The 57671-nt window shown below is 57.6% G+C and carries 54 protein-coding genes, 4 tRNA genes and 1 pseudogene; 12 read left to right on the top strand and 47 right to left on the bottom strand.

Annotation, left to right across the window (positions count from 1 at the left end):
- Positions 1-80 precede the first annotated feature (80 nt).
- The 3 genes from WMP96_RS08425 (at position 81) to WMP96_RS08415 (ending at position 2686) form a co-directional block, all read left to right on the top strand.
- Complete coding sequence (locus tag WMP96_RS08425; RefSeq protein WP_301715719.1) at positions 81-1424, top strand: TIGR01777 family oxidoreductase; 1344 nt, start codon at positions 81-83, stop codon at positions 1422-1424.
- A 265-nt stretch (positions 1425-1689) separates the two neighbouring features.
- Positions 1690-2181: a YbjN domain-containing protein gene (locus tag WMP96_RS08420; RefSeq protein WP_023021470.1), complete on the top strand. Its 492-nt coding sequence runs from the start codon at positions 1690-1692 to the stop codon at positions 2179-2181.
- The gene (locus WMP96_RS08415; protein WP_239204047.1) at positions 2174-2686 is read left to right on the top strand and encodes a YbjN domain-containing protein; all 513 of its coding nucleotides are present in this window, start codon (positions 2174-2176) and stop codon (positions 2684-2686) included. Before WMP96_RS08420 ends, WMP96_RS08415 begins: the two co-directional genes overlap by 8 nt.
- 85 nt (positions 2687-2771) lie before the next feature.
- Here the strand turns inward: WMP96_RS08415 and WMP96_RS08410 are convergent, their stop codons facing one another.
- The 3 genes from WMP96_RS08410 to efp form a co-directional block, all read right to left on the bottom strand.
- Complete coding sequence (locus tag WMP96_RS08410) at positions 2772-3626, bottom strand: PPK2 family polyphosphate kinase (protein WP_340432863.1); 855 nt, start codon at positions 3624-3626, stop codon at positions 2772-2774.
- 109 nt (positions 3627-3735) lie between these two features.
- Entirely contained in the window at positions 3736-4365 is a 630-nt protein-coding gene (gene nusB, locus WMP96_RS08405) for a transcription antitermination factor NusB (RefSeq protein WP_239204051.1), read from the bottom strand.
- Between the two features lie 11 nt (positions 4366-4376).
- On the bottom strand, positions 4377-4940 hold the full coding sequence (gene efp, locus WMP96_RS08400) for an elongation factor P (RefSeq protein WP_340432859.1): 564 nt from the start codon (positions 4938-4940) through the stop codon (positions 4377-4379).
- Positions 4941-5203: 263 nt separating this feature from the next.
- Here efp and WMP96_RS08395 point away from each other — a divergent pair, with 263 nt between their 5' ends.
- Complete coding sequence (locus WMP96_RS08395; protein ID WP_340432857.1) at positions 5204-6100, top strand: GDSL-type esterase/lipase family protein; 897 nt, start codon at positions 5204-5206, stop codon at positions 6098-6100.
- On the opposite strand, the gene WMP96_RS08390 is transcribed toward WMP96_RS08395, so the two are convergent.
- The 13 genes and pseudogenes from WMP96_RS08390 to aspS all read right to left on the bottom strand — a co-directional run bounded on the left by WMP96_RS08390 (position 6097) and on the right by aspS (position 21258).
- Positions 6097-7203: a M24 family metallopeptidase gene (locus WMP96_RS08390; RefSeq protein WP_340432855.1), complete on the bottom strand. Its 1107-nt coding sequence runs from the start codon at positions 7201-7203 to the stop codon at positions 6097-6099. The genes WMP96_RS08395 and WMP96_RS08390 overlap by 4 nt on opposite strands.
- Positions 7204-7323: 120 nt before the next feature.
- Positions 7324-7752 (bottom strand): type II 3-dehydroquinate dehydratase, encoded by a 429-nt coding sequence (aroQ, locus tag WMP96_RS08385; RefSeq protein ID WP_200287445.1) that lies wholly within the window; start codon positions 7750-7752, stop codon positions 7324-7326.
- A 3-nt stretch (positions 7753-7755) separates the two neighbouring features.
- Positions 7756-8826, bottom strand: a complete 1071-nt coding sequence (gene aroB, locus WMP96_RS08380; protein WP_340432852.1) for a 3-dehydroquinate synthase — start codon at positions 8824-8826, stop codon at positions 7756-7758.
- A gap of 64 nt (positions 8827-8890) precedes the next feature.
- Positions 8891-9426 (bottom strand): annotated as a pseudogene (locus WMP96_RS08375) (shikimate kinase).
- A gap of 3 nt (positions 9427-9429) precedes the next feature.
- Entirely contained in the window at positions 9430-10641 is a 1212-nt protein-coding gene (aroC, locus tag WMP96_RS08370) for a chorismate synthase (RefSeq protein WP_301715716.1), read from the bottom strand.
- Between the two features lie 68 nt (positions 10642-10709).
- Positions 10710-11102 carry a prepilin peptidase gene (locus WMP96_RS08365; RefSeq protein ID WP_239204059.1) on the bottom strand — a complete coding sequence of 131 codons (393 nt, stop codon included), beginning with the start codon at positions 11100-11102 and terminating at the stop codon, positions 10710-10712.
- A gap of 113 nt (positions 11103-11215) precedes the next feature.
- A complete protein-coding gene (locus WMP96_RS08360) occupies positions 11216-12043 on the bottom strand; it encodes a shikimate dehydrogenase (RefSeq protein WP_259824612.1) in 828 nt (275 codons plus the stop codon).
- 29 nt (positions 12044-12072) lie between these two features.
- Positions 12073-13266 (bottom strand): endolytic transglycosylase MltG, encoded by a 1194-nt coding sequence (gene mltG / locus WMP96_RS08355; RefSeq protein WP_301715783.1) that lies wholly within the window; start codon positions 13264-13266, stop codon positions 12073-12075.
- 38 nt (positions 13267-13304) lie between these two features.
- Entirely contained in the window at positions 13305-13856 is a 552-nt protein-coding gene (gene ruvX, locus WMP96_RS08350; RefSeq protein WP_023021457.1) for a Holliday junction resolvase RuvX, read from the bottom strand.
- A 10-nt stretch (positions 13857-13866) separates the two neighbouring features.
- The gene (alaS, locus tag WMP96_RS08345; RefSeq protein WP_200287435.1) at positions 13867-16551 is read right to left on the bottom strand and encodes an alanine--tRNA ligase; all 2685 of its coding nucleotides are present in this window, start codon (positions 16549-16551) and stop codon (positions 13867-13869) included.
- A gap of 101 nt (positions 16552-16652) precedes the next feature.
- A complete protein-coding gene (locus tag WMP96_RS08340; RefSeq protein ID WP_239207642.1) occupies positions 16653-18044 on the bottom strand; it encodes a replication-associated recombination protein A in 1392 nt (463 codons plus the stop codon).
- Positions 18045-18086: 42 nt separating this feature from the next.
- Positions 18087-19301, bottom strand: coding sequence for a phosphotransferase (locus WMP96_RS08335; protein WP_340432843.1), 1215 nt, complete (start codon positions 19299-19301; stop codon positions 18087-18089).
- Between the two features lie 124 nt (positions 19302-19425).
- A complete protein-coding gene (gene aspS, locus WMP96_RS08330) occupies positions 19426-21258 on the bottom strand; it encodes an aspartate--tRNA ligase (RefSeq protein WP_023021453.1) in 1833 nt (610 codons plus the stop codon).
- A gap of 248 nt (positions 21259-21506) precedes the next feature.
- Here aspS and ypfJ point away from each other — a divergent pair, with 248 nt between their 5' ends.
- The 5 genes from ypfJ (at position 21507) to WMP96_RS08305 (ending at position 27048) form a co-directional block, all read left to right on the top strand.
- Positions 21507-22385 carry a KPN_02809 family neutral zinc metallopeptidase gene (gene ypfJ, locus WMP96_RS08325; protein ID WP_200287429.1) on the top strand — a complete coding sequence of 293 codons (879 nt, stop codon included), beginning with the start codon at positions 21507-21509 and terminating at the stop codon, positions 22383-22385.
- Between the two features lie 717 nt (positions 22386-23102).
- Positions 23103-24215: an LLM class flavin-dependent oxidoreductase gene (locus WMP96_RS08320; RefSeq protein ID WP_239204071.1), complete on the top strand. Its 1113-nt coding sequence runs from the start codon at positions 23103-23105 to the stop codon at positions 24213-24215.
- A 2-nt stretch (positions 24216-24217) separates the two neighbouring features.
- Positions 24218-24877, top strand: coding sequence for an FMN reductase (locus WMP96_RS08315; protein WP_239204073.1), 660 nt, complete (start codon positions 24218-24220; stop codon positions 24875-24877).
- A 175-nt stretch (positions 24878-25052) separates the two neighbouring features.
- Positions 25053-26462 carry an L-serine ammonia-lyase gene (locus tag WMP96_RS08310; RefSeq protein WP_239204075.1) on the top strand — a complete coding sequence of 470 codons (1410 nt, stop codon included), beginning with the start codon at positions 25053-25055 and terminating at the stop codon, positions 26460-26462.
- Positions 26463-26472: 10 nt separating this feature from the next.
- The gene (locus tag WMP96_RS08305; protein WP_301715714.1) at positions 26473-27048 is read left to right on the top strand and encodes a TetR/AcrR family transcriptional regulator; all 576 of its coding nucleotides are present in this window, start codon (positions 26473-26475) and stop codon (positions 27046-27048) included.
- A 26-nt stretch (positions 27049-27074) separates the two neighbouring features.
- Here WMP96_RS08305 and hisS read toward each other — a convergent pair whose 3' ends face one another.
- The 3 genes from hisS to tpx form a co-directional block, all read right to left on the bottom strand.
- Entirely contained in the window at positions 27075-28364 is a 1290-nt protein-coding gene (gene hisS / locus WMP96_RS08300) for a histidine--tRNA ligase (RefSeq protein WP_340432833.1), read from the bottom strand.
- 5 nt (positions 28365-28369) lie between these two features.
- Entirely contained in the window at positions 28370-29005 is a 636-nt protein-coding gene (locus WMP96_RS08295; RefSeq protein ID WP_239204081.1) for an MBL fold metallo-hydrolase, read from the bottom strand.
- Between the two features lie 84 nt (positions 29006-29089).
- Positions 29090-29587 carry a thiol peroxidase gene (gene tpx / locus WMP96_RS08290; RefSeq protein ID WP_200287423.1) on the bottom strand — a complete coding sequence of 166 codons (498 nt, stop codon included), beginning with the start codon at positions 29585-29587 and terminating at the stop codon, positions 29090-29092.
- 142 nt (positions 29588-29729) lie between these two features.
- Here tpx and WMP96_RS08285 point away from each other — a divergent pair, with 142 nt between their 5' ends.
- Together WMP96_RS08285 and WMP96_RS08280 are read left to right on the top strand one after the other, a co-directional pair.
- On the top strand, positions 29730-30590 hold the full coding sequence (locus WMP96_RS08285) for a peptidylprolyl isomerase (RefSeq protein ID WP_301715712.1): 861 nt from the start codon (positions 29730-29732) through the stop codon (positions 30588-30590).
- Between the two features lie 351 nt (positions 30591-30941).
- Positions 30942-31244, top strand: coding sequence for a hypothetical protein (locus WMP96_RS08280; RefSeq protein ID WP_200287419.1), 303 nt, complete (start codon positions 30942-30944; stop codon positions 31242-31244).
- Positions 31245-31370: 126 nt separating this feature from the next.
- Here WMP96_RS08280 and WMP96_RS08275 read toward each other — a convergent pair whose 3' ends face one another.
- The 14 genes from WMP96_RS08275 to WMP96_RS08215 all read right to left on the bottom strand — a co-directional run bounded on the left by WMP96_RS08275 (position 31371) and on the right by WMP96_RS08215 (position 46959).
- A complete protein-coding gene (locus tag WMP96_RS08275) occupies positions 31371-31943 on the bottom strand; it encodes a DUF421 domain-containing protein (RefSeq protein ID WP_023021441.1) in 573 nt (190 codons plus the stop codon).
- Positions 31944-32040: 97 nt separating this feature from the next.
- The gene (locus WMP96_RS08270) at positions 32041-34113 is read right to left on the bottom strand and encodes a bifunctional metallophosphatase/5'-nucleotidase (RefSeq protein WP_301715711.1); all 2073 of its coding nucleotides are present in this window, start codon (positions 34111-34113) and stop codon (positions 32041-32043) included.
- Positions 34114-34301: 188 nt separating this feature from the next.
- Positions 34302-36590, bottom strand: a complete 2289-nt coding sequence (locus tag WMP96_RS08265) for a RelA/SpoT family protein (RefSeq protein ID WP_156900699.1) — start codon at positions 36588-36590, stop codon at positions 34302-34304.
- Between the two features lie 87 nt (positions 36591-36677).
- Entirely contained in the window at positions 36678-37223 is a 546-nt protein-coding gene (locus tag WMP96_RS08260; protein ID WP_023021438.1) for an adenine phosphoribosyltransferase, read from the bottom strand.
- Positions 37224-37277: 54 nt separating this feature from the next.
- Positions 37278-38945: an ABC transporter substrate-binding protein gene (locus tag WMP96_RS08255; RefSeq protein ID WP_301715710.1), complete on the bottom strand. Its 1668-nt coding sequence runs from the start codon at positions 38943-38945 to the stop codon at positions 37278-37280.
- 53 nt (positions 38946-38998) lie between these two features.
- The gene (secF, locus tag WMP96_RS08250) at positions 38999-40159 is read right to left on the bottom strand and encodes a protein translocase subunit SecF (RefSeq protein WP_301715709.1); all 1161 of its coding nucleotides are present in this window, start codon (positions 40157-40159) and stop codon (positions 38999-39001) included.
- 2 nt (positions 40160-40161) lie between these two features.
- A complete protein-coding gene (secD, locus tag WMP96_RS08245; RefSeq protein WP_051138332.1) occupies positions 40162-42054 on the bottom strand; it encodes a protein translocase subunit SecD in 1893 nt (630 codons plus the stop codon).
- A gap of 237 nt (positions 42055-42291) precedes the next feature.
- Entirely contained in the window at positions 42292-42654 is a 363-nt protein-coding gene (gene yajC, locus WMP96_RS08240; RefSeq protein ID WP_248098549.1) for a preprotein translocase subunit YajC, read from the bottom strand.
- Between the two features lie 73 nt (positions 42655-42727).
- A complete protein-coding gene (gene ruvB, locus WMP96_RS08235; RefSeq protein ID WP_301715708.1) occupies positions 42728-43807 on the bottom strand; it encodes a Holliday junction branch migration DNA helicase RuvB in 1080 nt (359 codons plus the stop codon).
- Between the two features lie 25 nt (positions 43808-43832).
- Entirely contained in the window at positions 43833-44450 is a 618-nt protein-coding gene (gene ruvA / locus WMP96_RS08230) for a Holliday junction branch migration protein RuvA (protein WP_301715707.1), read from the bottom strand.
- A gap of 33 nt (positions 44451-44483) precedes the next feature.
- Positions 44484-45050 carry a crossover junction endodeoxyribonuclease RuvC gene (gene ruvC / locus WMP96_RS08225; RefSeq protein ID WP_200287404.1) on the bottom strand — a complete coding sequence of 189 codons (567 nt, stop codon included), beginning with the start codon at positions 45048-45050 and terminating at the stop codon, positions 44484-44486.
- 188 nt (positions 45051-45238) lie between these two features.
- Positions 45239-45994: a YebC/PmpR family DNA-binding transcriptional regulator gene (locus WMP96_RS08220; protein WP_023021430.1), complete on the bottom strand. Its 756-nt coding sequence runs from the start codon at positions 45992-45994 to the stop codon at positions 45239-45241.
- A gap of 93 nt (positions 45995-46087) precedes the next feature.
- Positions 46088-46480, bottom strand: a complete 393-nt coding sequence (locus WMP96_RS11755; protein WP_445292948.1) for an acyl-CoA thioesterase — start codon at positions 46478-46480, stop codon at positions 46088-46090.
- Entirely contained in the window at positions 46384-46959 is a 576-nt protein-coding gene (locus WMP96_RS08215; RefSeq protein WP_445292947.1) for an acyl-CoA thioesterase, read from the bottom strand. Before WMP96_RS08215 ends, WMP96_RS11755 begins: the two co-directional genes overlap by 97 nt.
- A gap of 329 nt (positions 46960-47288) precedes the next feature.
- Here WMP96_RS08215 and WMP96_RS08210 point away from each other — a divergent pair, with 329 nt between their 5' ends.
- Positions 47289-48455: a DUF2029 domain-containing protein gene (locus WMP96_RS08210; RefSeq protein WP_301715706.1), complete on the top strand. Its 1167-nt coding sequence runs from the start codon at positions 47289-47291 to the stop codon at positions 48453-48455.
- A 14-nt stretch (positions 48456-48469) separates the two neighbouring features.
- Here WMP96_RS08210 and WMP96_RS08205 read toward each other — a convergent pair whose 3' ends face one another.
- The 14 genes from WMP96_RS08205 to WMP96_RS08140 all read right to left on the bottom strand — a co-directional run bounded on the left by WMP96_RS08205 (position 48470) and on the right by WMP96_RS08140 (position 57670).
- Positions 48470-48931 carry a hypothetical protein gene (locus WMP96_RS08205; protein WP_086587568.1) on the bottom strand — a complete coding sequence of 154 codons (462 nt, stop codon included), beginning with the start codon at positions 48929-48931 and terminating at the stop codon, positions 48470-48472.
- Entirely contained in the window at positions 48931-50034 is a 1104-nt protein-coding gene (locus WMP96_RS08200; protein ID WP_200287399.1) for a glycosyltransferase family 4 protein, read from the bottom strand. The genes WMP96_RS08205 and WMP96_RS08200 overlap by 1 nt, the downstream gene beginning before the upstream one ends.
- Positions 50034-50978 (bottom strand): phosphatidylinositol mannoside acyltransferase, encoded by a 945-nt coding sequence (locus WMP96_RS08195; RefSeq protein WP_340432813.1) that lies wholly within the window; start codon positions 50976-50978, stop codon positions 50034-50036. The genes WMP96_RS08200 and WMP96_RS08195 overlap by 1 nt, the downstream gene beginning before the upstream one ends.
- 40 nt (positions 50979-51018) lie before the next feature.
- On the bottom strand, positions 51019-51624 hold the full coding sequence (gene pgsA / locus WMP96_RS08190; protein ID WP_049360666.1) for a phosphatidylinositol phosphate synthase: 606 nt from the start codon (positions 51622-51624) through the stop codon (positions 51019-51021).
- Entirely contained in the window at positions 51617-52216 is a 600-nt protein-coding gene (locus WMP96_RS08185; RefSeq protein ID WP_408918441.1) for an HIT family protein, read from the bottom strand. The genes pgsA and WMP96_RS08185 overlap by 8 nt, the downstream gene beginning before the upstream one ends.
- Positions 52203-54266: a threonine--tRNA ligase gene (gene thrS, locus WMP96_RS08180; RefSeq protein WP_023021422.1), complete on the bottom strand. Its 2064-nt coding sequence runs from the start codon at positions 54264-54266 to the stop codon at positions 52203-52205. The genes WMP96_RS08185 and thrS overlap by 14 nt, the downstream gene beginning before the upstream one ends.
- A gap of 77 nt (positions 54267-54343) precedes the next feature.
- On the bottom strand, positions 54344-55570 hold the full coding sequence (locus WMP96_RS08175) for a Dyp-type peroxidase (protein ID WP_301715704.1): 1227 nt from the start codon (positions 55568-55570) through the stop codon (positions 54344-54346).
- Positions 55571-55572: 2 nt separating this feature from the next.
- Positions 55573-56175 carry a copper chaperone PCu(A)C gene (locus tag WMP96_RS08170; RefSeq protein WP_301715703.1) on the bottom strand — a complete coding sequence of 201 codons (603 nt, stop codon included), beginning with the start codon at positions 56173-56175 and terminating at the stop codon, positions 55573-55575.
- Positions 56175-56741: a copper resistance CopC family protein gene (locus WMP96_RS08165; RefSeq protein WP_023021419.1), complete on the bottom strand. Its 567-nt coding sequence runs from the start codon at positions 56739-56741 to the stop codon at positions 56175-56177. Before WMP96_RS08165 ends, WMP96_RS08170 begins: the two co-directional genes overlap by 1 nt.
- A 202-nt stretch (positions 56742-56943) precedes the next feature.
- Positions 56944-57171: a hypothetical protein gene (locus WMP96_RS08160; RefSeq protein ID WP_023021418.1), complete on the bottom strand. Its 228-nt coding sequence runs from the start codon at positions 57169-57171 to the stop codon at positions 56944-56946.
- A 103-nt stretch (positions 57172-57274) separates the two neighbouring features.
- A tRNA-Gly gene (locus WMP96_RS08155) sits at positions 57275-57350 on the bottom strand.
- Positions 57351-57394: 44 nt separating this feature from the next.
- Positions 57395-57466: transfer RNA gene (locus WMP96_RS08150), tRNA-Val, on the bottom strand.
- Between the two features lie 27 nt (positions 57467-57493).
- Positions 57494-57564: transfer RNA gene (locus WMP96_RS08145), tRNA-Cys, on the bottom strand.
- A 30-nt stretch (positions 57565-57594) separates the two neighbouring features.
- Positions 57595-57670, bottom strand: a tRNA-Gly gene (locus WMP96_RS08140).
- Between the last annotated feature and the right edge of the window lies 1 nt (position 57671).

Below are 57671 nucleotides of genomic sequence, written 5' to 3'. Positions count from 1 at the left end.
GTGTCTATGGTGTTAGACACAAGATACTTTAGCACTCCACCCGCCATCCGGGTGAGGCAACCCAGAAAGGTACATCGACGGTGAGTTTTTCTGTACAGCACGTAGTCCCTGCACCCCGCACAGATGTCTGGGCCTGGCATACCCGCCCAGGTGCTCTCACCCGGCTCAACGCCCCGTTCGCCTTTATGACCCCAGTGCAACAAGCACAGAGTCTGGGTGATGGCACTTCGATTCTGCGCTTGCCTGGTGGCCTGCAGTGGAAGGCACAACATGTGTTGTCCCGTTACCAGGAGGGTTATTCCTTTAGTGATGAGTGCGTCAATTCCCCGCTGCGCCAGCTGACTCAGTGGCGCCACACCCACACCTTCGCCGAGGACCCAGCCGGTACCCGGGTGACGGATGAGGTGGACACGCGCGTTCCTTCCGCCGCATTGAAATCAGTCTTTGCCTATCGTCAGCATCAGCTGATTGAAGACTTTGCCTTCTTCAAGCGGCTGTGCGATGCAGGACTTAATACCCAACCATTGACCATTGCGATGACAGGTTCGCGCGGCAGTGTCGGCACGGCGCTTACCGCGCAGCTACGTACCGCCGGCCATACAGTGATCCAGCTCGTGCGTGGTAAGGCGGGCAGTGGCCAGCGCCACTGGAATACCAACCTCCCAGATCCGCACTTGCTAGACGGCGTGGACGTCCTTGTCCACCTTGCGGGCGAGCCCATCTTCGGCCGTTTCACTGAGGAACACAAGGCTGCCATTCGGGATTCTCGCGTGGGCCCTACCCGGAGCTTGGCTCGCATCGCCGGCGAAACGCCATCCGTAAAAGCCATGGTCTGTGCCTCTGCTATCGGCTTTTATGGCGCAAACCGGGGCGAGGAAGTCTTAACTGAGGACTCCGAACCGGGCGAGGGATTCTTAGCCGATGTCGTGCGCCAGTGGGAGGACGCCTGCGAACCCGCCCGCGCAGCGGGCACCCGCGTAGTCAATATCCGCACCGGCATTGCCATGTCAGGCGGCTCCGGCCTACTGCCGCTGCTCCGAGCCCTCTTCTCCACCGGACTGGGTGGCCCCTTTGGCGATGGGGAATTCTGGTTTAGCTGGGTTGCCATCGATGACCTCACGGATGCCTATTTCCGCGCCATTGTGGATGATTCGCTTGCCGGCCCGGTCAATGCGGCCTCCCCCAATCCTGTGCTCAATAAGGATTTTGTGGCTGCATTGGGCAAAGAACTCCACCGGCCGGCTATTGTGCCCGTGCCCTCCTTTGGTCCTGCGCTCTTGCTCGGGCGCGAGGGCGCCCAGGAGTTAGCCTTGGCAGAACAGCGCGTAGCCCCCACCGTGCTCACCGAGCTCGGTCATAGCTTCCGCTACTCCACTATCGACGCCGCCTTGGCGCATGAACTGGGTGGCGAAAGCCTCTGCTAGTTGCGGGCCACTCCCCGTGGACGCCCCAGACACGTTTGGCGCAGCGCCACCGGAGTGCGACGCAATTTGTCGGTCAGCCAAAGGTTGTGGGCAGTGATTCACCATCGCAGCTCGTTGCGGCAACGCGCACGTACTGCACCACCCTGATATAACTTCCGAGCAAGACCTGCGGTGTTCTTCTCCTGCCAGAAAGCACGGGTGTAGTTAGGTAGGCTGGGAAGGGTTGACCTTAACCCCGATTAGTACATGGATTGAGACTGTTTAAGTGTCTGAAGAACCAACCCTGTATCCCGATACGCCGGTAGAGCCCGTTACTCTCGAGCGTATTGGTGAGATCTTTGAGTCCGAAAACCTCGAGTACCGCCTAGAAGAGCAGCCTGTAGGCGAGGACGAGACCGTACGCATCCTGCGTACTGGCTTTTCCAATGTTGCCATTGCTATGCAGGTTCGCGATGACGTCCTCGTCGCCGATTCTGTCTGGCGCGGCAACGTCCCTTCTTCTGAAGGACCGAGCCTGCTGATGGTGCTCAACCAGTGGAACCAGCAGCACTTTGCACCGACCCTGCGCTTTTTCGAATCCGCAGAAAACAACCTCGCGGTCTCCGGTGTACGCGAAATTAATGTGGCACACGGCCTTTCCCGGAACCAGATTGGTTCCTTTGTGATGTCCACCCTGGACTCTATGCTGCAGTCCTTCGCCTTCGTCGAGGAACATTACCCACAGCTCGTGACCTGGGAGGAGCACAACCATGACTAATGCATCTACGGAAAATAACCTGCCAGAAATCAGCCTGGACCGCGTTATCGAGGCAATGCGTACCTTCGATATTGAGCTGACCACAATGGACGCTGATATCGACGCAGCCACCGCTAACCTCAATGGTCTGCCCACCATGTTCGCGGTACTAGACTCCGTCGTTATCGTTCGTTGCGACGTGCCTACCGACGCCGCCTATTCCAAGGCCGACGCTGGCCTATTCCTGGCTGCAAACCAGATCAACTCGGTAGCTTTCGGAGCGCGCGCGGTTATCTCAGAGCACGATGACATGCTCGTCGTGCGCACCGAGCGCGATATCCCCGCTGCCGCTGGTATGAATGATGAGCAGCTGCAGGCAGCCTTAAAATCTGCAGTAGACGGCGTAATCCGTGGGCAGGACGCTATGGTCTCTGCTGCAGAAGAGATGGCCAAGCTCGGCTCCGAGACCGCCGCCAAGGCCGGCGAGGAAGGCAATACCTCGGGTGCAGGAGACGCCACGAGTTAGCTAAGCCCCCAAAGAACCAAAAGCTCCCTGAGCCCGCCGTTCCTCATCTGGAAAAGGCGGCAGAAAGGGAGCTTTTTGTGCACAATTACTCGGCGTCGAGAATGCGCTGGCGTTCTTCTTCCGGATCAAAATCCGGTGCGGGCCAAGAAAGCTCTAGGTGGCGCAGCGCGTCCACGATGAGGAACTTCAATGCCATGCGGGCGTACTTCTTATTATCTGTGGGGATGACGTACCACGGTGCCCAGATCTCATCCGTTCGGCGAATGGCATCTTCATAAGCAGCCATGTACTCGTCCCAGTATCCGCGCTCCTCAATATCGGATGGGTCGTATTTCCAATATTTGTCCTCGCGTTCGGTGCGCTCCAGCAAGTTTTCTTTTTGGAACTGTGGAGAGATATGCAGGAATATCTTTAAAATCTTGACGTTTTTGCCGGCAAGTTCCTGCTCATAGTCCCGGATGGCTGCAAAACGGCGGTCCACTTCGTCTTCGTCTACCCATTTATGCACCCGCTGGATGAGCACATCTTCATAATGGGAGCGGTCGAAGGCCACAATCTGGCCCGGCACGGGGTCATGTTTGCGAATGCGCCACAAAAAGTCGTGCTCCAGCTCCTCCTCTGTCGGCTTACCAAAGCCGACAGTTTTGGTGCCCTGCGGGTCAAAGACCGAAAAGACATTACGGATGGCACCGCCTTTGCCGGAGGTATCCATGCCTTGCAAAACCACCAGCAATGACGGCGCATTTTCTTCATGTGCGCGGCCATTAGCAAAAAGACGCTCTTGGAGCTCATAAAGCTGTTCGTCGTAATGCGCAAAGCGAGCGGCAAGGTCGTTCTTAGAGCCGCTAAACCCCGGCGTGCCGGCGGGGTCTACATCAGCGAGGCGGAAATTCTTTCCTGCCCTCAGGCCCAGTGCATCATGAATCTTAAATTTGCCCATGCCTGCCATGGTACAAAAATACCGCCCGCAGCCAGCCTGGTATTTCAACCAAGCCAGCCGCGGACGGAAAATGGCTCACGCTAAAGGGCGCGGCTACTACTCGCCGGTATTACTGGGCCGAGTCTTCCGCTGGTGCGGAGGCTTCATCAGTAGCGGCTGTGTTGCTCGCAGTCTCTGCTGATTCGGCCGGGGACACGGCATCCGTCGTGTCTTCAGCCGCAGCAGTATCGTGCCCGTCTTCTTCTAGGCCCTGGTGTTCTGCAGACATTGGGCTTTCGGCGGAGCGGGACTGCGCCACATCGTCCAATACCGCGTGGATATACGGTGCCGCCTGCTCATTGGAGTACTGAGAGGCGATTTCTACGCCTTCTACTACAGCGGTAGCAGTAGGAATCTCGGGATTGAAGAGCAGTTCCCAGACCGAAACGCGCAGGATAGCGCGATCTACTGCAGGAATGCGGTGTAGCTCCCAGTCCTCGGAAAGGTAGCGAGCGATAGTCTCATCGATGACGTCAAGCTCTTCCGCTGCTCCCTTGATAATGACCTTGGTGTACTCGGCAATCGGCGCTACCGCATTGCGATCTTCGCGCGCCAATGCGATGCGGTCCTCCACGATGGCTACGGGATCGATGTCTCGATTCTCAGCCTCGTATAGGATGTCCGCGGCGCGGCGACGTGCGCGATAGCGCGCGGTGTGCCGCTTGTAGTTAATGTCGCGCTTAGGGGTGTTATCAGACACAGTCAGATGCCCTAGTTGTTGACGCGGGAGAGGTACTCACCGGTGCGGGTATCGATCTTGAGAACATTGCCGATCTCGATAAACAGCGGAACCTGGATCTCCGCGCCGGTCTCCAAGGTGGCAGGCTTAGTGCCGCCGGAGGAACGGTCACCCTGCAGGCCAGGCTCGGTGTGCTCGACCTTGAGGTCTACGGAAATAGGCAGTTCTGCGAACAGCGCCTCATCCTCGTAGAAGGAAACCTGTACGCGCATGTTCTCCAGCAGGAAGCGAGCGGCATCGCCAAACTTCTCCGGCGGGAGCTCGAACTGTTCAAAGGTCTTCTCATCCATGACGACGTAGCTGGTGCCATCGTTGTAGAGGTAGGTCATATCGCGGCGGTCCACGGTAGCGGTCTCTACCTTCACGCCTGCGTTCCAGGTCTTGTCCACGGTCTTGCCGGAGACAACATCCTTAAGCTTGGTACGCACGAAGGCTGGGCCCTTGCCCGGCTTTACGTGCTGGAACTCAACGATCTGCATCAGTTTGTTGTCGATCTTCAGAACGAGGCCGTTCTTGAAATCACTAGTATCAGCCATTGCGGTTAAACTCCCGAAATTGTGGACTAAAGGTTGAAAACAATGATCAAGCCTACCGGACAACTGCCTTTCGGGGTATTACTGGTCCCCCATTTCCGCCCCACACTTCTGCCCTATCTTGGCTAAAAGAGAAACTTCCGCAGCTTGTGACCATACGCAGCAGGTGGAGAACAGACACGTAATGGTTTTTATCCAACGATAACTGGCTGTACGGTACAGTCTTGCCGTATTAATTTTTCACATTTCTACCAAGGATTTTTGCGATGCCTTTCAAGAAGCTTTCTGCTGTGGCTACCGTGACTGGCGCAGCTTTAGCAGCACTTAGCGCTCCCCAAGCATTGGCGGCGGATGCCCAAACCGTGATGTTCGGCGATTCTATCTTCGCTAACCCTACCTATGGCCAGATCGGGACAACCTCCAGCCTGTCCCCCGCAGCAGACACTGCTCTCTCGTCTGCTACCCATGGCATTGAAGACACCCCGGGTGCACCTTCCCCGCAGGGCTGCCCGCAGGGTCACAGCAATGTAGGCCGCGAACTTGAGCGGGTTTCTGGCCAGCACGCAGCCAACTACGCCTGTTCTGCCGCGAAAGCCGCCGGCCAGTCGCACCGCAAGGACTTCGAGGAGCAGATAAACGGGGCCATTGCCAATAACGATCTCAATGGTGCGACCAAGAATGTTTTGATTCAGTTCGGCGCCAACGACCTCCAGGAAATTTTGCGGCCATCGCTGTCTTCCGCCAATCCTTATTTTGACGGCATGAAGCGTTCCATCCAGCGCGTCCGTCAGGCCGCGCCTCATGCGCACATCACCGTGGTAGGGTATCCCGCCATCTCCGCCCGTAACGGCGCCGTATGCCCAATACGCACGTCTGCGCCGGGTTCCACCGACGCCGGTTTTAATCTGGATTATGCAGGCCTAGTGCGCACCGGCGAGGACCAAGTCAATAGCGCGATGTACAAGGCAGCACGTGCCAACGGTGTCCAGTACTACGACCTACGCGCCGATTCCATCAACCATGGCATGTGTGCGCCGGATAGCACACGCTGGATTTCCGGCAAGTGGGAGTACTCCGTACCGCACAACCTTTTCAACCACCTCACGCACCTGGGCAACCGCAACGTCGCCCAGCTGCTCAACTCCAAGGTGCTCAGCCACTAGGCGGGTAGCTCGGTAAACTCCTTCGTCGCGGCGGTGATGATCTTCGGCGCGCCATCGGTAATGATAAGAGTATCTTCGATGCGCACACCGCCCTTGCCAGGCACGTAAATGCCCGGCTCGATGGTCAAGGTCATGCCCGCGGCCAGTTCGCCCTTCCCGGTCTGGGCGGCGAAGGGCGCCTCGTGTACGTCGAGGCCTACTCCGTGGCCAGTCGAGTGCACAAAGTAATCGCCATAGCCGGCGGCGGAAATAATGTCGCGGCAAGCTGCGTCGACGTCGGCAAGCTTAGCGCCCGGCACCGACGCTGCCACGCCCGCTTTCTGGGCGCGTAGCACCACATCATAAATTTCTTTAGCAAAGTCATTCGCCGCGCCCACGACGTAAGTGCGCGTGCAGTCGGAGTTGAACCCCCGCAGATGCGCACCGAAGTCGATGGTCACCAAATCTCCGTCCTCGATGACCCGATCGTCCGCACCATGGTGTGGCATGGCCGAATTGGGACCGGAAGCGACGATGGTATCGAAGCTCACCCGCTCCGAGCCGAGCATGCGCATCCGGTACTCCAAATCGGCAGCCACCTGGCGCTCCGTGCGGCCGGCACGCAGCTCGCCTGCGGCCAGGAGATCCTCCAGCGCCTGATTAGCCAGCGCGGCAATTTCCTCCAGCTTTTCCAGCTCGAGTGGGTCTTTAAACAGCCGAATATCTTCAATCACGCCAGTAACGGGGACCAAGGTGACTGACTCTGGGGCCGAATCTTCGAGTTCCTTCAATTCAGATACCGTCAGGTAGTCTGTCTCAAAGCCCACGCGGACCGGTCCTTGCACATCGGCGAATTGCTGCAGGAGCACCTTGCCTACAGCGCGCCCCTGAATAGCTTCCAGATCAGGGACCTCACGGGAAATCTGCGTGGTGTAGCGGCCATCGGTAGCAACCTGTGCGGAAAGATCCTTGCGCAAAAGCAGACCACCATTGGATCCGGAAAACCCCGAAAGATAACGCACATGCGTGAGGTGGGTTACTAAAACGGCATCGATGCGCTGGCTGGCTAGTGTCGCGGCAAGCTTGCGGCGCCGGTCACTAAAGCGGGTATCTGCCAAAGCCATGATTTAATCCTCCTGGGTTGACTGCGGTGTTGAAAGTATTCACCCAGTATATCGACCTTGCCACCGCGGTCGGGCCGTTTTCTTTCCGTCCGGACCGCCACGAAGCCCAGTGGGACGCTTCTATTGGCAGAGGTAGTCCACTGCCGCAACGTAACCAAAGACCCCCAAGCCAGCAATCACACCGCGGGCAATCGGACTGAGATAGGAGTGATGGCGGAAGGGCTCGCGTGCATGCACATTGGAGATATGCACTTCGACGAATCCGGCTCCCTCCGCCACTTCAGCCAGGGCATCGCGCAAAGCCACCGAGGTATGGGTAAACCCGCCAGGGTTGATAATCACGGGATAGCCCGCATCCGCGGCGGCATGTACCTCTTCAATGAGCTCGCCCTCATGGTTGGATTGAAAACATTCCACCTCTACCCCGTGTTCGGCGGCACGCGAGGCAATCATGCGCTCCACATCGGCCAAGGTGGTTGAGCCGTAGACATCCGGTTGTCGCTTTCCCAAGCGGTTTAAGTTCGGGCCGTTGAGAACAATAATCTTCATCTTCTACTCCGAAATCGCGGCGTAGGCCGCCTCGAGCTCGTCCAAGTCAGGGCCTTCCAGGCGGGTGGCCTCCCCCACCCCGGTCAAGGCCACAAACCGGATTTGTCCGTCCCTATTCTTCTTATCATGGGTCATGGCCTCATACAGGTCGGCGAAATGGCCTGCCTTATACCGCGTGGGAAGCCCAATGCTGTGCAGGATCCGGCGGTGCTTTTCCACCAGTTGAGCGTCAATGAGGCCGCGGGAATGCGACAGGTGGGCGATAAACATCATGCCCACTGCCACCGCGTTGCCATGGCGCCATTCGTAGTTCTCATGGCGCTCCACAGCATGGCCAAAGGTGTGGCCGTAGTTCAGCGTTTCGCGCATACCTGACTCTTTCAAGTCCTGGCTTACCACGGCGGCTTTTACTGCAATGGAGCGCTCTATTAATTCTGGCAAGAAGCCCTGCGGGTCCACGCAGGCCCCAGGGTTGTCCTCATAGCGTTCCAGAATTACCGGGTCATGGATGAAACCAGTTTTGATAATCTCTGCCGAACCGGCAACGATTTCCGCCGCAGGCAGGGTGTCAAGACGGTCTAGGTCCACAAAGACGGAATTCGGCTCGTGAAAGGCGCCGACAAGATTCTTCCCGGCCGCCGTATTGATGCCGGTTTTGCCGCCCACGGCGGCATCAACCATGGCCAATAGCGTGGTAGGCACCTGGAGAATCTTGATGCCACGCATCCACACAGCCGCCACAAACCCCGCCATATCGGTGGTGGCACCACCGCCTAGGCCGATGATGACGTCACGCCGGTTAAAGCCGTTCTCCCCCAGCTTGTCCCATACACCGCCAACGACGCTGAGCTGCTTGGCCGCCTCAGCATCGGGAACCTCAATGAGCACGGGCACGACCCCCTGGGTCCCAACGAGTTCCGCTAGGTGCTCGGCGGCGGCGCGCAGCGGCGGTTGGAAGACAATGCCTGCCCGGCTAGCGCCAATCTCCGCGCAGCGCTGCGCGATGTCTTCATTGAGACCGGCGCCAATGCGAACTTTATAAGGCTGCGGTCCATTAACGGCAATGGTGGGCATGGTGGTCCTTTCCGTTCGCCGCCGAGGCAGTGTGGCGAGGAACAAGTACGAGCGCAGCGGGCAGCTAAAGGGTATCGAGGAAACCGAGAATATCGCCTACTACCTGCTGCGGGGTTCGGGTATCTGTGCGCACTCGATAATCGGCAACCTCCTGGTAATACGGGCGCCGCACGTCCACTAGGTTTCGGTAATGTTCGAGGGGGTCAGCGGCTGCAAGAACCGGCCGATTGCTATCACCGGAGGTGCGCCTTGCTCCTTCTTCAGGGGAAATATCCAAAAAAAAACCGTGTGCCGCTCCAGGAGGTCACGAGTGGACTCCGTGAGCACTGCCCCGCCGCCGAGACTTACGACCCCATCGGTACGCAACGCGGCCGCAACGTGTTGCGCTTCAAGCGCACGGAAGTCCTGCTCACCGAGCTCGCTAAAGACTTCCCCGCAAGGCTTTGCTTGTGCCTGTTCAATAAGGTGGTCAGAGTCAGTAAATTCACAGCTCAGGGCATGGGATAGGCGGCGGCCAAGTGTGGATTTACCCGCGCCTGGCGGGCCAACCAAAACAACGCGTGGGCGGGGTTGGCCCGTAACGGCGGTTGGGGTGGTCATAACTTACTCCTGGTCAAAAGCAAGGCGGTCCGAAACGTATCTATCATACGCGGCAATAGCCTGAGAGGTTTCTTCGAGGCTATCTCCGCCGAATTTCTCAAGCACAGCGCGCGCAAGAACAAGGGCAACCATGGCTTCTGCTACGACGCCGGCCGCCGGAACCGCGCAGACATCGGAGCGCTGGTGAATGGCAGTTGCCTCGGCGCCGGATTCCATATCAATGGTGCGCAATGCGCGCGGGACGGTAGAGATTGGTTTCATCGCCGCCCGCACACGAAGCTGCTGCCCATTAGTCATGCCGCCTTCGAGGCCACCTGCGCGATTGGTGAGGCGGGAAACGCCCTCAGCGGTACGCACCATTTCATCGTGAGCAGCGGAGCCGCGCCGACGAGCCTCTGCGAAGCCATCACCGATTTCCACTCCTTTGATAGCCTGAATGCCCATCAAAGCGCTGGCTAATTGCGCATCCAAACGGTCATCGCCGGAAATGTGCGAGCCCAGTCCAATAGGCAGGCCATCTACCACGACTTCGACGATGCCGCCCAAGGTATCGCCTTGTTTCTTGGCGGTTTCGATTTCTGCAATCATGGAGGCCTCTGCCTCCTTATCACAGGCGCGCACGGGTGAATCATCGATAGCCTCGATGTCCGCGAACGCCGGCGCAGGGCCCTCATAAGGCTCAGAAGCCCCAATAGAAATGACGTGGGAGAGTACCTCGATGCCGAGGGTCTCGCGCAGGAAGTTGCGCGCGACGGTAGCGGCAGCCACACGCGCTGCAGTCTCACGCGCGGAGGAACGCTCTAGAATGGGGCGCGCTTCACTATGGCGGTATTTCACCATTCCGGCAAAATCCGCGTGGCCTGGACGCGGCCTAGTCAGGGCTGCACCTCGTCCAGAATTCATGGCCTGTATATTTTCTTCATCGTCCATATCCAGTGGATCGGCCGACATGATGGTGGTCCACTTCGGCCACTCCGTATTGCCAATCATTATGGCAATAGGGCTACCCAGAGTCAGCCCGTGGCGGACTCCGCCCAGCACGGTAACCTCATCAGCCTCAAACTTCATGCGGGCGCCACGGCCGTAGCCAAGGCGGCGCCGGGAAAGCTGATGCGAAATATCGGCGCGGGTAATTGGGACCCCGGCGGGCATGTGCTCCAGCAGAGAAATAAGAGCCTGGCCGTGGGATTCACCTGCAGTAGTCCAACGAAGCATGCGGGTATTATCGCACGATGAGGCCAATCCGGTATGAACTTGGCCCCGCAATATATTCTTCCACCCCCTCAAAAAGGGTAAACACAAGCCACGACGAGTGCCGCCGCCAATAACATCGCGGGGCCATGCGCGCTTTCTTTCTGCCCAGCACACACAGACCAGACGAACGTTAACAGGGACGCGCAGCCGCTCGCCGCCACCACCCCTATGAACCCAGCAGCATGCCCTACCAGCATCCCTAAGGGCACGGCCAGCTTAATATCGCCGCCGCCCACCCCTGTATGGGCCAGCCCAAGCACGAGATATATCCCCGGCCACCACAGCCCGCCCCAGTTGGCAAGTACAAGTGACAACGCAGCGGCTGGCAGCGTCAACCAGTCGGGCAAGCGGCGATGCCGAAAGTCCCACCAAGACAGTGCCGCGGCCCAAAGGCAATAAACAATTCCCCCAAAGATCAACACGGGACTTAGAGTAAAGCGAGGTACCGCCTAGCGCTCGAGGCTTCCACTCAGAGGGCGAATTGTGCAGCGTGAGCCAGACGCGAAGGATAGCCCGCACTTGTCCAGGCCTCGTTTTATTTGACAGTTTGCGACCGCCGCTGCAATTCCTCATTCAATGCATTTAGCATCTCTTCCCGCGGTGCGGCCACCCCGGTAAATTGCTCGAACTGGCTAAATGCTTGATATGCGAGCATGACATGTCCGCCGACGGACTTGTACCCGTTGGCCGCCGCGCACGTGGTCAGCGGCGTGGGCCAGGGATCATAAATGACGTCGAGCACCGGTGCGTGGGCGATGTCGAAGACGCAGTCCTCCACCGCAGCGGCGGGAACGGTGGATACAATGACATCGGCTGCGCGAGACAGTGCAGATAGGTCACCATCGAAACCGGTGAAAGAAAGCTCCAGTCCCAGCTCTTGGGCAAGTGGCCGTAGCTCGGCGCTACGGTCCGAGCGATTGAGCACGGTGACGGTAGACACTCCGCGCTCAGCCAGCGCCCACAAAGCTGGACGCGCTGTGCCCCCAGCTCCAATGAGCATCGCGTGCCGTGCGGGGGAATCCCCCAAAAGTTCTATGAGCGCGCCACGCACGCCTTCGGTGTCGGTATTGTCTGCAAACCACCCTTCTTCTTTACGCACCAGGGTGTTTGCGGAACCTATCAGCTGTGCGCGCTCGCTTACGGTATCCGCAAAGCGGAGGGCGGCGAACTTACCCGGCATGGTGACGGAGAACCCTACGAACTCAGGGGTACTCCCCCTCACCAGATCCGGCAAGCCCTCCGCAGCCGTTTCAAAGCGGGTGTAGTCCCAACCTTCGAGCCCGGCAGCCTCGTAGCCAGCATTGTGGAGCACCGGAGACAGTGAGTGCTCGATGGGGCTACCAAGGACTGCCGCACGTGGCATCGGTTCTACCTCTTCGTGGTTTTGCGACTTTATTTGGCGGGCTGCTCGGCAGCGGCGTCGCCGTTGCCGGAACCAGCGCCCTCCCCTTCGCGCTTGGAGTCAAGCACGCCGGAGCGGATGGCGTCATCAACGCGGCCCAAGTGCTCATCGTAGGTATCGGAGAAGACGGTGGTGCCTTCTTCGTCCACGGTGACAAAGAACTTCCAATTGCCCTCAGCAGGCTGCTCCATGGCCTTGATTGCATCATCCGAAGGAGAAGAAATCGGGGTATCCGGCAGGCCCTCCTTTGCGTAGGTATTCCACGGAGTCTTCTCCTCACGGGCCTTATCGGTGGTGGCCAGCTCAACGTCTTCCAAGCCATAGTTCACGGTGGAGTCAAACTCCAAGCGCATCGGCTCGTCCAGGCGGTTGAGGATGACGCGGGCGACCTTGTCGAACTCACCTGCTGGCGCCTCGCGCTCCACTAGGGATGCGGAAGTAAGCAGCTCATAAGGGCTCAGACCGATAGCCTGGGCGCGTTCTTCGATCTTGGTCTCGTTGTAGCGCTTGGTAGAGCGGGTAATGAGGTCCTTCAAAATATCCTTGGCCTCCATATTGGGGTCCAGGACGTACTGGCCTGGAGCGATAAGGCCCTCAATGCGCTTAGGATCGTTGCCGCGCTTGTTGATGGCCTCGAGTGCCCACTGTGGCGCACCCAGCTCAGCAGGATCAGTTTCCGCAGCGACCTTTTCTAAGTCTTCCTTCTTCAGGCAGTTGCCATCGTTGCAGCTGACCTCAGAAATCAAGGAGTAGATGCCATAACGAACGTCTCCACCAACAACCTTGACGTCCTCCAAGGTTGCGCCGCCTTGGACTTCGAGCATGTCGACGCGGTTATTCTTATCCAATAGCGCCTCTACCGCGGCGTTGGCACTCATCTCTTCCTGCAGACGGTAGAAGCCAGGTTGGATTTGGCTTGCGCTATGGTTCATAGACGCAGCAGAGTCAAAGGCGTCTTGGGTCTTGACCACATTCTTTTCCACCAGTGCAGGACCGAGCTCGGACATCGACGAGCCTTCCGGCACCTCCACCAGCTGGGTGGTACCGTTGCCGGTTCCCTCATAATCGGCAGAGGTATTGCCGAGACGGAATCCGATGTAGATAAGGGCACCAAGGATAACGATGATCGACGCAATGATAACGGCAATGCCGCGCTGGCGGCGCTTGACGTGTTTCGGCTCCATCGATCGACCGAGACGTTCTTGATTACGGCTCACTTGTTTTAGTCTCCTGAGTTTGAAGGCTGATCTATTGCATCCCTTGGACGGAGAGCGTTTGCACGCCCGTCCAACCATGTCTGCAATATCTCCACCGCTGCTGCTTGGTCGATGACTTTACGGCCCTTCTTCTCGGACACGCCTGACGCGCGCAGCGCGGTGGTCGCTGCCACGGTAGTCAAACGCTCATCAGCCAAACGTACTGGTGGTGGAACTTTATCCATATTTGCATTTCGATTCAACCGACGGCGGATCCGAAACGCAATTTCTTTAGCATGTTTTACGCTTTTTGAGCCATTTCCCTGCAAATCTCGTGGCAGCCCCACGATGACCTCGACCGCCTCATAAAAATCAATCAATTCTAGGATCCGGTCGATATCACCCTTATCGCGGTCCTTAAACCCGGTTTCGCGGTGAACGGTCTCCACTGGGGTGGCCAGCGTTGCTTCCCTATTGGACACTGCTACGCCGATGCGCACAGTACCGACGTCAAGCGCGAGCCGGCGGCCCTGCCCCGGATCATCAACCCCGGGGATATCTGGTTCCACTTGTGCCACGTTCGAACTCCTACAGGGACTCGAGCATATCCTCGACGGCGGCAAAGCCGCGCTCTGCACCTGCAGCTGAAGAACCGGAGCCCTGGGCCATGTCCGGCTTACCGCCGCCGCGGCCATCAACGTACTGGCCAAATTGCTTGACGACGTCCCCGGACTTCACACCGCGTTCGACGGCCTTGTCGGTGGCTGCCACGATGAACGGGAACTTGCCCTTGTCCTGGGCGCCCAAGACGATGACGGCTTCTTCCTCGCGCAGGCGGTTACGCAGGTCCGTAGCCACGGTGCGCAGGTCCCCACCGGTGGTTCCATCCGGCAACGTCAGCGCAATAACCTTGAAACCATTGATGTCCTTGGCGGCGCCGACGAACTCGGAGGCACGCGCAGCCAGCTGCTGCTTGCGCAGGGTTTCGATTTCCTTTTCTGCTGCCTTGAGCTTCTCAGATAGCTGAGCAATGCGCTCAGGCAGGTCCTCGGTCTGTACCTTAAGCTCGCGGGAGACTCCTTCCACCAAGGCGGTTTCCTTGGAGTAGTAACGGAAGGCATCCATACCGGAGTAAGCCTCAATGCGGCGAGCGCCAGAGCCTACGGAAGATTCACCCAGCACGGAAACCGGGCCGATTTCAGCGGAGGATCCCACGTGGGTACCGCCGCATAGCTCGATGGAGAACGGTCCGCCGATTTCTACCACGCGGACTTCCTTGCCGTAGTTCTCACCAAAGAGCGCCATGGCGCCCATGGCCTTAGCCTCTTCCAAGGAGGTCTCGATGGTGTTGACGGCAAAATTGGAGTCAATTGCCTGGTTGGTAATCAAGGCAATTTCTTCCAGCTGGGCCTGGCTGAGCTGTTCGGTGTAGTTGAAGTCAAACCGTAGGTAACCCGGGCGGTTCATAGAACCAGCCTGTACCGCGGTGGGGCCAAGCACCTGGCGCAGTGCGGCGTGAATGAGGTGCGTAGCAGAGTGAGCCTGGGTAGCGCCGTGGCGCCACTGCTCGTCGACGCCCGCCTCAACCGACATGCCCAGGTCTAGGCCGCCAGCCGTAACCGTGGCTTTGTGGACCCACAGCTTCTTGCCAATCTTTTGGACGTCATTGACCTCCAGCAAGGACTCGCCGGCCACAATGCGCCCGCGATCAGCCATCTGGCCGCCCGCCTCGGCATAAAGTGGGGTGTGGTCCAAAATGACCTCGACCTCTTCACCCTCGTGGACTTCATCGACCTTTTCTCCGCCGCGGACAAGGCCGATCACGCGGGCGTCGGAAGTAAGCTCCTCGTAGCCGGTGAAGACGGTGGGGTTATTGTCTACCCAGTCGCGGTAGAGGGAAAGGTCAGTGTGCCCGTGCTTCTTGGCCTGGTTATCGGCCTTGGCGCGGCGGCGCTGCTCACCCATGGCATCGTTGAAGCCATCCATGTCCACCTCAAGGCCCGCTTCCTGGGCCATTTCCAGCGTCAAGTCGATGGGGAAACCATAGGTATCGTGCAACTCAAAGGCCTTCTCACCAGGCAGGACCTTTGCGGTCTTCGCGCGAGAGGTGGACTTGAGCTCCTGCACGGCATCGTCGAAGAGGCGGGTTCCGGACTCCAGAGTCTTGAGGAAGGCCTTTTCTTCGTTGACGGCCACGCGCAGAATGCGCTCACGGTTGTCCGCAATCTCCGGATAAGACGGAGTCATGGTATCCATGACCGTGTTCATGAAGCGCTCCATGGTGGCACCGGTAGCGCCCAGCAGCTTGGCGGAACGGATAATGCGGCGCAGCAGGCGACGCAGGATATATCCGCGGCCCTCATTGCCCGGGGTTACGCCATCCAAGATGAGCATCATGCCGGTGCGGGAGTGGTCCGCTACCACTCGGAAGCGGATATTGTCTTCCTGAGAGGCTTTATCGCCGTAGGTGGCACCGGTAAGTTCCTCAGCTACGTCAATGACTGGACGCAGCAGGTCTGTTTCGTAGACGTTGTCTACGCCCTGCAAAATGCAGGCCACGCGCTCGATGCCAAGGCCAGTATCGATGTTCTTCTTGGGCAGCTCGCCAACGATTTCAAAATTGCCCTTACCAATGCCCTCGCCGCGTTCGTTTTGCATGAAGACCAAGTTCCAGATCTCCATGTAGCGGTTATCATCGGCAATGGGTCCGCCGTCCTTGCCGTACTCAGGACCGCGATCGAAATAAATCTCGGAGCACGGGCCACATGGTCCAGGGATACCCATGGACCAGTAGTTATCCTCCATGCCGAGGCGCTGAATGCGCTCTTCAGGAACGCCAATCTTATCGCGCCAGATTTCGGCGGCCTCATCATCATCCAGGTACACCGTCACCCACAAGCGTTCTGGGTCTAGACCAAAACCGCCCTCCTCAACGGAGCGGGTAAGCAAGGTCCAGGCATTGGTGATGGCACCTTCCTTGAAGTACTGGCCAAAGGAGAAGTTTCCGGCCATCTGGAAGAAGGTGTTGTGGCGGGTGGTAATGCCCACCTCTTCAATATCCAGGGTGCGCACGCACTTCTGGATAGAAGTGGCGAGCCCCTTGGCAAAGGGTGGGTTCTGCTGGCCCAGGAAGTAAGGCTTGAATGGGACCATGCCCGCGTTTACGAAAAGCAGGTTAGGGTCATCCAGGATCAGCGAGGCACTTGGTACCGCCTCGTGACCAGAATTGACGAAGTGCTGGGTAAACCGTTCCCGGATCTCATGAGTCTTCACGAGCAACAATCCTAACTGTATGAGCTTTCATCTTCTATCGAGAAGTTTCTAACCCGCCCAACTTTACCCTTCGCCGCACCGCATTTTCCCTTGGGTAGGTATCAGCGCGGCCGGCGAGCGTTTTTACCGGGAGAACGCTTGCCGCGAATAATGCTGCGCAAGCGGCCTATATAGTCATAAACGCGCTTTTCAGCTCCATGATCGGTGGGTTCATAATATACGGAGCCTTCCAACTCATCGGGCAGGTATTGCTGTTCTACTACGCCGCGGGGATCATCGTGGGGGTAAACATAGCCCACGGCATTTCCCATCCGCTTTGCGCCCTCGTAGTGTCCATCGCGCAGATGCGCCGGCACGTGGCCCACCTTGCCGGCGGCCACATCTGCCTGGGCCTGCGTGATGGCGGAGATTACTGATGGAGACTTCGGCGCGGTGGCCAGATGGATGGTGGCCTGCGCCAAGGGAATTCTCGCCTCCGGCATTCCGATGAGCTGTGCGGCCTCGGCCGCCGCCACAGCTACCTGGAGCGCAGTGGGATCGGCCATACCGATGTCTTCGGAGGCATGCACTATGAGCCTGCGCGCTATAAAGCGCGGATCCTCTCCCGCTTCCACCATGCGGGCTAGATAGTGCAGCGCAGCATCAACATCGGAACCACGAATGGATTTAATAAACGCAGAGACCACATCGTAGTGTTGGTCGCCGTCGCGGTCATAGCGCACGACCGCCTTATTGACGTTGTCTGTGACCGTCTGTGCGGTAATTTCCCCGCCGTCGGCGACCGCCTCGGCCGCCGCCTCCAGGTAGGTCAATGTGCGCCGCGCATCACCGCCGGCCAAAAGAACTAGCTGCTCCAAGGCCTCGTCGGCGATCCGAATCTTGCGCTCGCCCAAGCCTCGATCGCTTTCTAGCGCGCGCTTGGCGACGCCCCTTAGGTCGTCGTCGCTTAGCGAATGCAGCTGCAAAAGCAGCGAGCGCGACAGGAGCGGCGCCACAACGGAAAATGAGGGATTTTCCGTCGTCGCCGCCACGAGCAGTACCGTGCGGTTTTCCACGGCCGCGAGCAGCGCATCCTGTTGGGTTTTAGAAAATCGATGTACCTCATCGATAAAAAGCACCGTCCGGCGCCCGTGAATGAGCTCTTGCCGGGCGTGGGTGATGACCTCGCGGACCTGCTTCACGCCCGAATCGAGCGCGGATAGACCCACAAAATTCTGCCCCATCTGGCTCGCAATAAGAGAGGCAATCGTGGTCTTGCCAGTACCTGGCGGGCCATACAAAATGACAGAGGCCTCCCCTGAGCCTTCCACTAGGCGGCGCAATGGCTTGCCAGGAGCCAAAAGGTGGTCTTGTCCGACCACTTCATCCAAGCTCTGCGGGCGCATGCGCGCCGCCAGCGGCGATCCTGCGTGGGTGGCAAAGAGGTTCTTCCCAGGCAAAGACGCGGCATTGTCCCCGGGAGTGGGCCCGCCAAAGAGTGAGTCTTGAGACACTAAAACCTACCTCCTAGCAGTGTGCGGGCACATCAAAGTTATCTATTCATCATCCAAGCGACGCGCAATTGCGCTGCCAAACTCTGCGATGGGTGCGCAGGCGGGGCCGTCGCAGCGCGAGGCATAGCGCGACAGCGCCTCAAAGGTTTCGTACAGATCGCGGCGTACCAGCAATTCATCTTCCGTAAACGGCCCGTGATCGGCCGGGCGCAAGATCGAATGCTGCGGATCGTGGAAGACCTCGGCTTCTCCTCTGACCAAGGCCACCAGCCCTTCAATGCCGCCTGCTTGCATGGTGGTCACGCTCGACAGCGCCCAGCCGATTAGTGAAGCCACGATGAGTCCATGGATCTCTTCCGGATCAGAAAACAGCGGCCACACGTCTGCTACCGCACGAGACCAGGCGGAGATAAAAATATCTGCCTCCTCGTCCGTAATCGGCTTAGAAAACAGGAACTGTGGGAAACCGGCAATAACGCAGGCTACATCGAAGCCCACATTGCGGAATCCCGCCCATTCATAATCCAAGAAGTGCAGGTGCTGCGAGACGATAATATTATCTGGAGAAAGGTCAAAGGGGGTAAAGGCCCGGTCTTTTCCGGAGGCCAAAGACCTGGCTGCTTGCCTTGCTAACTCACGGAAGCTTTCGGGGGCTTCGAGCCCCGCCGTATCCAGCAAATCAAGGCCGATTCCGATGGAGCCTTCCAATGCCTCATCACGCACGGATTGGTGCGGGGCCAATTCCGGGTTTTTGCGCAACATGCGGCTAAGCAAGGTTTCATAATCCTGCTCATGCCCGGCGGTCCCCGCATGCATGTGGCCCAGTGCGCTGCCCAGCGAGCGCAGCACTCGGACGCGGTCGGCATCGGTGGATTGAACCAGGACATCGGCAAGCGTTTCGCCCTCTCCTAAGTCCGTCAAAACGATAATGCGCTTATCTAAATCATGAGCGAGCAGCACCGGGCCAGGGCGCACATCTTCAGATAACGCGGTAGTAAATTGATAAGCCACAACCTCACGCAGCATTGCGGCATCATCAACGCCATAGCCTGTGACCGGGTTGTATTTAATGACTACCGAGCGGTGAGGCAGGAAGGCGCCGGGGGCAATCCTTGCGCGCAGGACCATTGCATTGCCGGAGCCGTCCAAGCGCTCGACGCTCGACATCTCCGGGGTGCCACCAAAACGGCGCGACAACATCTCCGAGGCGGCCTTGATGACGTCCTCGGGCGATAGCACAGTATCGTTTTCATCCATAGTTCTATCCAGTATGCCCCCTCACACCAAAGCGGGGTCACAAGTTCGCCCGCAGCGAAAATGGCCACGGCCTACGATGTGCCCCGCACGGTGTGCCTTAACAGCTGAGGTTCAAGCTATCTGCTTACTTCTCCTCAGCAGTCTCTCCCGCAGTGGAACCGGCCTTGTCCTGTTCCTTCTTCTTTTCCGGCTTGTAGTCTACGCCGGTTTCCTTGCGCTGTGCGGCAGGGATTGGCGCAGGGGCGTCGGTAAGCGGGTCTACGCCGCCGCCGGACTTCGGGAACGCAATGACGTCGCGGATGGAGTCGAAGCCGCCCAGCAGGGAGACAATGCGGTCCCAGCCAAAGGCGATGCCGCCGTGTGGCGGGGCGCCATAAGAGAAGGCATCGAGCAGGAAGCCAAACTTCTCCTGAGCTTCCTCGTCCCCAATTCCCATGACATCAAAGACGCGCTTTTGCACGTCTTCCTGGTGGATACGGATGGAACCGCCGCCAATCTCATTGCCGTTGCAGACAATGTCATAAGCGTAGGCGGTAGCCTCGCCCGGGTTCTGGTCAAAGGAATCAATCCACTCCGGCTTCGGGGAGGTGAAGGCGTGGTGGACCGCGGTCCACTTGGAGTGACCCAAAGCGACGTCGCCGGAAGCGGTTGCGTCGGCAGAAGGCTCGAAGAGCGGGGCATCAACAACCCATGTAAAGGCCCAGTCGCCTTCCTTGATAAGGTCCAGCTTCTTTGCAATCTCGCCGCGCGCAGCACCCAGCAGGGCACGTGAAGACTTGGTGTCGCCAGCGGCAAAGAAGATGGCATCGCCTGGCTTAGCGCCGACGTGCTCTGCGATGCCCTCGCGCTCGGCATCGGTAATGTTCTTAGCTACCGGGCCGCCCAATGTGCCGTCCTCACCCACGGTGATATAAGCCAAGCCCTTCGCACCGCGCTGCTTAGCCCAGTCCTGCCAAGCATCGAACTGACGGCGCGGCTGGGAGGCGCCGCCCTCCATAACCACAGCGCCCACGTATTCATTCTGGAAGACGCGGAAGGTGGTGTCCTTGAAGAACTCGGTGCACTCTACAATCTTGATGTCGAAGCGCAGGTCTGGCTTATCAGAGCCGTAGTACTTCATCGCATCAGCGTAGGTCATGCGCGGGATAGGAGTCTTAATCTCGTAGCCAATGAGCTTCCACAGCTCGGTAACGATCTCTTCTGCCAAGGCGATGACATCGTCCTGGTCTACAAAGGACATCTCCACGTCCAGCTGCGTAAACTCCGGCTGGCGGTCGGCGCGGAAATCCTCATCGCGGTAGCAACGAGCAATCTGGTAGTAGCGCTCCATGCCAGCGACCATGAGCAGCTGCTTGAACAGCTGCGGGGACTGTGGCAGTGCGTACCACGTGCCTGGCTTCAAGCGCGCTGGCACCAGGAAGTCACGCGCACCCTCCGGGGTGGAACGAGTCAAGGTCGGAGTCTCAATTTCTGCAAAGTCATGAGAATCCAGCACCTTGCGGGCCGCACGGTTAGCGGCAGAACGCAGGCGCAGGGCCTTCGCCTGGCGCTCACGGCGCAGGTCCAGGTAGCGGTACTTCAAGCGAGTCTCCTCGCCAACCTCACCCGAGGTCGAAGGATCATCAACCTGGAACGGCAGCGCTGCGGATTTATTGAGCACCTCAAGATCCGCGACATTGACCTCAATCTCGCCGGACGGCAGGTTGGGGTTCTCAGAGCCTTCCGGGCGTGGCTCTACGGTACCGGTAACCTTCACGCAGTATTCGGAGCGCAGGTCGTGGGCGCGTTCTGCCACGTCAGATTCACGGAAGACAACCTGGGCGATGCCAGAGCGATCGCGCAGGTCAATGAAGATCACACCACCGTGATCGCGGCGGCGGGAAACCCAACCGGTTAGGGTGACGGTCTCTCCTGCGAGTTCTTTGCGGAGCTCACCAGCTAAGTGGGTACGCAGCACTGTTGTTCAATCCCTTCTGAAAATTGTGTCACTTGCGGGTCCCGCCACGCGTAAACAGCGCGCGCCAAACCAAGCACAAGACTAGGAACGTGCACAATCCTACATCCCTACCGGTACATGCAGCGTAGTAAGGTAGACGCAGCGACGCCCCGGAGGCCTACAAGGCGCGACACTCCCCCTGTTTCCTTGCCCCCTTGTGCACCCATCTTCATCCTGTGTTTTAAGGGGCCATGTGACACTATTTAGACATGACTTTTAGATCTGGTGCCGATTTCGGCGGCAAGGAAGCTCGTTCCGGTGGCGGCGGCGGTGGCATCGCCATCGGCGGTGGCGTCGGCTCGATTGTTTTGGTTGGCCTTTTCCTCCTACTTGGCGGTAACCCCTCAGACTTGGGCGCGATTTTAGGCAATGAACAGTCTCAGTCCGATGGCGCCGCGCAGGGCGATAGCCCAGAATGCAAAACTGCAGAAGATGGCAATACCAAAGATGAATGCCTGGTAGAGTTCACTGGCCGCAGCGTGGACAACGTTTGGTCCAAGGTGCTGCCAGAACAAGCAAATATCCAATACACCGAACCGGAGCGCGTGGTCTTCCACGGTGGCGTTAATACCGGATGCGGCGCGGCATCCTCTTCTACCGGCCCCTTCTATTGCCCACGCGATGAGTCCGCCTACTTCGATACCGAGTTCTTTGATTCCCTGCGCAATTTCGGCGCGGAAAATGCCCCCTTGGCCCGCATGTACATCGTGGCCCACGAGTTTGGCCACCACATTCAAAACCTGGAGGGCACCCTCGGTTTGTCGGACTATAACAACCCTGGCGCCGATTCCAACGCTGTGAAGATCGAGCTGCAGGCTGACTGCTACGCCGGGCTGTGGGCCTCCTACGCCGACAAGGGTGACAATCCCTTGCTAGAGCCCATTACCAAAGAACAGGTCTCGGATGCTGTCGCCGCTGCCCAAGCGGTGGGCGATGACAATATTCAACGCCGTTCCGGGGGCCAGGTCCAGCCTGACTCCTGGACCCATGGCTCTTCTGAACAACGCGAGAAGGCATTCCTCGCTGGCTATAACTCCGGCAAGATGTCCCAGTGCGACACCTTGGAGCGCGGGGCCTACCGCGGCTAAAACTACTTTTGGCCGCCGCCTATCCTCTAAGAGCCTAGACGGACTCGCCACCTCCGCTAGCCATACCGACTGTGCCGGGGCTAGCGGGTTTTCTTATCCCTATCCCAGGGCGCTGCAAGCACTCCGCGCTTGGCGACGCCCTCCCTTTCCACCCTTCTCCACACTGGCACCTATCACTATTCACCTAGCTAGTGCATTCTTGGCCGCTTTCATGACCTCAAAACCCTGCGCTCCATTGTGAACGCAAAGAACTCCTTTCCCACGCCCTCTATTACAAATCAGAGCTCATCGCTCAGCCGCACGCAGCAGTGGTACAGCAGATTTCCACCCTCCGGGACATAGTGGTGTCCCCTCCCGAGACCCTTCGCGTCCTGCAGCCGCATCGATGGGTCGCCGCGGATTGCAGCGATAAGCACAAACTCGATGCCGCCGACAGTGCGGATAGAGCGAGGTATCAAGAGCCCAGCGATCGCGCCATCTTTCTGGCCCGCACGGTAAGTGTGCAGGAACCGATGGATTGCCCATCAGAAACCGATAAGCCTGGGGAACCGCCCGTGCACAGCCGTCATCACAGAACACGGCAAAGTAAATGAGACTCCGCTGTGGTTGGTTGCACCGGCGGACCTACCGGTACTAATGGATGCCCTAGAATGGGAATGATTCGCCAGCCGTTCACACTGCGTCTTTTACCCCTGGGCACCGCAGAGAAAGGTAACCATGCAATTCGGCATCTTCAGTATCGGGGATTTAACCACTGACCCCAACTCAGGAAAAACTCCCTCTGAGGCCGAGCGCATCCGCAACTTAACGGAGATTGCACTCAAGGCCGAGGAGGTAGGCCTTGATGTCTTTGCCACCGGCGAGCACCACAACCCGCCCTTCGTGCCGTCCTCACCTACCACGCACTTGGCCTATATCGCCGCGCAGACTAAGCGCTTGCAGCTCTCGACTGCAACGACTCTTATTACTACAAATGACCCGGTCAAGATCGCAGAGGACTATGCCTTCCTGCAGCACCTTGCACAAGGACGAGTAGACCTCATGCTGGGCCGCGGAAATACGGGCCCGGTCTATCCGTGGTTTGGCAAGGATATCCAGCAAGGCATTCCCTTGGCTATTGAAAATTATCACCTGCTGCGCAGGCTCTGGCGCGAGCCAGTTGTTAATTGGCAAGGAAAGTTCCGCACAGGCTTGGAAGGGTTTACCGCGACTCCGGCGCCGCTGGATGGAATTCCACCCTTTGTCTGGCACGGCTCAATTCGTTCGCCGCAAATTGCCGAGCAAGCTGCTTATTACGGCGATGGTTTCTTCCATAACAATATCTTTTGGAATAAGGAACACACTGCTCAGATGGTAGATCTCTACCGCCGTCGTTTTGCAAGCTACGGCCACGGCCAAGCGGACCAAGCGATTGTAGGCCTTGGTGGCCAGGTCTTTATCGGCGATACCGAGCAAGAGGCTAAAGATTTCTTCCGCCCCTACTTCGACAATGCCCCGGTCTATGGACACGGCCCCAGCCTCGAAGAATTCACGGCCCAGACCCCATTGACCGTTGGCACCGTGGAGCAAGTAATTGAAAAGACCCTCAGTTTTGCTGACTGGGCCGGGGACTACCAGCGTCAGCTTTTCCTCATCGATCATGCCGGGCTACCGCAAGAAGTAGTCCTCGAGCAGATAGAAATCCTTGGCACCCAAGTAGTCCCCGAGCTGCGACGACGCTTTGAACAACGCCGTCCCAGCCACGTTCCTTCTAACCCGCCGACGCACGCTAGCTTGCTCGCTGAGCCCAATTCTTCTCACCTGCAGGTCAGCCCTGGAAAGGAACACTAGTTATGCGCTCCCTACTCGTTATTTCAGCTGGCTTATCACAACCGTCTTCCTCTCGCCGGCTGGCAGACATGCTTGCAGAGGCTACCCGCGCCAAAATCTCCGCGCGCGGTGAAGGGACCCAGATCGACGTCATTGAGATTCGCGATTTGGCTTTCGAACTAGCTACTGCCATGACAGATCGGACTGCGTCGACGCCGGAGTTGGCCCGGGCCCAGGAGTGCATTGCTCAGGCCGATGGGCTTATTGCCGTCACTCCTGTATTTCAGGGAAGCTACTCAGGCCTCTTCAAGATGTTCTTTGATACCTTGAAGCCCCATGCACTAGACGATCTTCCCACCATTATCGCAGCTACAGCTGGTTCTTCGCGCCACTCCCTAATTTTGGATTACGCGCTTCGCCCACTGTTTAATCAACTCCACGCAAATATCGTGCCAACGGGAGTTTTTCAGGCTGCGGAAGACTTGGGCACTCCAGAAGGAGAACGCATTGTCACCCGCATTGAGCGCTCTGCCATTCAGTTAGCTGACCAAATGGTTGCCCCCAGGGACAGGGTGTCTGGAATCGCTGGCGAGCTGGAGGGGTTGGGTGGCCACTCTACTGTGCGGCTAGCCAAGGAGAACTTCATCCCCTTGGGAAAGCTCCTGAATGGATACGGCGACTAGGCCACAGGCGCGGTCGGTACTTCGCATAGGCGGCGATTGATAGAAGGTGTGACTTTCGCTACGCTGGGCACAGAAAACTTGCCTCTCCCCTCGCTTCCGGCTTTGCCCCTTGATACGAGAAAAGCCCTAGGAACCAAACACATATCCACCCAGAAAGGTTCGGCACAGCTTAACTATGACAATTAGCGTCACGGACATCTTCTCCATCGGCATCGGCCCGTCCTCTTCGCACACCGTTGGGCCCATGCGCGCGGCTAAGCAATTCCTCGATTCCCTCGAGAAGCACCCGGCGAAGGTGTATACCGAGTTGCGCGGTTCTCTTTCTGCCACTGGTCGCGGGCATGCCTCCGACCGCGCTGTCATCCTCGGTCTCGCTGGCTGGGATCCACTAAGCGTGCCTATCGACGCCGAGCCGCACGCAGGTGGATTTATTCCCAGTGAAGGAACGATTTCTGGCCCCCGCGGCACGGTGGACTATGAGATCGCTTTTGATAACGAACCACTTCCTCAACACCCCAATGGCATGATTTTTAGTGCTTGGGATGAAAGCGGCAACCTCATCGCAGAAAAGGAAGAGTACTTCTCTGTCGGCGGCGGCTTTATTCTCTCTCGCTCCGAGCTTGATGCGGAAGTCGCCGAAAGCAATGAGGTGCCCGCTGGCGTAGCCGCAGCGCAGGTTGATGACACCGTTCCTTATCATTTCACCACGGGCGAAGAATTGCTCAATCTGTGCGAAGCCCATGACAAGGCAATCTGGGAGATCGTGCTAGCCAATGAGGAAGCCTTGCACCGTGACGAAGGCGGCGCCGAATTCGTTTTGCGGCACCTTGATCTGGTCTGGGACATCATGCGGGAGTGCGTGACCGAAGGCATTTCCACCAAAGGCCTGCTACCGGGTGGGTTGCGTGTGCCGCGTCGCGCCCCAAAGATGTACGCCCAGTTGCTGGAAAATCAGGATGACACCAGCTGTGGATTCTCTGCCATGGAGTGGGTCAATCTCTACGCCCTCGCGGTCAATGAGCAAAACGCGGCCGGTGGCCGCGTCATTACCGCACCTACCAATGGTGCGTGCGGCATCATTCCAGCGGTACTGCATTATGCGCGCGATTTCCGCGCAGACTTCACCCGTTCTACCGCCCGGCGCTACCTATTGACCGCCGGTGCTATCGGCATGATCATCAAAGAAAATGCGTCCATCTCCGGAGCTGAGGTGGGCTGCCAAGGCGAGGTAGGTTCCGCCTCCGCTATGGCCGCTGCGGGTATGGCAGAGCTGCTCGGCGCTACTCCGGCGCAGGTAGAAAATGCCGCGGAGATCGCATTGGAGCATAACTTGGGCCTGACCTGCGACCCAGTTGGCGGATTGGTGCAGATTCCGTGCATCGAACGCAATGCCATCGGTGCGGTTAAATCCATCAATGCCGCACGCATGGCCAAGATGGGCGAAGGCACCCATCATGTGACCTTGGATAATGCAGTGCAAACTATGGCAGAGACCGGCCGCGATATGCTCTCCAAATACAAGGAAACCTCCCTGGGCGGATTGGCTAAGACCATGGGCTTTAGTGTGTCCCAGGTGGAGTGCTAAAACAGACTCCATGCGCGCAGATGCCCTTCACCGCCGCACAGCTATTATTGCCGCGGCGTGTCAGTTATTCCGATCCCACGGCGATAATGTCGCTTTGGATAAGGTAGCCGCACAGGCTGGGGTGAGTGTAGCCACCGTCTATCGCAACTTCCCTAACCGCGCGAGCCTTATCCGCGCTTGCGCAGAATATATGGGCGATGCCTTTGCGAGGTTCCAACTGCGTCTCATCGCTGACTTTGAGGATCCTAAGAATTCCGGCAATGATTATGTCCGCGCTTATGCCACCCATATCCTTACCATGGAGCTTAATACCCTTATCCCTGCCTTCATCCCTCAGGATTTGGATTCTCTGAGCCCCGAGCTAACCGCTCAGCGTGACCTCTTGGAGAGCAATGGGCGCAGGTTTATTGAGCTTGGGCAACAGCACGGCGAGATCGGCCCCGGAGTCACCCACCTCGAGTTCATTGTGGGCCTTCTCAGCTTGGCGCGGCCCCGCGAGGTCGATGTTGAGGCCTACCAGCCGGACCTCCAAGAAATGATTATTGATCTGTACTTGGCGGGTATTAAAAGAGGGCACCGCGCCTAAGCGCGATGCCCACCGGCTACAAAAACCTAAGCCTCGCCGTGCATTTCGCGTGTAAGGACGGAAACTAGGTCAGAGAAATTGACGTCGTGCTGCTCGTGCGCGGCTAGGTCCTTGAGCGCAACGGTGCCGTTTTCTAGCTCCTGCTCGCCCAGTACCAGAGCGAAGCGCGCACCTGCGCGGTCCGCACCCTTCATCGCGCCCTTGAGGCCACGGTCTCCAAAAGACATATCCGCGGAAATGCCGGCCTTGCGGAGAACATTGATAAGAGTGGTCATGGTGCGCTTTGCGGAGGCACCCAGCGCCACGCCAAAGACGTCCACGCGAGAATCTACGCCTTCTAGGGTGATGCCCTCGGCTTCAAGAGCCAGCAGGGCGCGGTCGACGCCCAAGCCATAGCCAATGCCGGATAGGTCTTGGCCGCCCAGCTGGGCCATCAGGCCGTCGTAGCGTCCACCGCCACCGATACCGGACTGCGCACCAAGGCCGTCGTGGACGAACTCGAAGCAGGTCTTAGTGTAGTAATCCAGTCCGCGCACCATGCGCGGATTAATCTCATAAGCTACGCCCATATCATCCAACATGCCGGTAACGGTCTCGAAATGCTCGCGGCATTCCGCATTAAGGTGGTCGAGCATCAAGGGGGCATCGACAAGCTGCTCTTGGACTTCCGGACGCTTATCATCCAGCACACGCAGAGGATTGATCTCAGCACGGTGGCGGGTCTCTTCATCCAAATCAAGCTTAAAGAGGAACTCCTGCAGCTTCTCCCGGTAAGCCGGACGGCAATTGCGATCGCCTAAACTGGTGAGCTCGAGGCGGAAGCCGCTAAGCCCCAGCGAACGGAAGGAACGGTCTGCCAAAGCAATGACCTCGGCGTCTAGCGCAGGATCGTCGACACCAATTGCCTCCACACCCACCTGCTGGAGCTGGCGGTAGCGGCCGGCTTGCGGGCGTTCGTAGCGGAAGAACGGACCAAAATAGTTAAGCTTCACGGGCAGTTGGCCACGGTCCAAGTTGTGCTCAATGACAGAGCGCATCACGCCGGCAGTACCCTCCGGGCGCAAGGTAACGGAGCGGTCACCGCGATCGGCGAAGGTGTACATCTCTTTAGATACCACGTCGGTGGACTCGCCTACGCCACGAGCAAAGAGCGCGGTGTCTTCAAAAATGGGCAGCTCAATGTGCTGGAAGCCGGAGAGATGTGCCTGCTCCACCATGGTCTGGCGCACCTTATAGAATGCGGCCGACTGCGGTGGGAAATAGTCTGGGACACCTTTAGGAGCGGACAGGGCTTGAAACTGCTTTTTATTACTCACGGGTATTACAGTACCTCCCTCAATGTAGCGAAGAACGGATTGGTCGCCCTCTCCTTACGCATGGTTGTGGTGGGACCATGGCCGGGCAGAATGTCGAGGTTATCCGCCAAACTCCACACTGGGCCCGCAAGGGACTTCTGCATGGCTTTGGGATCCGAGTGAGGTAGGTCGGTACGACCAATGGCACCGGCAAAGAGCACATCACCAGTTAAGGCAAAGTCCTCAGCAATGATCATGGTGCATCCCGGAGAATGCCCGGGCGCATGCTTCAGGCAGAAGGTATGGCCGAGAAGTTCTAGGGTTTCCCCGTCTTGTAGCTCGCGCACATCGTTGATGGGGACCATATGAGCGGCGTCGAAAAGCTCCTGCGCCTGGGGCGAAACACCTTCGCCGCTGGCGAGCATAAACTTATCAGCGGGGTGGATATAAACAGGGATATCGAGCTTTTCGGCAAGGGATCCGGCGTCGCGGGTGTGGTCAATGTGGCCGTGGGTAAGCACGATAGCCTCATAGTCCAAGTCATGCTCTAGGACTTTTTCCATCGCATCCATGCCGGGATCGACGATAAAGGCGCGACGGCCCTCCGCAATCACATAGGTATTGGTCTGAAAGGGACCGGCAGTAAAACCGAAAATTTCCATACCCACCACCCTAGCTGCCCAGATAATAAAGAGCCGTCCGGCCCCGTCTTCGTAGATGAACCTCGACCAGCAACGCCGTGAGGCCTAGCTCAAAACATCCCACACCTTCTCGTAGTCAAGCTGGGTGACAACACCTGGAACCATTTGTGTGTGCATCACCCGGTGATTTTCATCGGCCACGACCACGGAGCGGGCAAGGAGGCCTTCCAATACGGAATCGCGTACGGTCACGCCGAACTTCTCTCCAAAATCCGATCGAAATGCGGAGGCGGCGATGACATCAGCAATGCCTTCCGCAGCGCAAAAACGCTTGAGGGTAAAAGGCAAGTCACGAGAAACGCAAAGAAGCTTAGTGTTATCTAGCTGCGCAACCTGCTCATGGAAACGGCGCAGTTGCTCCTGGCAGGAAGGGGTTTCGATAGAGGGAAAGATGGAGATAATAAGGCGCGTGCCCGCGAAAGTCTCATTGTTAATCTGACTCAGGTCCGTACCGATGAGTTCGAATTCGGGCAGCGGGTCTCCCACTGCGGGAAGTTCACCAACGGTGGGTGTTGGCGGGTCGATAAAATCTGGTTCAACCATAGAAACCAGAGTACTTATGACTTGGCTCAATAGCCATTGACTAGCCCGATTTACGTGCCCACGCTTTCTTCGAAGTACGGAACCGCTAAACTCGGTCAGGTTGAATCATGCCACCGAAAATCGCTAGAAAGGTTGACTCCCGGTGCCAAATAATAAAAAGCGCGGCGAAGAGGCGCTGAGCAAGCTCGAGCGCGAGCTAAAATCCCGCGAACGCAAGCAAAAGACACGCCCGCTGGGCGTTGTCTTCGCGTCCCTCGTAGTAATCCTCGCCTTGGTAGGCGGTATTTACTACTTGTCGACCCGCGAAGGCGACGATGAGAAGGTCCAGGCTGAGGAGTCCTCCGCAGCTGAGACCTCGCAGCAGACCCCACAGGCACAGCCCATCGCAGATAAGCGCGCAAAGGCTCTGCCGGATACCGTGACCTGTAAGTACGAGGACACCGGTCAAGATTCCAATGGTGCGACTAAGCCGAATGGAAAGGATATTTCCACCAAGGGCACCGTTACCGTTTCCTTTGAGACTTCTCAGGGCACCATTGAGATGGAAATGGATCGTGCCAAGGCGCCGTGTGCCACCAACGCAATTTCTGAATTGGCAAAGTCTGGCTACTACGACAACACCGTCTGCCACCGTATGACCTCGAGTGGGATCAACGTTTTGCAGTGTGGCGATCCGACCGGTTCCGGTTCCGGCGGCCCTGGCTTCAGCTTCGCTGATGAGTACCCCACCGACGAGGTGGATGAGAAGGATGCACAGAACCCCGTTATCTACCCGCGCGGCTCCGTCGCCATGGCAAATAGCGGTCCAGACACCAATGGTTCTCAGTTCTTCCTCAACTATGACGATTCCGAGTTGGCCCCGAACTACACCTACTTCGCCACCATTACCGATGAAGGTATGAAGACGATGGACAAGATTGCCAAGAACGGTGTCGAAGGCGGCCAGCCAGACGGCAAACCAGCAAAGGAAGTCAAGATCAAGAAGGCAACCGTCAAAGCCTAGGCGCTTTAAAAGCCCTGCTTGGCGACGCCTCCCCTGCCACCACCGCACACCCCCTAACGGGGGCAAGGGTTAAGCCCCGCGCATTCGTCACTTTCACAACGTACGGACGCGCCGGGGCTTTTACTTTCCTTAATTTGACCTGAGCCTGAATATGAGCCCTTAGCTGCAGAAACACTAACCTTCTAAAATTCCCCTAGTTCACACTAGCCACAAGAGTAAACTTGCAGCACACAGCAGACTTTCAGATATTTCAGCGAGTAAACAAAACCTGCCAATACTGTTGCGGAAGCCTGTCAGCCTGTCTAGTATTTGAAACGTCTTTGAACGCACCAAGCTTGTTAGGAATCAAAAATGAAGCTTTTCTCCCGCAAGGCACTCGTTGCCGGCGCAACCGCTCTGTCCATGACCTTCGCTGGCACCACCGTTGCTACCGCTGCCGAGACCACTCCAGCGTCCTCCACCGAGAACAAGGAGTCCGCCGCTGCGACCACCACCAATGGCGCTGAGCCGACCGAGGAGGGTTCCTCCATCAAGGATATGGATCCTAAGGAAATCAAGGCTTGGATCGGCGTTGTTACCTCCGTCATCGGCGCTCTGGGCACCCTGTTCGCCTTCGCAAACAAGTACCTCGACCTGCCTTTCGGCAACAAGTAAGGTCACCGCTTCATAGCGATTCTTAAGCCGCTGCATTCCAAAAGGGAATGCAGCGGCTTTTTCATAGGCTTTTGAGCAATCGGAAGAACTGACCGACGCTTGAGCTTTCCAGGCTTAGGGATGCATCTAGGACTCTTTGGCGTCTTCAATGTACTCGGACCCTACGAGGTCTTTGAAAAGCTCTGGATCGATCGTTTGACCGACCCTGATGACAGAGATATGACCCGTGGGCTCCAGGATCATAATCTGTACGTCCTGCATGCGGCTAATGCCTGCCTTGCGGGCAGCAGAATAGATATCTGACTTAGTAATATGCGCCAGGGTCAAGTTATCCTCAACCATTTTCCCGCGAAATACTAGGAGAACTGGGCGCCGGTCAAGAAAGCGAGTCCACTTCACCACTTTGCGGATAGTACCGAACGCGGCCTCTAGAGCCATCAGAGTAGTCAAGCCGATTACGCCGGCGGCCAGGGTCGGTGGATTACCCACAATGACACGGCCTGCAACCGCGCCGAACATAATGATGATGATGGCATCTGAGGCCGTCATGGAAGTAAGGACCCGGGAGCCAAATATCTTCACTAGGACCATGAAGGATAGATAAATGCCCAAAGTGGCCAATACGACAACGGGGATACGGTGCCATTCAATGCCTAGTTGATAGGTAATTTCGCGCAGGAAGAGGTCTAGAGTATCCACGGTTGATTAGGTTACCTGGCTGCTGCACGGCATACAGAAAAGGCGGAGCGATACTCCCCCGTTCAGGAAGAACCGCTCCGCCTAGCGCCGTGATGGCTTAGAGGTGGAATTGCTTGCGCAGGTCCTCAATCATCTTGCGCGCTGGGGCAGGAAGAATCTGCGGGTTCATACCCACAACCGCAACACCAGCTACCAGCGCCGCGACAATGGCAAATACTGCGCTGCCCATGGAAGAACCGTTAGAGGACAAGGAGGAACCCTTCGGCTCGGGCTTAGCACCCGGCTCCTGGGAGCCCTCGCCGCTTACCTCGATAGGCAGAGTTGCCTTCGTGCCGGCATCGGTGGTGATTTCGAGGTTTTGCTTGCCGCTGAGGTTTTCTGGAACGGTGAGCTTTACCGTTGCACGTCCGCGCTCGCCAAATTGCGCATCGCCTTCCTGGGCAGCGTTGTCGATGTCGACGGTCTGCTCAGCGTCACCCAACTTCACGGTTGCCTTCTTGGCCATCGGCTCACCCTCGGTGGAGTAATTAAGGCTAGACAGATTGACGGTAATTTCCTTACCCGGCTTCACCTCACCTTCAACGTGGGCACCGATTTGACCTTGTCCGGTGCGGACCTCAGATTCACCCGACTTGATGTAGTCAATCATGGCCTGAGTGTCCATGTAGCCCACATCGTTTTTGTCCTTGATGGAACCAGCGTTGAAATAGCCATCGCCGCCGGCTTCTTCGTCACTAGAAGCAAGGAAGGACGACAGCGCGATGGAATAATCCTTCTTCGGGTCAATCTGTTCGCCGTTGATGGTCACGGACTTTACCCGCTCACCCTTATTGGCCTTCTGGTCGTAGACCACCTGCACATTATTGGAAAGCCCCATGGCCAAGCGCGGACGGCTGCCTTCCTGCCACTGGTTTTCCAAAGCCTTGATGAACTCCTCGCCGGAAATCTTTGCGGTAATCACGGAGTTACCAAACGGCTGCACCTCAAAGATGTCCTTGTAGGTAACGTCGCCACCCTTCAGGTCAGCACGCACACCACCGGCGTTCATGACACCGATCTCGATATCCTTACCTACCTGCTTGCTCATGGCATAGCGTTGGCCATCTGCGATGAAGTTATTGAGGGTGGATTCTACGCCACGGTTGGAGCCTGCCTCTGCGCCTTCGTCAGAGCCACGGAACAGGTCCTGCTTGACGTTTCCTGCAGTCTTGGAGCCTTCTACCTCGGCTTCCTTTTGTGCCTTTTCCACCACAGCTGCAATGCCAGCGTCCGGCTCGACAGCGGTAGCGTCGGTAGCATCGTACTGGCTGAGTTTGATGTCGGTTACCTTCTTGGCGGACTTGTCAAAGGTAATGTCGACGTCGTTAAGCAACTTGCCATACTCATGCCCCTGCGCCCATTGCAACGGGAGTGCACCTTCGCGCGGGACTTCGCCCTTGGTGCGCTGGTGAGTATCGCCGCCGAAAAGCACGTCTACGTCTTTACTGAAGCCCTCGGCATATTCTTGGGCATCCTCGTGGAAAAGGGCGACAACAACGTCCGCTTCGCCGGACTCCTTTAGCCGGGCGGCCTCTTCATTGGTTGCCTTTACTGGATCCGTGAAGGTAACGCCCGGGATCTTGGCCGCAGATACCTTGTACTTGGTATTTTCCGTCACGGTTCCGACATAGCCCACCTTGACGCCGTCCACGTCTTCAACGTGAGAAGGCTTAAGCAAGGGCTTGCCGTCTTTCAGCACGTTGGCACCCAAGATGGGATACGTGGAGTTCGGCTGAATGCGCTCGGTTAGATCCTCGGTGCCCTTATCAAACTCGTGGTTGCCCACTGCGGATACCTTCATGCCCATCTGATTGAGAGCCTCAAGGGTGTACTTGTCATCAGAAATTGCAGATACAAAGGCAGAGCCGCCTACGTTATCGCCCGAAGAAGTCAGGTTGAATTCCTGACCTTCATTGACCTGCTTGATTAGGGACTGCAAACGAGCCACGCCAATTTCATCGCCGGCCTTTGCTGGGTCGCCGATCTTGTCCTCCAAGTGACCGTGAATATCGGTGATATTGGTGACAGAGATGGTGGTCTTGTTTTCTTGTGCGACCGCCTGCGCGCCGGAGAGAGCTACAGCGGATACGGTAGTGGCGGCCACAAGTTGGCCGATGCGGCGAAACTGCATTGAAATACTCCTAGATTGTAGAAAGCAACAGGATAATTTATATCGCTTTACTAACAACTTGGCAGGAGAAACTAAGCTCGCTTGCTGGGGATTTACCTGGCAGAAGCCGAAAATTCATACACTGGTAACCAGCCCGAAGCCTTCGCGTTGCTTGCCCCGCCCCTCCTTGAGGGTAAGGAGAAAGCGCGCTAAGCAGTTACTCGGTAAACGTCGAAGACGCCTTCCGTATTGCGCAAGGTCGTCATTAACGTGCCCAGCTGCTTGGTGTCTGACACCGAGAACGTAAACCTAACCGTCGCAATGTGGTCATCTCCCCGGTTGGAGTTCATAGTCAAAACGTTGATGTTCTCATCACTCATAACGCGGGTGAGCTCTGAAAGAAGGCCTTGCCGGTCAAGGGCTTCCAATTGCAACGTCGCAGAGAAAGCACCGGTAGCGGAGGTCCCAGAAGACCAGGCCACCTCTAGCATGCGCTCGGGTTCTGCTTTGAGCTTTTCCGCGTTGGTGCAGTCGGCTCGGTGCACTGATACTCCGCCGCCGCGGGTTACGAAACCAAAGATGGTATCGCCTGGTACAGGCTGGCAGCATTTGGCGAGCTTGGCCATTACATCAGGGCTGCCCTCCACCAAGATGCCGGTGCCCGATGCGGAGTCCTCGGTGTGCTGGGCACGGGAATTTTCAATCTCAGACAGCGGCGTGCGCGAGGCCAAAGTGTCAATTGCATCGTCCTGGTCCCCAAACATGGCAACCAATTGATTGGCAACATGTTGCGCAGATACTTGGCCCGCGCCGATGGCGGTATACAGCGAATCGACATCAGCGTGGTGCAGCTGCTCCGCCACCTGCTTCATGGATCTGGCGGTAAACAGGCGGTGCATCGGCAGGCCGCCTCGCTGGACCTCAGTGGCTAGGGCATCTCGCCCAGCCTCCAAATGTTCTTCGCGGCGCTCTTTGGCAAACCACTGCCGTACCTTAGTCTTAGCGCGTGCAGATACCAGAAAGTCCTGCCAATCACGGGACGGGCCTGCGTTAGGGTCTTTAGAAGTAAAGATCTCAACCTTGTCACCGGATTTTAGCTTCGATTCCAGTGCTACCAGCTTGCCATTGACCTTGGCACCGATACACCTATGCCCCACTTCGGTATGTACTGCATAGGCAAAGTCCACCGGAGTAGAACCTGCTGGCAGATTTACTACGTCACCCTTAGGGGTAAAGGCAAAGATTTGCTTAGCGGTAAGGTCATAGCGCAGGGAATCTAGGAACTCATTAGGGTCAGCTGCTTCCTTCTGCCAGTCCAGAAGTTGGCGCATCCACGCCATCTGGTCCACTTCTTCTTGGTGGCCCGAGTTCTTGCCCTTGGTTTCCTTGTAACGCCAGTGAGCGGCCACGCCAAATTCGGCGTTGTAGTGCATCTCGTGGGTGCGTACCTGGACCTCCAGCGTGGCACCACCATCGCCTAGCACTGTGGTGTGCAGCGATTGATAGACACCAAATCGCGGCGAAGAAATATAGTCCTTAAAGCGCCCGGGCAGAGCTTGGTAGATCGAGTGAACCACGCCAATTGCGGCATAACAGCTATTGACATCCTCTACTAGGATGCGGATACCCACTAGGTCAAAAATCTCTGCAAAGTCGCGGCCACGTACGATCATCTTTTGGTAGATGGACCAGTAGTGCTTTGGCCGGCCCATAACCTCAGCTTCAATGCCGTTTTCCTTCAATGCCGCACTAACTTGGCTAATGATCTCTTTGAGCGCGCGGTCACGCGAGGGGGCGCGGTCTGCCACCATGCGCACAATCTCGTCGTACTTTTTGGGGTACAGGATGGCAAAGGATAGGTCCTCCAGCTCCCACTTCACACTGGCCATGCCTAAGCGGTGAGCTAATGGAGCGATAACCTCGAGGGTTTGGCGCGCCTTTTTGGCCTGCTTTTCGGGCGGGAGGAACCGCATCGTACGCATATTGTGCAGGCGGTCGCTTACCTTAATGACCAAGACGCGCGGGTCAGTGGCCATGGCTACGATCATCTTGCGGATGGTTTCCGCCTCTGCGGCCGAGCCCAGCGCCACCTTATCCAACTTCGTCACACCGTCAACCAGCCGGGCCACCTCGGGGCCGAAATCCCTGGTGAGGTCGTCTAAGGAGTAGTCCGTATCCTCCACCGTATCGTGCAAGAGCGCTGCCACGATGGTGGTGGTGTCCATACCAATTTCCGCAGCGATCGTAGCAACGGCAAGTGGGTGGGTGATATAAGGTTCTCCAGATTTGCGGAAAACCCCTTCATGCAGACGCTCGGCGGTGTTATAAGCACGATTGAGCAGGTCTGAGTCGGCCTTAGGGTGAAACTTGCGGTGGATGGACATCAGCGGGTCCAGCACCGGATTCACCCTGACTCGGCCGCCTGTGAGCGAACGGGCAAGGCGAGCCGACATGCTACGCATACCGCCGCCGGTCTGGCGCTTTACGGGTTTATCCATGGCCATTTCTACCGCCCTTCACAGTGCCACGGGCCATATTGGCCTCATATTCGTCTAGATCGTGGGATCTAGCTTAGACACTTCATCTTAGTCTGTGGCATTTAGCACAATGAGCGGCGGGCCGGATAAACGCTCACGCCCATTGAGGCCTTTGACTTCCAGCACAACGACGTTGCCGGCAACCTCGGCACCCGCGGACTCGAGCAGAAGTTTCGCACCATGGAGGGTGCCACCGGTGGCTAGGACGTCGTCGACAAGCACTACGCGCTTGCCCTTGATGTCGACGCCGCTGGCCGGAATCTCCAGCGCCGCCGAGCCGTATTCCAGCTCGTATTCCTCGGTGTATACCGGAGGAGGAAGCTTGCCCTTCTTGCGGATGGCTAGGATACCCAGGCCCATCTTGTAGGCCACGGCCGAGCCGAGGAGGAAGCCACGGGCATCTAGGCCACCGATCATTTCCGCGCCCAGTTCCTCGCAGGCGGCCGCTAAGCCGTCTACGACGGTGCGAAAAGCCTCTGGGTCTGCCAAAACTGGGGTGAGATCTTCGAAGAGGATACCCTCCTCTGGGAAGTCTTGAACGAGGCGAACCTTATCCTTGAGAGCCTGTGCTGCTGATTCGTAGTGCGAACTCATAATCTTCCTTGAGAAATAATTGCGAGAGGTCGTTAACGGCCGCTGTTGCGGGTCCTACTTCTTTTCGGTTGGAGCGGTGCTACGCCAGCGATCCATATTCCAACCGATGCCCGAGACGCCAGTGTACGGCAGGACACCTTCCACGTCGCGGCGGACGAGGAAGACACGCGGCTGCGCGGAGAGCGGAATGGACGGAATATCCTTCCACAAAGCTTCTTCTGTCTTCTTAAGCTCCGCAGAGTTCTTCATACTAGCTTCGACCGCGGAGTACTCCGTCTGGGGATCTACCGGTCCAAGGAAAGCGTCGACGGTAGGTGCCCAGGTTTCTGGATCCATTTCCAGGTAGTGCTGAGACATAAACTCCGCAGACGCATCCTCGATGGTGATTCCGGCCGGCTCACAGGATGCACGGAGCTGTTCCACCATCGCTGCGTAACGCTTATCCGGTCCTAAGTAGCCTACCTTGATGGTCGTTCCATTCAGATTCCCCGCCTGCGCCAGATCGGTACCCTGGTGCTCCTTGCCCACTTTGTCGAGGCCGCCGGCAACCGGGTTGGTGACGGAAACGGTGCGCACATAAGCCGGTGGCACCTCTACGCCAGAGGCCGCGGAGCTTGCCTGAGCCACCGCCTGCTGATCGACGCACGCAGCGAAGCTCTCGCGTGCCCACGGCTCGGCGAATACCCCAGCCTCAGACAGCGTCAGCGTATCCGTTAGCTCGCCTACCATTGGGGTAGCTTCATAGGAGTCCTCCTCTGACTCACTTTGATTCCGGTCAAGCCAGTCAGGGGTTGCATTGGCGGCGTCGACCACGCGCAGCGCCCCCTTATTTACCAGCTTTTGCGCGTCAGCATCCGCTGGCCACACCACAACGTGGTCCTCGGCTGGCGCATCCCCAAAGTATTTTTCGTTCGCTTTGAGGATAACCTCGCCCTCATCGCCTATCTTGTCGATGACATAGGGGCCAAAAGACACTTGCAGTTTTGGATCGAGTTGATCCTTTGCCACAGAGAAGCCATACCGCCATGCCTGGGCAACTGGATCTAGCGCTTGCATATCTTCGGCTGCCAGCGCCGCATTAAGCTCCTCAAGGCTCAACCCAGCCTTTTCTGCCAGCGCATGGGCGGGCATGACCGTTCCGGCGCCAAACATATGGCGCCAGCGCTGCCCCTGATCCTTATTAAAGGTCAACGTAAACGATTTGCTGTGGGGTTCGCAGCTGAAATTCGCAATGTCATTCATCAGCGGCATATGGGAGGCAAATTCAGCCGGATGGGTGCCGGCAACGTAAGTCAAATAGTAATCATCACAGGTCACGGGAGTGCCATCGGAAAAGACGGCATCCTCGGCCAAGGTCAGCTGGACGCTGCGCTGGTCGCTGCCCTCAGCGGGCGGGAGCTCTTCCGTTTCTACTAGGTCTGCATTGGGGATCAATTCGCCCGCGGGACCAGGTACGAAAAGGCCAGGATATAGGCGCGTGGACAACAGTCCGGCGGAGCTGGCAGAACCAAAGGAGGTGCCTGCGTTGGTAGTGGCCAGACGGGAATTTACCTGGTACCCAAAGTATCCATAGGATTCTGGTTCCTGGGGCGCAGCCGAAGACTCATCCTCGCCACCCTGCCCGCTGCAGGCAGATGCAGCCAGGGCGAGTGCGGATACGCATGAAGCAAGGGCCCGCCTCCCCCTATGACGTCCTCCAGAACTGCTCTTTTCCTTAAGCATGGTTATGTGCCCTCACTTCAGCTAGCGATCCGCCTGAATTTTACTACCGGAAGTTACCTTCCTGGCCGCCACGTTGCGCCAGGGTGTCCGGTGGACTCCGCCGATTCGGCTTCTTTGCCAGCCGGGGTGGACTGAGCACTTACTGGCGAAACCACGGTGCGCCCCGCTGCGGGTGCGTCATCTTCTGCAGCACCCTTCTCATCCTTACCAGCACGGTAGTCCGCTACTCGCTTATTGTGGCGCTTAATCTTCTTGGACATATTGGCGAAGGTGACAACCAATGGCGTAGCGAAGAAGATGGAGGAGAAAATACCCTCAACCACACCGATGAGCTGGATGAGTGCCAAATCGCGCAGGGTACCAATGCCCATGAGCCACACGGCCACCACGAAGAGCGCGATAATCGGCAGCGCAGAAATCACCGAGGTAGAAATCGAGCGCATGACCGTCTGGTTAATCGCCAGGTTCGTCAGCTCAGCAAAGGTCTTCTTGCGCTGTCCCTCCAGGCCTTCCGTGTTCTCGTTGATCTTGTCAAAGACAATGACCGAGTCATACATGGAGAAGGTCAGGACGGTAAGCAGACCGATAATGACAGCAGGGGAAACCTGGAATCCGAAGAGCGAATAAATGCCGGCAATAATCAGGCCGTCTGCAATCAGGGCGATGATAGCGGCAAAAGCCATGTTCTTCTGCAAGCGAATGGCCACATAAACGGTGGCAGCTACCAAGAAGACCAGCATGGCGATAAGCATGCGCTGGGTAATGGCAGAACCCCAAGACTCAGATACCGTGGACGAACCGATGGCATCCGGGGTGGCCTTACCTTCTTCATCCTTCGGCTTAAAGTCCTCGTAGATAGCGGTACGAGCCGCATTCACCTCTTCTTGGCTGAGGCGTTCGGAGACAATCTCCAAGGTCTCGGAGTTGCCGGAGCCTACGATATGTACCTGCTCGGGTTCTACGCCGGTGGAATCTTCAAAGACGCGTCCTACTTCTTCTTCCTTAAGGTCCCCTGCCGGCATGGACAGCGTAGTGCCGCCTTCGAAGTCAATCGAGAGGCTGAAGCCGCGAATTAGGATTGCGGCCACGGCCGCCACGATCAGCGCGGCGGTGATGCCGTACCACAGCTTGGTGCGGCCAATGAAGTCATAACCGCGCTCATCCTCGTAGAGGCGGTCCATTCGGGAAATCTTGTGCTTAGTCGAAACAGCCATGCTTATTTCTCCTCATCTTCCGCAGCATCAACGGGACGTGCGGTTCCTGCGGCAGTATGTGCTGCCGTTTCTGTGGTGGCTGCCTCCTTGGTTGCGGAGGTTTTAGTGGAGCCTGCTTTGCGATGCCCCGAGCCGAAATAGCCGCGTTCACGACGCTCTTCCACCAAGGCGTAGATACCGCCAAGGCCGTTCATCGAAGGCTTGGCTGCAGCTGGACGGCGGCCCACCAACTGCATCAGTGGTGCCATAACCAAGAAGGATACGACAAGGTCGAAGACCGTGGTCAGGCCCATGGTAAAGGCGAAGCCCTTAACCTCACCGATGGCGAGGAAGTAGACCACTACGGAGCCGATGAGGGTCACCGCGTTACCGGTCACGATGGTCGCACGAGCACGCTCCCACGCCTTTTGCGTAGCGGAGCGGAAAGTGCGTCCCTCTAGCAGCTCATCCTTGATGCGCTCGTAGTAGACCACGAAGGAGTCAGCCGTTGCACCCACACCGATGACCAGACCAGCAATACCGGAGAGATCCAGTGAGTAGCCGATCCAACGACCCAGCAGCACCAAGGCACCATAGGTCAACAGGCCAGAAGAAATGAGGAAGACGAGGGAGACGCCGGCCAGTGCGCGGAAGTAATACAGCGAATAAGCCATCACGAGTACCAAGCCGACTAGGCCCGCGATAAGGCCGGCCTGCAGGGCGGCCTTACCCAGTGTCGGCGGAATGGACTCAATGGTACCGCCCGGCTCGCCATTTTCACCGGCGAAGGACAGCGGCAGTGCGCCATACTTCAAGTTATTGGCCAGGTTCTGTGCTTCCTCCTGGCTGAAATCACCAGTAATAGAGGTTGCGGACCCAACTGGAGTTGCGCCCTGGATCACCGGTGCAGAGATAACTGCGGAGTCAAGGGTAATGGCGACTTGGTCGTTGAGGTGTTCCTTGGTGAGGTCCGCCCACGTCTGGGAACCGTTTGGTCCATCTCCGGTCTTGAAAGAGAAGTTGATCTCCATTTGGCCGGTTTTGTTGTTCATACCGCCTTCGATAGGACCATTGGTATTGATCTCATTGCCGGTTAGGCGGGTGCCATTTTCATCCTTGATGCCGTTAAGAAGTGGCGCGGGCTCGAGAACGTACGGGTTGCCCTTGGAATAATCACAGGTAACAAATGGCTTAGCCGGATCGTCCGCGCCAGCCAGCGGATCGGTATCGCCCTGACAGGTCATCAGCATCGAAGCTGCGGCTTGGGTCGTCGGATCCTCGGACTGGCGGTCCTTGAGCAACATCTCCGTGATTTCATCACGGCGCTTCGACTGCTCAATGGAGTTGCTTGGCTCATCCAGGGGCTTAGCGCTGACCTTTGGAGCCTTCTTCTCCTTTGGCTTCTGTCCGGTCATCTGCGCTTCCTGCGCAGAGATGGCCTTGACGCCTTGATCCATCTGCTTGTTCGCTTCGTCTGCGCTTAGCACGCCATACTTTACCCAGCGGTTGGCCATGTCTTCTAGCTCCTTATTGAGCTTGCCCATATCCGGCATGGATGGCTTAGCCACTGGGCGGAAGAAGAGCTGCGAGGTCTTACCTACGGCCTGTGCTTGGGAAGCGTCCTCTCCTGGCACGGTAATAACCAGGGTATTGCCGTTAATGACAACCTCAGAGCCAGAAACGCCCATACCATTGACACGCTGTTCCAAGATGGTGCGTGCTTGTTTGAGCTGGTCCTGAGTGGGCTCCTCGCCTTGCGGAGCAAGCGTTACGCGAGTACCGCCTTGCAGGTCAATGCCGAGCTTCGGCGTGCTTTGACGGCTACCAGTAAGAAAGATAAGCGCATAGATAACAACCACAATGAGGACGAATAACGCGATAGCGCGCTTCGGCCATTGGCGTTGGCTATTTTTCATAGCGCGACGGGGTGATGCGGACAACGATAATCTCCTGTGCTGCTTATAACAGGGTGCTTAGACAATAAATACGGCCCGACCGGATGGCGCAGGCACGTCAACAACGCACAATCGTACGTCATGAGACGGAATTTTCCTTAACGAGGGCCAGATAAGGCCCAAAGTGTGATGGGGTCTACGCTCCACAAAGTTCCCACCACCTAGCAAACGTTAAGATAACTCTCAGGAAAGACGGGGTTAGTTCTTCCCCTCGCCGCCGAACGGAGGGACATTCTCATCAGGCAGGTTATCTTCCGTATCGCCTTGTGCTTCCCCAGCAGCCGCAGGGCGCTCGAGCTTATTGGCCTCCTGCTCGGTGCGAATCACGGCCATCTTGTCAAAAGTAACCACCACTCCTGGGGCAATTTCTAGATCCACATCCTTGTCACTGGTGTTACGCACCACGCCGTGTACACCGCCCGCGGTAACGATGGAATCGCCCGGCTTGAGGGAGTTTTGTAGGGCCTGCATATCATTTTGGCGCTGGCGCTGCTTTCGCATGGCCATGAAGGAGGGAATGACGAACAGGATGCCAATAATGATAAGAATGATGATTTCCATAGCTCCCTAGTGTGCCAGACGGAAGTGGACACAAAAACCCAGAGTGCTTGACCAAGCAGGCTGGCGCCTGGAATTAAAACAGGCCAGCTGCCCCCTCAGGAGGAGTAAGCCCCAAGTGTCGCCACGCAGCGGCGGTAGCTACGCGGCCGCGTCCTGTTCGCGCAATCATCCCGGCACGCACCAGGTAGGGCTCACACACCTCCTCAACCGTCGAGGGTTCCTCGCCCACCGCAATGGCAAGGGTGCTCACGCCGACTGGTCCGCCGCCGTGTCCCTTAATCAATGCATCGAGCACTGCCCGGTCCAAGCGATCGAGGCCCATTTCATCCACGTCGAAGACCTCGAGCGCCCCTTGGGCCGCACTAAGATCAATCAAACCCGTACCGTTGACTTCAGCGTAGTCGCGAACGCGGCGCAACAGACGGTTAGCAATACGCGGGGTGCCACGCGAACGAGAACCAATTTCTACCGCCGCATCGTGGTCAATGTCTACGTCTAAGATGTGCGCCGCACGCTTAATCACCTGAGTTAAGTCAGCCGTGTCGTAGTACTCCATTTGCGCAGTAAAGCCGAATCGATCACGGAGGGGGCCAGTAAGCATGCCGGCGCGGGTTGTAGCCCCTACCAGGGTAAAAGGCGGGATTTCCAGCGGAATGGAGGTAGCACCAGGCCCCTTGCCTACGATGACGTCAATACGGAAATCTTCCATCGCCATATACAGCATTTCTTCTGCTGGCCGGGCAATGCGGTGGATCTCATCGATGAAAAGCACGTCGCCTTCCATCAGATTTGAAAGCATGGCGGCCAAATCGCCGGCGCGCTCTAAGGCAGGCCCCGAAGTCATACGCAGCGAGGTCCCCAACTCCTGGGAAATAATCATCGCCATGGTGGTCTTACCCAGGCCAGGCGGGCCAGAGAGCAGAACGTGGTCCGGCGTAACTCCACGATTCTTAGCGCCTTTGAGCACCAAGGAAAGCTGCTCGCGCACCTTGGGCTGGCCTATAAACTCATCTAGCGACTTCGGGCGCAATGACCGCTCAATATCATGTTCCTCGGAGTGTGCGGTCGCTTCGACGTCGCTATTGCGCTGCGAGGAATGCGCCGCGTCGACGCCGTCGGGGAGGTTAAATTCGGTGCGCTCAATATCGGACATGATTGTTCAGCCTTCCTACCTGCCGTTACTTTTTCTTGCCCAGCTGCGCTAGAGCCGCACGCAAGAGGGAAGACGTATCGGCATCAGGGTTCTCCGCGTATGCCGCTTCCACCACAGGCCGCGCTCCCTTATCAGTAAACCCAAGACCAATGAGCGCTTCCGTCACGCTTTCTACCACGGCCCCACCGGCTGGGGCGACTGCGGCATCGCCGGTACCTGCAGTAGAGGGCTCGCTTGGCGCAAAGGCCGCCACCTTATCTTTCAGCTCCAATGCTAAGCGCTGAGCCATTCGCTTGCCGACGCCCGGGATAGATTGCAGCTCCTTGACGTCTTCCGCACCAATTGCAGCTGCGAGCTGCCCTGCTCCCATGACCGAAAGCGCCGCCATAGCAAGCTTTGGTCCGAGCCCCGACACGGATTGCAGAACTTGGAACATCTCGCGGTCCTCATCAGCGCTAAAGCCATAAAGAGTCAGGGAGTCTTCCTTGACCACCAAGTTGGTGAGAACCGTAGCTGGTTCCCCGCGGCGCAAAGTGCCCAGCGTTTTTGGGGTGGCCAGGAACTTGTATCCCACACCTGCACAATCGATGACCCCATGGTCGAGTCCAATATGGATTACCTCTCCACGCAGTGCAGCAATCATTGGCTTCCTATCCTTTTCTCTCAGTAAATTTCTCTACCGCTTCTTAGCTTGTCCGCGCACGCCACTTGTCTTGGCTCCAAGCCCAAGACCATTCTGGTCCATCCGCGCAATGGCAGGGGCGCGCCAGCAATGACACACCGCCAAGGCGAGTGCATCGGCGGCGTCGGCAGGCTTGGGCGGCTCCGTCAACCCCAGAATACGGGTGATCATAGTGGTCATCTGCTTTTTATCGGCGCGTCCATTTCCAGAGATTGCCTTTTTCACCTCGGATGGGGTGTACATATACACCGGAATGTCGCGCTCAGCTGCAGCCAGCACCAACACCCCTACCACGTGGGCAGTTTGCATGACCGTGGAGACCTGGCCGCGTTCGAAGACTCGCTCGATCGCTACCACATCCGGCGTATAGTCATCCATCCATTCTTTCGCTGCCACTGAAAGACGCAAGAGGCGCTCCGTTAAGTCTTTATCGCTAGGGGTACGAACCACACCTACAGAAACCGGGAGGATTGCTCGGCCGCGACCAGCTTGAACCACGGAAAGTCCACAGCGCGTCAAGCCCGGGTCAATCCCCATCACGCGCATTCCTTCTAGGTTCATCTCTCCCCCATTGTCATGTCAGCGCCTTATCGCACCGCCTACTGCCCCCATTATGGACTACACACAGGTGTTCTACAAACGTAGCAGTCCACCCCACCATAGCGAAGCGCCGGCAGCGCCTCCGGCGAGCAATTCTCGCGGAGCGCTCCCGGCGCTACATAGCCGCCGCTATTGCGGCGAAGAGGTGATTAACCCTCGTTCAACTCGGCTAGTACCTCATCGGACAGGTCCATGTTGGTGTAGACGTTTTGCACGTCATCGGAGTCTTCCAAAGCATCAATGAGGCGGAAAATCTTCTTGGCATCATTGGCATCAAGCGGCACCTCAACAGAAGCGCGGAAGTCATTATCAGAGTCATCGACCTCAATATCGGCTTCCTTGAGCGCGTCCTTAACGGCCTGCACATCCGTCGGGGCACAGACGATCTCAAACTTCTCGCCCTGGTCCTTTACCTCTTCCGCGCCAGCTTCTAGCACGGCCATCAAAACATCGTCTTCCGTCAGCTCACCCTTTTCTATTAGGACGTAGCCGGTACGGGTGAACATATAGGCCACAGAGCCGGATTCGCCCAAGTTGCCGCCGTTTTTAGACATAGCGGTACGCACGTCGGTCGCCGCACGGTTGCGGTTATCCGTAAGGCACTCAATGAGCATGGCCACGCCGTTGGGGCCATAGCCTTCGTACATGATGGTTTCCCAGTCGGCGCCGCCGGCTTCCTCACCGGATCCACGCTTGCGAGCACGCTCAATATTGTCATTGGGGACGGAGGCCTTCTTGGCCTTCTTGATCATGTCATCAAGGGTTGGGTTAGCCGCTGGGTCACCACCGCCGGTGCGGGCCGCCACTTCGATATTCTTGATCAGCTTGGCAAATTCCTTGCCACGCTTTGCATCGTTGGCAGCCTTTTTATGCTTGGTAGTTGCCCATTTCGAGTGGCCTGACATGTAGTCCCTTTCTAATCGGGTGCTGAAACTGGTGGCAATTATACGTGTGCTGCATGAATGCGTGAAAGCGACCCCCTTATAAGCGGGGCATATTTACACGTTGTGCCAATTGCCATGGGCGGAACCGCTGCCCAGCTTTTCATCCAAGAAGCGTGTAAGGCCCTCTTGATTGACCAACGCCACCAATTCGCCCTCCTCCGTAAAGAGCTTGCCGCGCGCAATTGCCGTTCCTTGAAATGCTGAGGGTGATACTTGCTCATATAAGAGCCATTCATCCACGCGAATAGGACGCAGGAACCAAATGGCATGGTCGAGGCTGGCCAACTGCACTTTCTCTCCTTGATGCGGAAGGAGCGCGGAGCGGATGAGAGTCATATCCGACATGTAGGTCAGCGCGGCGCGGTGGAAAGCCGGATCCTGCGGAAGCTCACCGGTATTGCGGAACCAGATATGACGAAATCCTGCACCGGTGCGTTCCGCTGCCACAGGGACTCGCCTTCCTCTGGCACCAAGCGGATATCCCATTCCTCCCATTCTTTGAGGATGATGCGGGTGGAGTAAGGCGCACCGCCACCGGAACGAGCTGTTTCTTCGGGCCCAGGTACCTCCGGCATGGGATCTTGGTGCTGCGGGCCGCAGTCCCCATTGCGGTGGAAGCTCGCCATGGCAGAGAAAAGTAGCGTGCCCCCTTGGTAGGCGCGTACCTGCCGGTTGGCAAAGGATCTGCCGTCCCGAATGCGCTCGACCCGCAACTCAATCGGCCGGCTCGCGTCACCAGGCCCCACAAAATAGCCGTGCAGGGAGTGAACCTCTTTCCCGGAAACGGTGCGTTGGGCCGCGGCCACTGCTTGGCCAGCAATATGTCCGCCGAAGGTACGCTCAATCCGCGACTCCACCGCCGGGCCACTAAAGACATCGTCCGCTCCCGTTTTCTCTATGTCCAAAATCTCGCGGATGGCTGCCATCTCCACACTCCCAATGTCCTAAATCACTACCGCTAGCAATTGTCGTCCACACTACTAAATGGCCGAGCCGCCGATTCCTTTTCTCATTATCTCTCCCCCAATTTTTGGCATAAGTGGAAGAATTTTCTAGAAGAAACTATGTCCGCCACCGAAGTGAGCGCTCTTTGAATAAAGTCTTTTGGGTGAAACGCCTCGCTTCTGTTCCTGCAGTTTGGATTGGGTGGGTTATCGCCCGCCTGTGCCTTGTATATCTACTCAAGATTGACCACAGTCCCAGGGGCGATGTCGCATATTATTTTGCGGGTATCTACGGCGACGACCCAACTCAAATGACCGAGTACCCTCATGCAGGCACGTGGCCTACGGTGCTTTTGGGGTGGCTCACCGGTGAAAATATCACCGCTTTCTATATCGGCTTTACCATCATGACGCTGCTTGTCGACGCCGCGTTTTTAGCCCTGCTGCTGCGCCACCATCCCACCCAACCGCGCGCTTTTTGGGCCGCTTGGTTCTGGGTTTTCTTCGGCACCGCGGCCGGCCATGCCTTTGTGTGGCGCCTCGATATTTTCCCCGCCCTAGCCGTCGCCGGAGCAGCCGCCCTTCTGGCTACCCATCCCCTTATTGCCTCGGCGTTACTGGGCTTTGCCACCACCATGAAGCTTTGGCCCGGAGTGCTCGCCGCAGGCTTAGTGGGCCGCTTCAATAGGCCTGCGACCTGGCAACGCCTGCTCGTCTTCTTCTGCACCATCATTGCAGTCTGCGCCATAACGGTTGCCACCTGTGGCACCGAACGCTTACTTTCACCTTTAAACTACCAGGGCGTGCGCGGACTCCAGTTGGAGTCCATCCCGGCGACCTTCCTGTTGCTGCAAGCGCATCGCCACCCCGGCCGCTGGGATTTGGGCTACGCCGCTTCCAAGAGCTTTGAGATCTCCGGGTCCGGCGTGGATACCGCCATCAGGTGGAGCACCATAGCCATCATTATCATGCTGGTGTTTGCGGTGGGATGGGCGCTCTACCGGCTGTGTGCCGGCGGATGGACCACGCGCACCACCATGGCGTTCTTTAGCGTTATGGTCTTGCTCCTTATCGCGACCAATAAGGTTTTCTCCCCGCAATACATCGTCTGGCTCGGCCCGCTGCTTGCAGTGGTGATCCGCCAGCGACTTCCACAAGGGTTTACTGCCTTGCGGGTAGTCCAAGGCCTGCTGGCGGTCTGCGCCATTATCGCCGCCGCGCTGGGTACTTTGATCTATCCGTTTAACTACGACTACATCTGGCATTACGTGGGCGAGAATATGTTCCCCGTGTATCTCTTGGTGGCCCGCAATATTCTCATCGTGGTTATGGCCATCATTGGGCTTATATGGTTTGCGCTCGAGGTGGCGCTGGCTGGGAAACTGGAACGTGCAGGAATTCACCAGCCACACGCGCCAAGCGCCCTGGCACAGCCAGTTTTACGCCGCCGAGGCGGCCGGCACTCGCTTCGGTCATAAAGCCGCTCAGCAGGCTACTCAGCCAGCATGTAGTCAAAGTATTCCGGCAGCTTTGCGGTGCCGCCCAGATGGAAAAGCCGCACCGCAGGGCGCAGACGCAAAGCGCGAGTATCGCTGACCGCTTCGTTATAAAAGCGGTGGGCGAGCTGGATACGCCCTTCGGCGTCGGCAAGCGCAGCGGGGCGGCGCTCTGCGGGAAACTCCCGCACAATGGCGGCAGAAAGCTCCCGCTCGGCCAGCGTGCGCGGTTCGAAGTGGCCTTGGTAGAGCTCGGTGGATTCGGCTCTTTGGGCCAGGGCCGCCAGGCCCGGTGCCACTGCCGCTGTGACCGCTGCCCTGCGGTCTAGGGCCGCCTGTAGCTGTGCCAGCGAGGCATCGGTGCGAATGTGCAGTGAGTTGAGCCGCTGAGCGGTAAAAAGCGCCCAGGAGCCCACGATGATGAGCAGAAAGAGGACTAGCGCAATTTCAATGGCCATTAGCGCTTCACCCTCACCTTGGTTCCGTCCTGGACGGTTTCATAGACCTGCATAACAGCTGCTGCCACATGGTCCCAGTCATACGTGCTGGCACGCTCGACGCCATTGCGTGTCAGCCGAACCCGGTACTCGGCATCATCAAGCACCTCACTTAAGACGCGCGCCAGATCTTCACTATCCTCATTGCGGAAGAGTGCGCCGGCAGGCTCATCAGAATCGGCGTTGCACACCGCGCGGAAGGCTTCAAGGTCAGAAGCAACTACTGCCGCGCCGGCCGCCATGGCCTCTACTAACACAATGCCGAAACTTTCGCCCCCGGTATTTGGGGCCACGTATACATCGGCGCGGCCGAGGATCTCGGCCTTTTCGGCATCGCTGACTCGGCCGACAAAATCTACGCCTTCTACCTCGCGAGCACGGCCGCCACCCATGATGGTAACGCGGAGGGGGTGGTCTATCTGGCGGAGCGCACGAAGCAGGATATCCAGCCCCTTGCGCGGCTCGTCGAGCCGGCCTAAGAAGACTACTTCTAAAGGATCTCCGGGGGCCTTGGCTGGGCTGCGGCGCCGTGCCTGCGCGTATACCGATGTATCCACGCCGTTGGGAATGAGGACTGGGTCTCCGCCCAATTGCTCCACCTGCCAGCGCCGCGCCATATCTGAAACCGCGATACCGCCGCGGATCTTTTCCAAAAAAGGCGCGAGGAAAGGCTTGGCAAGGGTCAAGACCAGCGAGCTCGACGCGGAGGCGTGATACGTGGCCACCAACGGTCCCTGCGCTACGGCCAGCGCGGTCATGGAAAAGCTCGGGGAATTGGGCTCATGGATGTGCAAAACATCAAAGTCGCCATCTTTGATAAAGCGTTTGACCTTGCGCGTTACCTGAGGTCCGACGGACAGGCGGGCCACCGAACCGTTATAAGCAATGGGAAAAGCCGGGCCTCCCTTGACCACAAAATCAGGCAGCGGCGTGGAGTCAGAAGCGGGGCCGATGACCTGAACATAGTGCCCTTGCTCTATATATACGGTGGCTAGATCAAGGATATGGGCTTGAACTCCGCCCGGTTCATCAAAGGAGTAGGGGCACACGATGCCGATCCGCATTATTTCTCGCCTTCCTGCCGTGCACCAGCGTGGCGGCTATCACGGGCCTTGTGCGCGGCGCGCGCTTGCCGACGCCTCTCAATATCGACATTCCACTGCGGCTGCAGCATATGCCAATCCTCCGGATGCCGGCGAATATTGGCAGCGAAGCCATCGGCCATGCGTTGCGTAGTCTCTTGTACGTTTGTTACCTCAAGTTCCGGAGACACCGATAGGCCCCAGCCCTCTCCCTCAAACCATGAGTGCACTACATGGAGGGCGGCGCCAGTCTCCAGCGCAAGCCGGGCGGGTCCGGCGGCCATATTGGCCTCCTCCCCCATGAAATCCACGCTCACACCACTTCGAGTCAGGTCACGCTCGGCCAGCAGGCACACCACGCCGCCAGCTTCTAATACTTCTTTGAGGCGAGCAAAAGGCGAGGCTTCGCCCCCAGTGAGGGGAAGGACCTCAAAACCGAGGGTTTCGCGGTAGTCCACAAAGGCGTCGAAAAGCACGGCGGGCTTCAAGCGCTCTGCGACAGTGGTGAACTGGCCATAGTGGCCCACGAGGAAGACACCCGCCATGTCCCAATTACCCGAATGTGGGAGGGCCAAAATAGTGCCGCGTCCGGATTGAGCGGAAGCATCAAAATGCTCGAGACCATCCAAGCCGCTGAGCAGGCGCTCGTGCAGGCTGGCATCGCCGTGGATAGCCGGCAGGCGGAAGGCCTCCATCCAATAGCGCATATAGGAGCGAACGGAATCGCGCACCAGCGCGCGGGTAACGTTTTCCGGCCCCACCACCCGGGCAAGGTTGCGGCGCAAGCCTTCCATTCCGCGGCCATTGCTGCTGGCAAAGTCGGCGCCCCACCGAAACAGCGTGCGCGCAATGGGCTCGGGTAACCGGCGCACCACCTTCCACCCCGCGAGGTAGCCCGCCGCGGAGAGGTCTTCTTTATCCCACATGGTGTTAAAACCTCCTGGTTTTTCGGTGGTGCTCAGCGAGCTAGTGCTGCTCCTGGCGGGCAGCGATGACCATGCGCTGGCACACGGTGAAGATGGAGCCAACGGCAAGGATCCACAGCGCTACCTCGATAGCATGCGGAACGCCAAGGCCCTCAAGGCCAATGCCGCCCAAGCCCAAGATAAGCCGCTCAGGGCGCTCGATGAGGCCGCCGACCATCTTGAACCCAGACGCCTCTCCCCTAGCCTTGATATAGGAAATGACCTGGGAACATACCAAGGTGACAAAGCAAGCGATGACCGTAATGCGGGAAGAATCCGCGGAATAAATCAGCCACCACGCAATAGCGCTAAACAAGGCACCATCGGTGATTCGATCGCAGGAAGCATCCAAGGTCGCGCCAAAGGCGGTGGCTTTGCCAGTCAGACGCGCCATGGTGCCGTCGAGCATGTCAAAGGCGGCAAAGAGGCCGGATAATACGGCAGCGGAAAACAGGTGACCGGTAGGAATGAGGATCACCGAAATAGCAATGGTGACAATGGTTCCCACAATAGTGACCACATTTGGGGTCAGGCCCAGCTTTAAAAAGGCCTTCGCTATAGGTTCCACCACCACGGCGGCGGGCTTTCGCCCATGCACGCTAAGCACGCGAATCCTCCTCTTCCATCTCGCGCCAACCTTCTGCCAGCACGCGGCGTGTATCCTGCAGAAGCTGCGGTAATACCTTAGTCCCATCGAGGACAGTCATAAAGTTACTATCCCCAGGCCACCTTGGCACCACATGCAGGTGCAGGTGATCTCCCACGGAGCCTCCTGAAGCGCGACCCAAGTTCAAACCTACGTTAATGGCCTCTGGGTGAGAGACGCGTTTGAGTACCCGGATAGCCTTTTGCGCAAACTCCATCAGCTCTTGAGATTCCTCTTGCGTTAGGTTCTCAAGCTGAGATTCTTTACGGTACGGCACCACCATGAGGTGTCCAGCGTTGTACGGAAAGAGGTTTAGCAATGCATAAACGCTCTTGCCGCGGGCGATGATGAGCCCGTCTTCGTCGCTACCCTGCGGGGCGGCAACGAAGGGGTCCTCAGAGCGCTTGGCTATATAAGCCATGCGATAAGGTGCCCACAGCCGTTCTAGACGGTCCGGGTCGCCCGCGCCTGAGTCAACGAAGGTCCCCTCCACCGCTCCATTGTCGAAAGCGGCGGAGCTTTCGGTCTCGCGCGTCTTTTTAGCGTCGGGCACTGATGAGCTCTTCAGTCGGCTGCTCGTTATTGCGTTCTGCGACCCACGCAGTGATGAGTTCCACAGCTTCATTCACCGGCACACCGTTGACCTGGGTGCCATCTAGGAAGCGGAAGGACACGGCGCCGGCTTCCACATCGCGGGCACCGGCGACCAGCATGAATGGGACCTTTCCGGTGGTGTGATTGCGAATCTTTTTCTGCATGCGGTCATCGGAGGTATCCACATCGGCGCGGATTCCCTTCTGGCGCAGCTGTGCGGCAACTTCTTCAAGGTGCGGGGAGAATTCATCTGCCACCGGGATACCCACCACCTGGTGCGGCGCCAGCCAAGCTGGGAATGCGCCAGCGTAGTGCTCCAGCAGCACACCAAAGAAACGTTCAATGGAGCCAAAGAGCGCACGGTGAATCATGATCGGGCGCTTCTTTGTTCCGTCCGAAGCGGTGTACTCCAGCTCGAAACGCTCGGGCAAGTTGAAGTCCAATTGCACGGTAGACATCTGCCAGGTACGGCCAATGGCATCGCGGGCCTGGACAGAAATCTTTGGACCGTAGAACGCGGCGCCGGCTGGGTCCGGTACCAGCTCCAAGCCAGACTTTTCCGCGACCGACTGCAAGATGGAAGTCGAGCGCTCCCAAATCTCGTCGGAACCGACGAACTTATTCGGATCCTTGGTGGAAAGCTCCAGGTAGAAATCAGACAGGCCATAGTCCTTCAGCAAGGAGATGATGAAGTCTAGGACCTTGGTGAGTTCTTCTTCCAGCTGTTCTTCGGTGCAGTAAATGTGCGCATCGTCCTGGGTAAAGCCGCGGGCACGGGTCAGACCGTGGACCACGCCGGACTTTTCGTAGCGGTAGACGGTGCCGAACTCAAATAGGCGCAGCGGTAACTCGCGGTAGGAACGGCCACGGGATGCAAAAATCAGGTTGTGCATCGGGCAGTTCATGGGCTTGGCGTAGTAGTCCTGCGGCTCCTTGACGGTATTGCCTTCTTCGTCATACTCGCCATCGAGCTGCATTGGCGGGAACATGCCATCGGCGTAGAAGTCCAGGTGGCCCGACTTCTTGAAGAGATCACCCTTGGTGATATGCGGAGTGTTGACAAAGGAATAGCCGGCCTGGACGTGGCGGTTGCGAGAGTGGTTTTCCATCTCCATGCGCACGGTGGCACCATTCGGGTGGAATACCGGGAAACCGGAGCCAATCTCATCTGGGAAGGAGAAGAGGTCTAGCTCTTGGCCCAAGCGGCGATGGTCGCGCTTTTCAGCCTCTTCCACCATGGTCTGGTAGGCCTCCAGGGCCTCCTTGGACTCAAAAGCGGTGCCGTAAATGCGCTGCAGGCCAGCCTTAGACTGATCTCCGCGCCAGTATGCAGCAGAAGAGCGGGTTAGCGTGAAGGCCGGGATGTACTTGGTGGTTGGAACGTGCGGTCCGCGGCAGAGGTCGAACCACTCTACTTCCCCGGTGCGCGGGTTGATGTTGTCATAGTGGGTCAGATCGCCAGAACCAACCTCGGCGGCCTCATCGGAGTCAGGGTCAACGTTGCCCTTGTCCTGGACCAGCTCGAGCTTGAAGGGTTCTCCGGCAAGCGCCTGCTCCGCTTCTGCAGCGGATTCGTAAACGTGGCGCTCAAAACGCTGGCCTCCCTTAATGATCTTCTTCATGCGCTTTTCAATCGCCTTGAGATCTTCCGGGGTGAAAGGCTCCGCGGTTTGAAAATCGAAGTAGAAGCCATTTTCAATGGCCGGGCCGATGCCCAGCTTGGTGCCGGGGAATTCGGCCTGCACGGCCTGCGCCATAACGTGGCCGCAGGAGTGGCGGATTACCGCGCGACCGTCTTCCTCGCAGGCGGCTACCGGGGTGAAGGTGGATTCCGTGTCGGGGGTGTGCGACAAATCAAAGAGAGTGCCGTCTTCACCGCGAACGACTACGACAGCCTCAGGGCCCTTATTGGGAAGATTGAGCTCTCGCATTGCTGCGCCCACGGCCTGGCCGGCGGGCACGGTGAAGGAATCGTAATTGACCGGTACTGCGGGAATGAGTTCCGCCATAATCGCGCTCCTTTATGCGCTCGTGCGTCGGCGGCATACCTGGCCGCGTCCGCCATTTAAATTTACGGATAGCTATTCTACAACCCTGCATACTCGCAAAGCGATTTCGCCCACCAAGATTCACGCCCATCCGCGTCGAGGGTGCCCGGCGGGCAGAAATACATAGCGGAGCCGATATGGGTCAGCCACTCATTCATCAGGTCAGATTTATCCAAACGGGCCTGGATAGGCTCGAATTGCTTGGTGGGATCCTGCTGATAGCAGATGAAAACCTGGCCGATATTGGAAAGCTGCCCATCCTTGCCATCGGGGGCCAGCTCATAGTTATACGGCCGGCGTAGGATGCGTTGCTCCGGATGATCAGCAGGTGGCGCGGCCACGGCCATGTGCGAGTTTTTATCAATCACCGGCAAGCCGTAGTCATCTACCGCATCGAAATCTGCAGCATCAAATTCTTCTTCACCGGTAAGCGGGGCGCCGGTGTCAAGCTTACGGCCCACCGCATTTTCACGGGAGGAGCGATCCAGCTTCTCCCACGTATCCACGTTCATGCGAATACGACGCACCACCATGGCCGTTCCCCCTTGCGCCCACTTCGGCCCTTCATCGATCCACACTTGGGCTGCAAAATCTTCCTCGCTGCGCGGGTTAACGGTGCCGTCCTTTTGCCCGAACATATTGCGCGCAGTAGCGCTCTTTTCGTGGCTGCCATAGGCATGAATAAATCCCTGCTGCAGCCACTTCACACTGGCATAGTGCTCACCGGCTCGCACCATGTGGCGCAGTGCATAAGTATTCATCAACGGGTCATCGCAACAAATCTGAAGGACAATATCGCTTTGTCCCCATTGTCGTTGCAGCTCATCACGCTTAAAGGAACGCACATCTCCCAACCAGTGTGGTTTCTCCACGCCGAGCAGGGAGAATACCTTCTGGCCTAGACCGCAGGTGATGGTCAAGTTGGCGGACTGTTGCACCATTTCCGGTTCCAGGGTGCCCAGCGGCGGCTCCCCCGTACACAGCGCGCGGGCGTCCTCGGTCCACAGCTTCATGAGGTTGGCAAACTCTCGCTTGTCGACGCCCCTTTTAAAGTCAAACCCCACCAGATTCAGGTGAGCCTGCTCTGCGGTAGCAATGCCCGCCTGATGCTCGCCGTCAAAAGCCACGAGGGCGTCGGCAAGCGCAGGCTGTTCCTGTGCCCCAGCATCCGGGGAAGAGCCCTGGTTATTGCAGCCTGCCAACGCGAAGGCGCTGGTCGATACCGCAGCGCCAGTGAGAAATCCCCTTCTGCTGAACCCAGACATGGTTAGTGGTCGTGGCCTTCCTTATTGTGGGACATATCTCCGTGCTCCATGTGGGACATATCGTGGCCTTCCATATCGCCGTAGTCCTCATCCCCGGAAGGCATGCTACGCGTTTGGATCTCGCCCAGATCGAGCTCTTCGCCGCCTTCTAGCTTCACCTTAAGGTCAAGGGATTCGCCGGGAGCGATGTGGTTTCCCATTTCCATGAGCATGAAGTGGTCACCGCCTGGTGCAAGTTCGTGGGACTCGCCGGCCTTGACCACCAACGGGCTCGACATTTCCTGCATCTTGCCATCGACGGTCTCATGGATCTGGTTCACCTTGGCATTAAGACTGGTGGAAAAACCGGTGATAGCGATGTCCTTATCGGTGTGGTTCACCAAGGTGCCAAAAATAGCAGTCATGTCTTTATCTTCGTTGGCACGCACGACCGCGTCTTCGAAGGTCAGGTCCTCGGCTGCGGCGGGGGAGGACTTCTCCGCAGCGCTGGAGGTGGCATCAGCCTTCGACTCGGTGGAGTCATTTTGGTTCTGCGGGGAGCAACCCGCCAGGGCAAGGCCGGCCACAGTCAACCCCACAAGGGCAATGCTAGAAATCTTGGACATTATTTTTCACCTTCCGAATCAATGCGACGAGACTTGCCAATAAATAGGGCAACTACTGCGGCAATTGCCAAAACCCCGCCCACGCCCAAAATGATTTTCAGCGACATCGGCAGCCCCTCGGTTGCTTCCTGGTCTGTCGCGTCAGACTCGCCAGCCTCGGGGTTTTCGGCCCCGTCACCTTTAACGGAAAATTCCACACCACCGCGAGTAGCGTGTCCATCCGAAGACGTGATTTGGAAACCCACCTGGTAGTTGCCCGGCCCAGGGTTAACCCCCTCAGGAGTCTCAATTGTGAGGTCTCGTTCATGGAGCTGCGGTTCCTGGCTAAAGAGCTTCTCACCGGTATCGGCGTTGGTTACGGCAAAGGTGTTGAAGTCCTCTTTGGGGATGCCAGAAAACTCAAGGGTGATTTCCTTAGGGAACTCATCGAGTTGATCGCCGTCTTTGACCGAACCGCCAATAACGGAGTCGTGCGCGAATGCGGCAGGCATCGACCCGCCCAAGACCAGTGCGGCTGTGCCCACTGCTGCGGCTGTGCGGCGCAGCCAAGGTACGCGGTAGCCCATAGATAGCTCCTTTGTGATGTTGGAAAAGCACAAGTTGAATTGTCAGACATACTAGCCCCGCGACTTGCCATAGCGGCAATCACAAAAAGCAGCGCGTCGAGTCATATGTCGGCTTGAACTGGGCTCGAGTTCCGCTTCCTTAATAAAAAGAGGTATTTATCACTATTTAAGCCAAGTTGACTCAATTCCAGCGGACCTAGCCTTAGGACCTCTCCCCCTGCCGGGCATTAAAAAACGGACCAGAAACCATCAGAGCAAAAATAACCAGGGCGACGCCAACACCGATGAGCGTCAAAGGCCACGCCCCGCTGCCACTGCCTCCAGCCGCATCTGCCGCAGTAAGGCCCATAAAGAAAAGCACAGTCCCCGAAACAAAAGACGCGAAGCCGCAGGCTCCAACCAATAGCGGTACCACTAGTGCGCGTGACATCTTTCCTCCTCCGCTTTGGGTTATGACTCTTCAAAGGCAAGCGTATCGCACAGCACACGGAAGGAGACAAGAAAAAAGCCGCCCCGTCTCTGGGGCGGCTACATGGAGCGGATGACGAGACTCGAACTCGCGACCCTCACCTTGGCAAGGTGATGCGCTACCAACTGCGCTACATCCGCACAACAAACCGGAGTTTGCTACAGAGCCTAAAAAGAGACTCTCGTGCGCGATACTGGGATTGAACCAGTGACCTCTTCCGTGTCAGGGAAGCGCTCTCCCACTGAGCTAATCGCGCTTAATGCCCGAAGGCATTAAGAAGTTGAGGTGGAAACGGGAATCGAACCCGTGTGCACGGTTTTGCAGACCGTTGCCTCACCACTCGGCCATTCCACCGTGGCGATACCGCCTCACACAATACAGTGCTGGAGCGGATGACGAGACTCGAACTCGCGACCCTCACCTTGGCAAGGTGATGCGCTACCAACTGCGCTACATCCGCA

Source organism: Corynebacterium sp. KPL4035 (genome assembly GCF_037908325.1).
Lineage (GTDB): Bacteria > Actinomycetota > Actinomycetes > Mycobacteriales > Mycobacteriaceae > Corynebacterium > Corynebacterium kefirresidentii.
The sequence above is the reverse complement of the archived record's forward strand: the minus strand, read 5'-3'. Positions and strand labels throughout refer to the sequence as shown.

What these genes read in the sequence shown, in the direction of transcription:
- WMP96_RS08415 (WP_239204047.1), top strand. Translation starts at nt 2,174, where the DNA reads ATGACTAATGCATCTACGGAAAATAACCTGCCAGAAATCAGCCTGGAC.
- WMP96_RS08410 (WP_340432863.1), bottom strand. Translation starts at nt 3,626, where the DNA reads ATGGGCAAATTTAAGATTCATGATGCACTGGGCCTGAGGGCAGGAAAG.
- efp (WP_340432859.1), bottom strand. Translation starts at nt 4,940, where the DNA reads ATGGCTGATACTAGTGATTTCAAGAACGGCCTCGTTCTGAAGATCGAC.
- WMP96_RS08395 (WP_340432857.1), top strand. Translation starts at nt 5,204, where the DNA reads ATGCCTTTCAAGAAGCTTTCTGCTGTGGCTACCGTGACTGGCGCAGCT.
- WMP96_RS08390 (WP_340432855.1), bottom strand. Translation starts at nt 7,203, where the DNA reads ATGGCTTTGGCAGATACCCGCTTTAGTGACCGGCGCCGCAAGCTTGCC.
- aroQ (WP_200287445.1), bottom strand. Translation starts at nt 7,752, where the DNA reads ATGAAGATTATTGTTCTCAACGGCCCGAACTTAAACCGCTTGGGAAAG.
- aroB (WP_340432852.1), bottom strand. Translation starts at nt 8,826, where the DNA reads ATGCCCACCATTGCCGTTAATGGACCGCAGCCTTATAAAGTTCGCATT.
- aroC (WP_301715716.1), bottom strand. Translation starts at nt 10,641, where the DNA reads ATGCTTCGTTGGACTACTGCAGGTGAATCCCACGGCCAGGCTCTTATT.
- WMP96_RS08360 (WP_259824612.1), bottom strand. Translation starts at nt 12,043, where the DNA reads ATGCCACGTGCGGCAGTCCTTGGTAGCCCCATCGAGCACTCACTGTCT.
- mltG (WP_301715783.1), bottom strand. Translation starts at nt 13,266, where the DNA reads ATGGAGCCGAAACACGTCAAGCGCCGCCAGCGCGGCATTGCCGTTATC.
- WMP96_RS08335 (WP_340432843.1), bottom strand. Translation starts at nt 19,301, where the DNA reads ATGGATGAAAACGATACTGTGCTATCGCCCGAGGACGTCATCAAGGCC.
- ypfJ (WP_200287429.1), top strand. Translation starts at nt 21,507, where the DNA reads ATGACTTTTAGATCTGGTGCCGATTTCGGCGGCAAGGAAGCTCGTTCC.
- WMP96_RS08320 (WP_239204071.1), top strand. Translation starts at nt 23,103, where the DNA reads ATGCAATTCGGCATCTTCAGTATCGGGGATTTAACCACTGACCCCAAC.
- WMP96_RS08315 (WP_239204073.1), top strand. Translation starts at nt 24,218, where the DNA reads ATGCGCTCCCTACTCGTTATTTCAGCTGGCTTATCACAACCGTCTTCC.
- WMP96_RS08310 (WP_239204075.1), top strand. Translation starts at nt 25,053, where the DNA reads ATGACAATTAGCGTCACGGACATCTTCTCCATCGGCATCGGCCCGTCC.
- WMP96_RS08305 (WP_301715714.1), top strand. Translation starts at nt 26,473, where the DNA reads ATGCGCGCAGATGCCCTTCACCGCCGCACAGCTATTATTGCCGCGGCG.
- WMP96_RS08295 (WP_239204081.1), bottom strand. Translation starts at nt 29,005, where the DNA reads ATGGAAATTTTCGGTTTTACTGCCGGTCCCTTTCAGACCAATACCTAT.
- tpx (WP_200287423.1), bottom strand. Translation starts at nt 29,587, where the DNA reads ATGGTTGAACCAGATTTTATCGACCCGCCAACACCCACCGTTGGTGAA.
- WMP96_RS08280 (WP_200287419.1), top strand. Translation starts at nt 30,942, where the DNA reads ATGAAGCTTTTCTCCCGCAAGGCACTCGTTGCCGGCGCAACCGCTCTG.
- WMP96_RS08270 (WP_301715711.1), bottom strand. Translation starts at nt 34,113, where the DNA reads ATGCAGTTTCGCCGCATCGGCCAACTTGTGGCCGCCACTACCGTATCC.
- WMP96_RS08265 (WP_156900699.1), bottom strand. Translation starts at nt 36,590, where the DNA reads ATGGATAAACCCGTAAAGCGCCAGACCGGCGGCGGTATGCGTAGCATG.
- WMP96_RS08260 (WP_023021438.1), bottom strand. Translation starts at nt 37,223, where the DNA reads ATGAGTTCGCACTACGAATCAGCAGCACAGGCTCTCAAGGATAAGGTT.
- WMP96_RS08255 (WP_301715710.1), bottom strand. Translation starts at nt 38,945, where the DNA reads ATGCTTAAGGAAAAGAGCAGTTCTGGAGGACGTCATAGGGGGAGGCGG.
- secF (WP_301715709.1), bottom strand. Translation starts at nt 40,159, where the DNA reads ATGGCTGTTTCGACTAAGCACAAGATTTCCCGAATGGACCGCCTCTAC.
- secD (WP_051138332.1), bottom strand. Translation starts at nt 42,054, where the DNA reads ATGAAAAATAGCCAACGCCAATGGCCGAAGCGCGCTATCGCGTTATTC.
- yajC (WP_248098549.1), bottom strand. Translation starts at nt 42,654, where the DNA reads ATGGAAATCATCATTCTTATCATTATTGGCATCCTGTTCGTCATTCCC.
- ruvB (WP_301715708.1), bottom strand. Translation starts at nt 43,807, where the DNA reads ATGTCCGATATTGAGCGCACCGAATTTAACCTCCCCGACGGCGTCGAC.
- ruvA (WP_301715707.1), bottom strand. Translation starts at nt 44,450, where the DNA reads ATGATTGCTGCACTGCGTGGAGAGGTAATCCATATTGGACTCGACCAT.
- ruvC (WP_200287404.1), bottom strand. Translation starts at nt 45,050, where the DNA reads ATGAACCTAGAAGGAATGCGCGTGATGGGGATTGACCCGGGCTTGACG.
- WMP96_RS08220 (WP_023021430.1), bottom strand. Translation starts at nt 45,994, where the DNA reads ATGTCAGGCCACTCGAAATGGGCAACTACCAAGCATAAAAAGGCTGCC.
- WMP96_RS08215 (WP_445292947.1), bottom strand. Translation starts at nt 46,959, where the DNA reads ATGGCAGCCATCCGCGAGATTTTGGACATAGAGAAAACGGGAGCGGAC.
- WMP96_RS08210 (WP_301715706.1), top strand. Translation starts at nt 47,289, where the DNA reads ATGACCGAGTACCCTCATGCAGGCACGTGGCCTACGGTGCTTTTGGGG.
- WMP96_RS08205 (WP_086587568.1), bottom strand. Translation starts at nt 48,931, where the DNA reads ATGGCCATTGAAATTGCGCTAGTCCTCTTTCTGCTCATCATCGTGGGC.
- WMP96_RS08200 (WP_200287399.1), bottom strand. Translation starts at nt 50,034, where the DNA reads ATGCGGATCGGCATCGTGTGCCCCTACTCCTTTGATGAACCGGGCGGA.
- WMP96_RS08195 (WP_340432813.1), bottom strand. Translation starts at nt 50,978, where the DNA reads ATGTGGGATAAAGAAGACCTCTCCGCGGCGGGCTACCTCGCGGGGTGG.
- thrS (WP_023021422.1), bottom strand. Translation starts at nt 54,266, where the DNA reads ATGGCGGAACTCATTCCCGCAGTACCGGTCAATTACGATTCCTTCACC.
- WMP96_RS08175 (WP_301715704.1), bottom strand. Translation starts at nt 55,570, where the DNA reads ATGTCTGGGTTCAGCAGAAGGGGATTTCTCACTGGCGCTGCGGTATCG.
- WMP96_RS08170 (WP_301715703.1), bottom strand. Translation starts at nt 56,175, where the DNA reads ATGTCCAAGATTTCTAGCATTGCCCTTGTGGGGTTGACTGTGGCCGGC.
- WMP96_RS08165 (WP_023021419.1), bottom strand. Translation starts at nt 56,741, where the DNA reads ATGGGCTACCGCGTACCTTGGCTGCGCCGCACAGCCGCAGCAGTGGGC.
- WMP96_RS08160 (WP_023021418.1), bottom strand. Translation starts at nt 57,171, where the DNA reads ATGTCACGCGCACTAGTGGTACCGCTATTGGTTGGAGCCTGCGGCTTC.